General features: G+C 66.8%; 56 protein-coding genes and 1 rRNA gene (1 of these 57 only partly in view). 26 read left to right on the top strand and 31 right to left on the bottom strand.

The window, feature by feature from the left end; all coding sequences use genetic code 11:
• The 8 genes from BLR75_RS24665 to BLR75_RS24630 form a co-directional block, all read right to left on the bottom strand.
• Positions 1-109 carry the beginning of a c-type cytochrome gene (locus tag BLR75_RS24665; RefSeq protein WP_084314860.1) on the bottom strand. Its footprint begins 320 nt before the window's first position, so the window shows 109 of its 429 coding nt (coding positions 1-109); the start codon lies at positions 107-109; the stop codon falls past the left edge of the window.
• Between the two features lie 173 nt (positions 110-282).
• The gene (locus BLR75_RS24660) at positions 283-831 is read right to left on the bottom strand and encodes a cupin domain-containing protein (protein ID WP_084314859.1); all 549 of its coding nucleotides are present in this window, start codon (positions 829-831) and stop codon (positions 283-285) included.
• Between the two features lie 161 nt (positions 832-992).
• Positions 993-2,057: an alanine racemase gene (gene alr, locus BLR75_RS24655; protein WP_084314858.1), complete on the bottom strand. Its 1,065-nt coding sequence runs from the start codon at positions 2,055-2,057 to the stop codon at positions 993-995.
• 76 nt (positions 2,058-2,133) lie between these two features.
• The gene (locus BLR75_RS24650; RefSeq protein ID WP_084314857.1) at positions 2,134-2,487 is read right to left on the bottom strand and encodes a RidA family protein; all 354 of its coding nucleotides are present in this window, start codon (positions 2,485-2,487) and stop codon (positions 2,134-2,136) included.
• Complete coding sequence (gene dadA, locus BLR75_RS24645; protein WP_084314856.1) at positions 2,462-3,757, bottom strand: D-amino acid dehydrogenase; 1,296 nt, start codon at positions 3,755-3,757, stop codon at positions 2,462-2,464. The genes BLR75_RS24650 and dadA overlap by 26 nt, the downstream gene beginning before the upstream one ends.
• A gap of 366 nt (positions 3,758-4,123) precedes the next feature.
• A complete protein-coding gene (locus BLR75_RS24640; RefSeq protein WP_084314855.1) occupies positions 4,124-4,468 on the bottom strand; it encodes a YdbL family probable chaperone protein in 345 nt (114 codons plus the stop codon).
• Positions 4,469-4,478: 10 nt separating this feature from the next.
• Entirely contained in the window at positions 4,479-4,670 is a 192-nt protein-coding gene (locus BLR75_RS24635; RefSeq protein WP_084314854.1) for a YnbE family lipoprotein, read from the bottom strand.
• Positions 4,671-4,687: 17 nt separating this feature from the next.
• Entirely contained in the window at positions 4,688-6,988 is a 2,301-nt protein-coding gene (locus BLR75_RS24630) for an intermembrane phospholipid transport YdbH family protein (RefSeq protein WP_084314853.1), read from the bottom strand.
• A gap of 150 nt (positions 6,989-7,138) precedes the next feature.
• On the opposite strand from BLR75_RS24630, the gene dadR reads away from it, so the two are divergent.
• The 4 genes from dadR to BLR75_RS24610 all read left to right on the top strand — a co-directional run bounded on the left by dadR (position 7,139) and on the right by BLR75_RS24610 (position 10,893).
• The gene (gene dadR, locus BLR75_RS24625) at positions 7,139-7,627 is read left to right on the top strand and encodes a transcriptional regulator DadR (protein WP_015479539.1); all 489 of its coding nucleotides are present in this window, start codon (positions 7,139-7,141) and stop codon (positions 7,625-7,627) included.
• Between the two features lie 116 nt (positions 7,628-7,743).
• Positions 7,744-9,063: an NAD(P)/FAD-dependent oxidoreductase gene (locus BLR75_RS24620; protein WP_084314852.1), complete on the top strand. Its 1,320-nt coding sequence runs from the start codon at positions 7,744-7,746 to the stop codon at positions 9,061-9,063.
• Between the two features lie 46 nt (positions 9,064-9,109).
• Positions 9,110-10,660 carry a phospholipase D-like domain-containing protein gene (locus tag BLR75_RS24615; protein ID WP_084314851.1) on the top strand — a complete coding sequence of 517 codons (1,551 nt, stop codon included), beginning with the start codon at positions 9,110-9,112 and terminating at the stop codon, positions 10,658-10,660.
• 26 nt (positions 10,661-10,686) lie between these two features.
• A complete protein-coding gene (locus tag BLR75_RS24610) occupies positions 10,687-10,893 on the top strand; it encodes a hypothetical protein (protein ID WP_084314850.1) in 207 nt (68 codons plus the stop codon).
• A 33-nt stretch (positions 10,894-10,926) separates the two neighbouring features.
• Here BLR75_RS24610 and BLR75_RS24605 read toward each other — a convergent pair whose 3' ends face one another.
• Together BLR75_RS24605 and BLR75_RS24600 are read right to left on the bottom strand one after the other, a co-directional pair.
• On the bottom strand, positions 10,927-12,075 hold the full coding sequence (locus tag BLR75_RS24605) for an MFS transporter (protein WP_084314849.1): 1,149 nt from the start codon (positions 12,073-12,075) through the stop codon (positions 10,927-10,929).
• Between the two features lie 201 nt (positions 12,076-12,276).
• A complete protein-coding gene (locus tag BLR75_RS24600; RefSeq protein WP_084314848.1) occupies positions 12,277-13,767 on the bottom strand; it encodes an aldehyde dehydrogenase in 1,491 nt (496 codons plus the stop codon).
• Positions 13,768-14,044: 277 nt separating this feature from the next.
• On the opposite strand from BLR75_RS24600, the gene BLR75_RS24595 reads away from it, so the two are divergent.
• Positions 14,045-14,407 carry a cupin domain-containing protein gene (locus BLR75_RS24595; protein ID WP_084314847.1) on the top strand — a complete coding sequence of 121 codons (363 nt, stop codon included), beginning with the start codon at positions 14,045-14,047 and terminating at the stop codon, positions 14,405-14,407.
• Between the two features lie 108 nt (positions 14,408-14,515).
• Here BLR75_RS24595 and rpmG read toward each other — a convergent pair whose 3' ends face one another.
• Positions 14,516-14,671 (bottom strand): 50S ribosomal protein L33, encoded by a 156-nt coding sequence (gene rpmG, locus BLR75_RS24590; protein ID WP_009614117.1) that lies wholly within the window; start codon positions 14,669-14,671, stop codon positions 14,516-14,518.
• 10 nt (positions 14,672-14,681) lie between these two features.
• Complete coding sequence (rpmB, locus tag BLR75_RS24585; protein ID WP_084314846.1) at positions 14,682-14,918, bottom strand: 50S ribosomal protein L28; 237 nt, start codon at positions 14,916-14,918, stop codon at positions 14,682-14,684.
• Between the two features lie 368 nt (positions 14,919-15,286).
• On the opposite strand from rpmB, the gene BLR75_RS24580 reads away from it, so the two are divergent.
• Positions 15,287-16,864, top strand: coding sequence for an ABC transporter substrate-binding protein (locus BLR75_RS24580; protein WP_084314845.1), 1,578 nt, complete (start codon positions 15,287-15,289; stop codon positions 16,862-16,864).
• Positions 16,865-17,042: 178 nt separating this feature from the next.
• Here the strand turns inward: BLR75_RS24580 and radC are convergent, their stop codons facing one another.
• Positions 17,043-17,717, bottom strand: a complete 675-nt coding sequence (radC, locus tag BLR75_RS24575; RefSeq protein WP_084314844.1) for a RadC family protein — start codon at positions 17,715-17,717, stop codon at positions 17,043-17,045.
• Between the two features lie 254 nt (positions 17,718-17,971).
• Here radC and coaBC point away from each other — a divergent pair, with 254 nt between their 5' ends.
• From coaBC to BLR75_RS24550, 5 genes are all read left to right on the top strand, one after another.
• Complete coding sequence (coaBC, locus tag BLR75_RS24570) at positions 17,972-19,180, top strand: bifunctional phosphopantothenoylcysteine decarboxylase/phosphopantothenate--cysteine ligase CoaBC (protein WP_084314843.1); 1,209 nt, start codon at positions 17,972-17,974, stop codon at positions 19,178-19,180.
• 7 nt (positions 19,181-19,187) lie between these two features.
• Positions 19,188-19,643, top strand: a complete 456-nt coding sequence (dut, locus tag BLR75_RS24565; RefSeq protein ID WP_084314842.1) for a dUTP diphosphatase — start codon at positions 19,188-19,190, stop codon at positions 19,641-19,643.
• 1,254 nt (positions 19,644-20,897) lie between these two features.
• Positions 20,898-22,286, top strand: coding sequence for a phosphomannomutase/phosphoglucomutase (gene algC / locus BLR75_RS27425; RefSeq protein WP_371858156.1), 1,389 nt, complete (start codon positions 20,898-20,900; stop codon positions 22,284-22,286).
• Positions 22,287-22,303: 17 nt separating this feature from the next.
• Positions 22,304-23,209 (top strand): acetylglutamate kinase, encoded by a 906-nt coding sequence (argB, locus tag BLR75_RS24555; RefSeq protein WP_084314840.1) that lies wholly within the window; start codon positions 22,304-22,306, stop codon positions 23,207-23,209.
• Between the two features lie 55 nt (positions 23,210-23,264).
• A complete protein-coding gene (locus tag BLR75_RS24550) occupies positions 23,265-23,708 on the top strand; it encodes an acyl-CoA thioesterase (RefSeq protein WP_084314839.1) in 444 nt (147 codons plus the stop codon).
• Between the two features lie 3 nt (positions 23,709-23,711).
• On the opposite strand, the gene BLR75_RS24545 is transcribed toward BLR75_RS24550, so the two are convergent.
• Entirely contained in the window at positions 23,712-24,338 is a 627-nt protein-coding gene (locus BLR75_RS24545) for a DUF4124 domain-containing protein (protein ID WP_084314838.1), read from the bottom strand.
• A 27-nt stretch (positions 24,339-24,365) separates the two neighbouring features.
• The gene (pyrE, locus tag BLR75_RS24540) at positions 24,366-25,007 is read right to left on the bottom strand and encodes an orotate phosphoribosyltransferase (RefSeq protein WP_084314837.1); all 642 of its coding nucleotides are present in this window, start codon (positions 25,005-25,007) and stop codon (positions 24,366-24,368) included.
• An 82-nt stretch (positions 25,008-25,089) separates the two neighbouring features.
• Between pyrE and BLR75_RS24535 the strand changes: the two genes are divergently transcribed.
• A complete protein-coding gene (locus BLR75_RS24535; RefSeq protein ID WP_084314836.1) occupies positions 25,090-25,869 on the top strand; it encodes an exodeoxyribonuclease III in 780 nt (259 codons plus the stop codon).
• Positions 25,870-25,927: 58 nt separating this feature from the next.
• On the opposite strand, the gene BLR75_RS24530 is transcribed toward BLR75_RS24535, so the two are convergent.
• Positions 25,928-26,299 (bottom strand): DUF4870 domain-containing protein, encoded by a 372-nt coding sequence (locus tag BLR75_RS24530; RefSeq protein ID WP_084314835.1) that lies wholly within the window; start codon positions 26,297-26,299, stop codon positions 25,928-25,930.
• A 22-nt stretch (positions 26,300-26,321) separates the two neighbouring features.
• On the bottom strand, positions 26,322-27,041 hold the full coding sequence (gene rph / locus BLR75_RS24525) for a ribonuclease PH (RefSeq protein ID WP_084314834.1): 720 nt from the start codon (positions 27,039-27,041) through the stop codon (positions 26,322-26,324).
• Positions 27,042-27,198: 157 nt separating this feature from the next.
• On the opposite strand from rph, the gene BLR75_RS24520 reads away from it, so the two are divergent.
• From BLR75_RS24520 to BLR75_RS24495, 6 genes are all read left to right on the top strand, one after another.
• Positions 27,199-28,062, top strand: a complete 864-nt coding sequence (locus tag BLR75_RS24520) for a YicC/YloC family endoribonuclease (protein ID WP_084314833.1) — start codon at positions 27,199-27,201, stop codon at positions 28,060-28,062.
• A gap of 59 nt (positions 28,063-28,121) precedes the next feature.
• The gene (gmk, locus tag BLR75_RS24515) at positions 28,122-28,733 is read left to right on the top strand and encodes a guanylate kinase (protein WP_084314832.1); all 612 of its coding nucleotides are present in this window, start codon (positions 28,122-28,124) and stop codon (positions 28,731-28,733) included.
• Between the two features lie 108 nt (positions 28,734-28,841).
• Positions 28,842-29,108: a DNA-directed RNA polymerase subunit omega gene (gene rpoZ / locus BLR75_RS24510; RefSeq protein WP_084314831.1), complete on the top strand. Its 267-nt coding sequence runs from the start codon at positions 28,842-28,844 to the stop codon at positions 29,106-29,108.
• 60 nt (positions 29,109-29,168) lie between these two features.
• Positions 29,169-31,277, top strand: coding sequence for a bifunctional GTP diphosphokinase/guanosine-3',5'-bis pyrophosphate 3'-pyrophosphohydrolase (gene spoT / locus BLR75_RS24505; protein ID WP_084314830.1), 2,109 nt, complete (start codon positions 29,169-29,171; stop codon positions 31,275-31,277).
• Positions 31,278-31,303: 26 nt separating this feature from the next.
• Positions 31,304-31,684: a RidA family protein gene (locus BLR75_RS24500; protein WP_084314829.1), complete on the top strand. Its 381-nt coding sequence runs from the start codon at positions 31,304-31,306 to the stop codon at positions 31,682-31,684.
• A 58-nt stretch (positions 31,685-31,742) separates the two neighbouring features.
• Positions 31,743-32,474, top strand: a complete 732-nt coding sequence (locus BLR75_RS24495) for a hypothetical protein (RefSeq protein WP_084314828.1) — start codon at positions 31,743-31,745, stop codon at positions 32,472-32,474.
• 268 nt (positions 32,475-32,742) lie between these two features.
• Here the strand turns inward: BLR75_RS24495 and BLR75_RS24490 are convergent, their stop codons facing one another.
• Complete coding sequence (locus tag BLR75_RS24490; RefSeq protein WP_084314827.1) at positions 32,743-33,591, bottom strand: NAD-dependent epimerase/dehydratase family protein; 849 nt, start codon at positions 33,589-33,591, stop codon at positions 32,743-32,745.
• A gap of 97 nt (positions 33,592-33,688) precedes the next feature.
• Between BLR75_RS24490 and BLR75_RS24485 the strand changes: the two genes are divergently transcribed.
• The 3 genes from BLR75_RS24485 to BLR75_RS24475 all read left to right on the top strand — a co-directional run bounded on the left by BLR75_RS24485 (position 33,689) and on the right by BLR75_RS24475 (position 38,189).
• Entirely contained in the window at positions 33,689-34,621 is a 933-nt protein-coding gene (locus BLR75_RS24485; protein ID WP_084314826.1) for a hydrogen peroxide-inducible genes activator, read from the top strand.
• Entirely contained in the window at positions 34,618-36,693 is a 2,076-nt protein-coding gene (gene recG / locus BLR75_RS24480) for an ATP-dependent DNA helicase RecG (protein ID WP_084314825.1), read from the top strand. The genes BLR75_RS24485 and recG overlap by 4 nt, the downstream gene beginning before the upstream one ends.
• 89 nt (positions 36,694-36,782) lie before the next feature.
• Positions 36,783-38,189: an aminoacyl-tRNA deacylase and HDOD domain-containing protein gene (locus BLR75_RS24475; RefSeq protein WP_084314824.1), complete on the top strand. Its 1,407-nt coding sequence runs from the start codon at positions 36,783-36,785 to the stop codon at positions 38,187-38,189.
• 157 nt (positions 38,190-38,346) lie between these two features.
• On the opposite strand, the gene BLR75_RS24470 is transcribed toward BLR75_RS24475, so the two are convergent.
• The 5 genes from BLR75_RS24470 to BLR75_RS24450 all read right to left on the bottom strand — a co-directional run bounded on the left by BLR75_RS24470 (position 38,347) and on the right by BLR75_RS24450 (position 41,051).
• Complete coding sequence (locus BLR75_RS24470; RefSeq protein WP_084314823.1) at positions 38,347-38,748, bottom strand: helicase; 402 nt, start codon at positions 38,746-38,748, stop codon at positions 38,347-38,349.
• Positions 38,749-38,877: 129 nt separating this feature from the next.
• Positions 38,878-39,150: an HU family DNA-binding protein gene (locus BLR75_RS24465; RefSeq protein WP_017520695.1), complete on the bottom strand. Its 273-nt coding sequence runs from the start codon at positions 39,148-39,150 to the stop codon at positions 38,878-38,880.
• Positions 39,151-39,351: 201 nt separating this feature from the next.
• Positions 39,352-40,506 (bottom strand): NAD(P)/FAD-dependent oxidoreductase, encoded by a 1,155-nt coding sequence (locus tag BLR75_RS24460; RefSeq protein WP_084314822.1) that lies wholly within the window; start codon positions 40,504-40,506, stop codon positions 39,352-39,354.
• 60 nt (positions 40,507-40,566) lie between these two features.
• Positions 40,567-40,734, bottom strand: coding sequence for a rubredoxin (locus BLR75_RS24455; protein WP_084314821.1), 168 nt, complete (start codon positions 40,732-40,734; stop codon positions 40,567-40,569).
• Between the two features lie 149 nt (positions 40,735-40,883).
• Positions 40,884-41,051: a rubredoxin gene (locus BLR75_RS24450; RefSeq protein ID WP_084314820.1), complete on the bottom strand. Its 168-nt coding sequence runs from the start codon at positions 41,049-41,051 to the stop codon at positions 40,884-40,886.
• Positions 41,052-41,263: 212 nt separating this feature from the next.
• Between BLR75_RS24450 and BLR75_RS24445 the strand changes: the two genes are divergently transcribed.
• Both BLR75_RS24445 and ubiA read left to right on the top strand, forming a co-directional pair.
• Positions 41,264-41,803, top strand: coding sequence for a chorismate lyase (locus BLR75_RS24445; protein WP_371858155.1), 540 nt, complete (start codon positions 41,264-41,266; stop codon positions 41,801-41,803).
• A 27-nt stretch (positions 41,804-41,830) separates the two neighbouring features.
• On the top strand, positions 41,831-42,721 hold the full coding sequence (gene ubiA, locus BLR75_RS24440; RefSeq protein ID WP_084314818.1) for a 4-hydroxybenzoate octaprenyltransferase: 891 nt from the start codon (positions 41,831-41,833) through the stop codon (positions 42,719-42,721).
• A gap of 23 nt (positions 42,722-42,744) precedes the next feature.
• Here ubiA and BLR75_RS24435 read toward each other — a convergent pair whose 3' ends face one another.
• On the bottom strand, positions 42,745-43,116 hold the full coding sequence (locus BLR75_RS24435) for a COG4315 family predicted lipoprotein (RefSeq protein WP_084314817.1): 372 nt from the start codon (positions 43,114-43,116) through the stop codon (positions 42,745-42,747).
• Between the two features lie 317 nt (positions 43,117-43,433).
• On the opposite strand from BLR75_RS24435, the gene phoB reads away from it, so the two are divergent.
• The 3 genes from phoB (at position 43,434) to BLR75_RS24420 (ending at position 46,905) form a co-directional block, all read left to right on the top strand.
• Positions 43,434-44,123, top strand: a complete 690-nt coding sequence (gene phoB / locus BLR75_RS24430; RefSeq protein WP_084314816.1) for a phosphate regulon transcriptional regulator PhoB — start codon at positions 43,434-43,436, stop codon at positions 44,121-44,123.
• Between the two features lie 45 nt (positions 44,124-44,168).
• On the top strand, positions 44,169-45,467 hold the full coding sequence (gene phoR, locus BLR75_RS24425) for a phosphate regulon sensor histidine kinase PhoR (RefSeq protein ID WP_084314896.1): 1,299 nt from the start codon (positions 44,169-44,171) through the stop codon (positions 45,465-45,467).
• Positions 45,468-45,564: 97 nt separating this feature from the next.
• Positions 45,565-46,905 (top strand): hemolysin family protein, encoded by a 1,341-nt coding sequence (locus BLR75_RS24420; RefSeq protein WP_084314815.1) that lies wholly within the window; start codon positions 45,565-45,567, stop codon positions 46,903-46,905.
• A 174-nt stretch (positions 46,906-47,079) separates the two neighbouring features.
• On the opposite strand, the gene BLR75_RS24415 is transcribed toward BLR75_RS24420, so the two are convergent.
• The 7 genes from BLR75_RS24415 to rrf form a co-directional block, all read right to left on the bottom strand.
• The gene (locus BLR75_RS24415) at positions 47,080-47,976 is read right to left on the bottom strand and encodes a peptidoglycan DD-metalloendopeptidase family protein (protein WP_084314814.1); all 897 of its coding nucleotides are present in this window, start codon (positions 47,974-47,976) and stop codon (positions 47,080-47,082) included.
• A gap of 131 nt (positions 47,977-48,107) precedes the next feature.
• The gene (gene phoU / locus BLR75_RS24410) at positions 48,108-48,836 is read right to left on the bottom strand and encodes a phosphate signaling complex protein PhoU (protein ID WP_084314813.1); all 729 of its coding nucleotides are present in this window, start codon (positions 48,834-48,836) and stop codon (positions 48,108-48,110) included.
• A gap of 95 nt (positions 48,837-48,931) precedes the next feature.
• Complete coding sequence (gene pstB / locus BLR75_RS24405) at positions 48,932-49,768, bottom strand: phosphate ABC transporter ATP-binding protein PstB (protein WP_084314812.1); 837 nt, start codon at positions 49,766-49,768, stop codon at positions 48,932-48,934.
• Positions 49,769-49,832: 64 nt separating this feature from the next.
• Positions 49,833-51,509, bottom strand: coding sequence for a phosphate ABC transporter permease PstA (gene pstA / locus BLR75_RS24400; protein ID WP_084314811.1), 1,677 nt, complete (start codon positions 51,507-51,509; stop codon positions 49,833-49,835).
• 24 nt (positions 51,510-51,533) lie between these two features.
• Complete coding sequence (locus BLR75_RS24395; RefSeq protein ID WP_371858154.1) at positions 51,534-53,510, bottom strand: ABC transporter permease subunit; 1,977 nt, start codon at positions 53,508-53,510, stop codon at positions 51,534-51,536.
• Positions 53,511-53,950: 440 nt separating this feature from the next.
• A complete protein-coding gene (gene pstS / locus BLR75_RS24390) occupies positions 53,951-54,922 on the bottom strand; it encodes a phosphate ABC transporter substrate-binding protein PstS (RefSeq protein ID WP_084314809.1) in 972 nt (323 codons plus the stop codon).
• A gap of 245 nt (positions 54,923-55,167) precedes the next feature.
• A 5S ribosomal RNA gene (gene rrf / locus BLR75_RS24385) occupies positions 55,168-55,283 on the bottom strand.
• Positions 55,284-55,440 lie beyond the last annotated feature (157 nt).

Below are 55,440 nucleotides of genomic sequence, written 5' to 3'. Positions count from 1 at the left end.
GCGCGATGCGCTTGGCGATTGCGTCATCGCTGGTCGTGGCCTGAGCGCTTACAGCCCACAGGGCCAGCACGGCGGCTTGAGCCACCAGCATTTTTTTAATCAGGTTCACCCTTTAACCCTCATCGTGGCTTATCACACCCGGGCGCGGTAGCGGTCACAGTTCCAGGCCGCGCGGGCGGGCGCAAGTATAACGGCAAAGGCCGCGAGCCTGAAACAATTGCACATCCTTGCCAGGCCTTGCGGCATTAGGTCGCAGCTGATTCTGCCGGTCCTACCGGCTGCTCAGAAATTTGCCGGTGTGGTGGCGCTTATCAGGCGGGCGGGAGCGTCGAACGGATTGCGGAAGCGGTGCGGACGGTTGCTTTCGAAGTAGTAGCTGTCGCCGCGTTCGAGCACGTAGATCTCGCTGCCCACGGTCAGTTCCAGGCGCCCTTCGACCAGCACGCCGGCTTCCTCGCCCTCGTGGTTGAGCATCTCGTCGCCAGTGTCGGAGCCGGGCGGATAGGTCTCGTCGAGGAAGGCGATGGCGCGGCTCGGATGGGCGTTGCCGACCAGGCGCATGGTCACCGTGCCGCTGGAGATGTCGATCAGTTCGTCAGCCTTGTACACCACCTGGGTGTTGTTCTCCTGCTCCAGGTCCATGGAGAAGAACTCCACCAGGGACATGGGAATCCCGCCCAGCACCTTCTTCAGCGAACTGATCGAGGGGCTCACGCTGTTCTTCTCGATCATCGAGATCGTGCTGTTGGTGACGCCCGCCCGTTTGGCGAGTTCACGCTGGGACAAACCTTTGAGCTTGCGGATGGTTTGCAGACGAGCACCGACGTCCAAGGGTGGAACCCTCCTTATTCTTGTTCACAGGCTCTATGACGGCGGAACCCGCCAACGGCAAGCGCCGCGCGGGTTCCATGTGTGGTCCGTATCATGGCAACACTGTTCAGTATTTACAACAGATCGCCCGAGAACAGCCTGCAAACTTTTGTAGTGTGGTCTCAGTAGACCCGCGCTACCCGCTTCAGGTTGCAAAACAACTGGTACGGAATGCTGCCGCACAGCGACGCCAGGTGGCTGGCCGGGACGTTGCCGCCCCACAGCTCGACGCGGCTGCCGAGGCCGGCAGCGGGCAGGTGGGTGAGGTCGACGGTGAGCATGTCCATGGACACGCGGCCGATGATCCGGCTCGGCTGGCCGTCGATGAACACCGGCGTGCCGTCCGGCGCATGGCGCGGGTAGCCGTCGGCATAGCCCATGGCGACCACGCCGACGCGCACCGGGCGCTGGGCGACGAAGCGCGCGCCGTAGCCGACCGGCTCGCCGGCCGGCAGTTCGCGCACGCTGATGATCTTCGATTCCAGGGTCATCACCGGGCGCAGCTGGGCGGCCAGCGGGTGGGCCTGTTCGAACGGAGTGGCGCCGTAGAGCATGATGCCGGGACGCACCCAGTCGCTCGGCACGCTCGGCCAGCCAAGAATGCCGGGGGAGTTGCGCAGGCTGACCTCGTTGTCCAGCCCGGCGCGCACGGATTCGAAGGCGGCGACCTGTTCCTCGGTGCGCGCGCAGTCCAGCTCGTCGGCGCGGGCGAAGTGGCTCATCAGCACGACCTTGCTCACGTGCGGGCAGGCGCGCAGGCGCTCGTAGGCAGCGCGGTATTCCTCGGGGAAGAAGCCGACCCGGTGCATGCCCGAGTCCATCTTCAGCCAGACCGTCAGCGGGTTGCGCGGACGGGCGCGCTCGATGGCCTCCAGCTGCCAGGCCGAATGCACCACGCACCAGAAGTCGTGATGGTCGATCAGCTCCAGCTCGTTGGCCTCGAAGAAGCCTTCCAGCAGCAGGATCGGCGCGCGGATGCCGGCTTCGCGCAGCTCCAGCGCTTCCTCGATGCAGGCCACGGCGAAACCGTCGGCCTCGGCTTCCAGCGCCTGGGCGCAGCGCACCGCGCCGTGGCCGTAGGCATCCGCCTTGACCACCGCCAATGCCCGCGCGCCGCTGACTTCGCGGGCCAGACGGTAGTTGTGGCGCAGGGCTTCGAGGTCGATCAGGGCACGGGCGGGACGCATGGCGAGGTCTCTCTGGTTATGTGCTGTGGAACGGTCGAAAAAAAGCCCGGCGCTGTGGCCGGGCGAATAGTGGAATTCAGGCCAGCGCGGCGACCACCGACATCTCCACCAGGATCTCCGGCTCGCAGAGCTTGGCTTCGACGGTGGCGCGGGCCGGGGCGACGCCTTGCGGCAGCCACTGGTCCCAGATGCTGTTCATGCCCGCGAAGTGGGCATCGATATCCTTGAGGTAGATGGTCACCGACAGGATGCGCGACTTGTCGGTACCGGCTTCCTCCAGCAGACGCTCGATATGGGCGAGCGTCTCGCGGGTCTGCTGTTCTACGCCGGCGGCCATGTCGTCACCCACCTGGCCCGCCAGATAGACGGTGCCGTTGTGGATGACGATCTGGCTCATGCGCTTCTCAGTGTGCAGGCGCTGGATGGGCATTCGGTTTCTCCGTGGTGTTGCCGTAGCGGGAAATGTCCAGACCTTCGGTGCTGATCTGCGGGCGCTTCTTCGCCATCAGGTCGGCGAGGTAGCGGCCGGAACCGCAGGCCATGGTCCAGCCAAGGGTACCGTGCCCGGTGTTCAGGAACAGGTTGCGATAGCGGGTGGCGCCGACGATCGGGGTGCCGTCCGGGGTCGCCGGGCGCAGGCCGGTCCAGAAGGTCGCCTGGCTGACGTCGCCGCCTTCCGGGTACAGGTCGTTGGTGATCATTTCCAGGGTTTCGCGGCGGCGCGGGTTCAGCGACAGGTCGAGGCCGGCGATTTCCGCCATGCCGCCGACGCGGATGCGCTGGTCGAAGCGGGTGATCGCGACCTTGTAGGTCTCGTCGAGAATGGTCGAGGTCGGCGCCATGTCCGGGTTGGTGATCGGCACGGTCAGCGAATAGCCCTTCAGCGGGTAGACCGGGGCGTTGATGCCCAGCGGCTTGAGCATCTGCGGGCTGTAGCTGCCAAGGGCCAGCACGTAGTGGTCGGCGGTCAGCAGCTCGCCGTTGACCCACACGCCGTTGATGCGGTCGCCGGCGAAGTCGAGGCGCTCGATGCTCTGGCCGAAGCGGAATTCCACGCCCAGGTCCTTGGCCATTTCGGCCAGGCGGGTGGTGAACATCTGGCAGTCGCCGGTCTGGTCGTTGGGCAGGCGCAGGGCGCCGACCAGCTTGTCGGCCACCTTGGCCAGCGCCGGTTCGACGCGGGCGATGCCGGCGCGGTCGAGGACTTCATAGGGCACGCCGGAGCTTTCCAGCACCGAGATGTCCTTGGCGGCGTTGTCGAGCTGCTCCTGGGTGCGGAACAGCTGGGTGGTGCCGAGGGTGCGGCCTTCGTAGGCGATGCCGGTTTCGGCGCGCAGCTCGTCGAGGCAGTCGCGGCTGTACTCGGACAGGCGGACCATGCGCTCCTTATTCACCGCGTAGCGCTCGGCGGTGCAGTTGCGCAGCATCTGCAGCATCCAGGCGTACTGGCTGGGATCGGAGGTGAGCTTGATGGCCAGCGGCGCGTGCTTCTGCAGCAGCCACTTCATGGCCTTCAGCGGGATGCCCGGGGCAGCCCACGGAGAGGCGTAGCCGGGGGAAACCTGGCCGGCGTTGCCGAAGCTGGTTTCCAGGGCCGGACCGTCCTGGCGGTCGACCACGACCACCTCGAAACCGGCACGGGCGAGATAGTAAGCACTGGCGGTACCAATCACACCGCTGCCAAGGACCAGAACGCGCATCAGTTCGCCTCCCACGCTGCGTGCTGTACGCAACGTTTCTTATTCTGAACGTAGATGCTGCGCAGTATAGGAATCTCCTGTCAGGAATACTCACTGTTTAAAAGCGACTTTCTGACGATAAATCTCGGAGAAATGGCTTTTCATGGAGACACTTCCACCATTAAAACCAGAATGTCGCAGGATTTGACTTGTTAAAGCAGAGGAATTAATACCACTCTATTCAGGTAATTCGCCTGACAAATCAATATTCAACAGCAATTAAATCCGAAAAAGGAAGATCAAGCGAGAAAACCCCTCGAAAAAGAAAGCCGCCGGACAGGCCGGCGGCTCGGTACGGCGCACAGGAAAATCCCCTGGCGAACCGCCCTACTTGCGCACCCACTTGCCGCCGACCTGGATGTACTGCCCGGACGGCGTGCGCTCGATGGCCTTCTTGCCGGCCAGCGCCTCGACGTCGCTGAGCTTGGCGCCGTTCTGGCTGGCGACCTTCTGGTATTCGGCGCGGCGCGCGGCGTTGATCTGCGCGGCAATGTCGGCGGCCTGGCCGCTGCTGCTGACCACGCCGAGGTAGCCGTCGGCCTGTTCGCCCACCAGGCCCTGGGCCTTGGCGCCGCCGAGGGCGGACATGGCCTGTTCCAGGCTCATCGCCCACAGCGGCAGGCTGAGAGAGAGGGCGGCCAGGGCCAGGATGAACTTGTTGCGCAATCTCATGTGGGGCTCCTTAGAACAGGCCGCTGTTCTCGTTGATGATTCCGTCCAGCGCCTTGTCGACCTTGATGTAGATCTCGTGCTCGATCTTGACGTTGAGGTTGATGTTGATCGGCTCGCTGGGCGCGGCCAGCTGCACCGTCGGCGTGCAGGCCTGGACGAGGCCGGCCAGCAGCAGGATGGGAAGGACAATGCGCAAGCGCATGCGGGTTCTCCTCGGACTCATGGCGTGGCGGGTTTTTCCTGACGCAGGCGTTCCTGCACACGCTGGCGAATCGTCTCGCTGACCCGGTCGCTCAGCTGCAGGCTGGTCAGCAGGGTCGGCAGGTTCTCTTCCAGATTGACGTTGAGATTGATCGGCCGCCCCTGTTCCACCGACGGGTTGCGCCCGCGCAGGTTGAGGGCCAGCAGCAGCCGGCCGGACTCATCATAATCCACCTGGCTGGACAGCTGGTCGTAGCGGAAATCATCCAGGGTCGACGCCACCAGCTGCATCGCCGGGTTGCTGCGGCCGAGGGCGCGGATCTTTTCCGAACGGAACTGCAGGACGCCCGGCTGCCGCGCCGCGACCCTGCCCCCGCTGATACGCACGCCGCGGCGATCGACGCGCATCGGCAGCTCGCCGTCGAGGATGCCGGTGCCGGCCAGCCCTTCCGCCGGATAGGCGCGGAGGATTTCCTCCAGCCGCACGCCTTCGAGATGCAGCGTCAGCGCCTGCTCCGCCTGCGCCAGCTCGATGCCGGCCGGCGCCAGCCAGGCGCGGCCGCCGAACAGCTGCAGCTGCGCCTGCTGCCAGTCCAGACGCCCGGCCAGCGGCGTGGCGAGCGCGGCCCGATAGCGACCGCGAAACTGCAGCGGGCCGAGCTCCACGCCGGGATTGAGCCGGCGAACCTCCAGCTTCGGCAGGTCCGCCGTGAGCGCAGTACCGCGCAGGCGGACATCGGCCTGGGCATCCAGCCCCTGGAATTCGCTGCGGTCGTGGATGCCTTCGAGGCCGCGCGCATCCAGCCCGAGCGCGAGTTCCTGCGGTGCACTGCCGGCCGGCAGGTTCCAGTCGGCCGACGCATTCAGGCGACCATTGCTCAGCGTGAGCAGTGCCGGCCAGTCGCGCAGGGTCTTCGCCAGCGGGTTGCCGGCGCGGAAGAAGATTTCCTGGAAGCGCGCCTTCAGCCGCAGATCGCCCTTCTCCTGACGCTGCAGATCGACATCCGCGGCCAGCCCGCCGCGGTTTTCCAGGCGCCCCTGCAGACTCAGCTGCTGCATCGTCGCGGCCAGCTTGCCGGCGAAACTCCAGCCCAGCGGCTGCAGACTGGCCTGGCGCAGGCTGCCGGCCTGCACGCGCAACTGGCTGTCCAGGGTGAAGGAAACGGGCTGTCCGGCGGCATAGCCCAGGTCAAGCCGCGCCCTGGACAGGTCTCCGCTCAGCTGGCGGATTTCCACGCCTTCCGGGGCGGTCAGGCTGTCGGCGCGCAGCTGCACGGCATCGGCGAACTGCAGGCTGGCCGCCTCCCGGCCGATGCTGCCGCCCAGGCGCAGATCGACGCTGGCGCCGCTCGCCTTCACTCCCGCCAGCGCCAGCCGCGGCGCGCGCATCTGCAGGCGTGCATCGCGCAGTTCCAGCCCCCAGGGTTCCAGGCTGCTCACGCCCAGCTCGCCTTCGAAGCTGCCGCTGGAGATGCCGCTGCCGCGCAGGTCGAAGCGCACCGGCGGCAGCGCGGAGGGCGTCCGCTCGCCCTCCGGCAGCCACAGGCGCAGGGCGAGCGTCTGCAGGCGCAGCTCCGCCGGCACCGTCTGCAGCCAGCTACCTTGCAGTTCCTCCAGCTGCAGATCGGCATCCAGCATGCGCGGCAGCCAGCCTTCCGCCACGCCATCCGCCGCCAGCTGCAGATTGCCCCGCAGCCGCCCATATCCCGGCAGCACCAGCGGCTCGGCCAGCTGCGCCGCGGCCGCCACCTGCACGCCCGCCGGCCCGCTGCTCACGCTGCCCTGCAGCAGCAGGCGCTGGTCGGCCTTCTGCAGCTGGGCGCCGAGGGTGGTGACGCCGGACTTCCGGTTGCCATTCAGGCTGCCATCCAGCATGCAGCGGCCGCTGGCGCAGGGCAGGTCGAGGCTGAGGGAGTGGATGTCCAGGCTGTCGGGGAGCAGCTCCAGCCACTCCGCCAGTTGCTCCGGCAGCGGCAGGCCGAGGGCGGGTTCGGCGGCATCGTTGGCGGCGGGCTGCCAGTCCAGTTGCAGCCGCGAACCGCTCAGGTGGCGCAGCCGCCAGCCGCCGTCCGCCCGGACCGGCCAGCCCACGCGCAGAGCTTCGCCGCGCAGTTGCAGACGGCTGCCCTCGGCATCCTCGCGCTGCAGCTCCAGCCGTTCGAGGCTGACGCCGTCGGCGGAAATGCCCGGCCCGCCCCAATCGAGGATGCGAATGCCCTGGCTGTCGAGCAGGTGCCGCGCGGCCAGCACGCCGCCGAACAGGGCCAGGGCGAGGACGAGGACTACCAGCAACGGCAGGGTGATACGACGTGAAAGCATGGACGACCGGGCTCCCGGCGCGGCGGCGGTGTGTTGCCGAAAGGCTGGCCGGGTGTGGCCGGAAGATCAAGCACCAGTGAAATCCACTAGGTAGCCGGCTATATTTATGGATAATCCCGCCATAAGACGCCACCGCCAGAGCATCTGCCCATGAGAACCCAGCACCAAAGCCGCCGCGAACTGGACAAGATCGACCGCAATATCCTGCGGATACTCCAGGAGGAAGGACGCATTTCCTTCACCGAACTCGGCGAACGGGTCGGCCTGTCCACCACGCCCTGTACCGAGCGGGTCCGGCGGCTGGAGCGCGAAGGGATCATCATGGGCTACAACGCCCGGCTCAACCCGCAGTACCTCAAGGCCAGCCTGCTGGTGTTCGTCGAGATCAGCCTGGACTACAAGTCCGGCGACACCTTCGAGGACTTCCGCCGCTCGGTGCTCAAGCTGCCCCACGTGCTGGAATGCCACCTTGTCTCCGGCCACTTCGACTACCTGGTGAAGGCGCGCATCTCGGAGATGGCCTCCTACCGCAAGCTGCTCGGCGACATCCTGCTCAAGCTGCCGCACGTCCGCGAGTCGAAGAGCTACATCGTCATGGAAGAGGTCAAGGAAAGCCTGACGCTGCCTATTCCCGACTGATCGTCGGCCTTTTCGCTGCATCCTGATGCTTTTTTCCTGCATCCCCCTTGGCGATGCGGGGAAGGCGTGTTTATGCTCTGTCAAATTTTACAAACACAATAATCAGGATTTCGCACATGAACGCCCGCGTTCACCAGCCGGTGCACACCGACCAGCACGCCCCCTCCTACTACGCAGCCACCGTCAACCGGCGCATCGAATGCCCTCCCCTGGCGGGCGAGGAGCAGGCCGACGTGTGCATTGTCGGCGGCGGGTTCTCCGGGCTGAACACGGCCATCGAGCTGGCCGAGCGCGGCGCTTCGGTGATCCTGCTGGAAGCCCATCGCATCGGCTGGGGCGCCAGCGGGCGTAACGGCGGGCAGCTGATCCGCGGGGTCGGCCACGGCGTCGAGCAGTTCGAGCCGGTGATCGGCGCCGATGGCGTGCGCCAGTTCAAGCTGATGGGGCTGGAAGCGGTGGAGATCGTGCGCCGCCGCGTCGAGCGCTACGGCATCGATTGCGACCTGACCTGGGGCTACTGCGACCTGGCGAACAAGCCCTCGGACGTCGAGGGTTTCCGCGAGGACTACGAGGAGCTGAAGAGCCTCGGCTACCGCCACGAGCTGCGTCTGATCCCGAAGGAAGAGATGCGCAGCGTGGTCGGCGCCGACTGCTACGTCGGCGGCATGGTGGACATGGGCTCCGGTCATCTGCACCCGCTCAACCTCGCCCTCGGCGAGGCCGCCGTGGCGCAGAACCTGGGCGCACGGCTGTATGAAAATTCGCCAGTCACTTCCATCGACTACGGCAGCGAAGTGCGCGTGCGCACCGCCAGGGGCAGCGTCCGCGCGAAAACCCTGGTGATCGCCTGCAACGCCTACCAGAACGGCCTGAACAACTACCTCGACGGCAAGGTGCTGCCGGCCGGCAGCTACGTGATAGCCACCGAGCCGCTGTCCGAAGCCCAGGCTCGCGAGCTGCTGCCGCAGAACATGGCGGTCTGCGACCAGCGCGTGGCGCTCGACTATTTCCGCCTTTCCGCCGACAACCGCCTGCTGTTCGGCGGCGCCTGCCACTATTCCGGGCGCGATCCGGCGGACATCGCCGCCTACATGCGGCCGAAGATGCTCAAGGTGTTCCCGCACCTGGAGAACCTGCGCGTCGACTACCAGTGGGGCGGCATGATCGGCATCGGCGCCAACCGCCTGCCGCAGATCGGCCGCCTGCCGGACCAGCCCAACGTGTACTTCGCCCAGGCCTATTCCGGCCACGGGGTGAACGCCACGCACCTGGCCGGCAAGCTGCTCGCCGAGGCGATCTGCGGCCAGCTCGGCGGCGGCTTCGAGCTGTTCGCCCGGGTCCCGCACATCACCTTCCCCGGCGGCAGGCTGCTGCGCTCGCCGCTGCTGGCACTGGGCATGGCCTGGTATCGCTTCAAGGAAGCGCTGAGCGGCTAGAATTTCCCGCAAGTCCGCTTCCGGCGGATCTGCCGGAGACTCCCGCTTGCTACCACGCCTCCTGTTGCTGGCCCTGCTCCTGCTCGGCGGCTGCGCCAGCGCGCCGCCGACGCCCTCGCACGCGCTGCCGGCGCACGGGACCGACCTCGGCGCCGCGGTGCACAAGCATGCCGAGGCGCATCCCGGGCAGTCCGGCTTCCGCCTGCTGGCTTCCAGCACCGACGCCCTGATCGCCCGCTGGGAACTCATCCGCAAGGCGCAGCGCAGCATCGACCTGCAGTACTACATCGTCCACGACGGCCTCACCACCCGCGCGCTGGTGCATGAGCTGCTGCGCGCGGCGGACCGCGGGGTGCGGGTGCGCATCCTGGTCGACGACATCGGCAGCGACGGCCGCGACTACGAGCTGGGCATGCTCGGCGCCCACCCGAACATCCAGGTGCGCCTGTACAACCCCCAGCACCTCGGCCGCGCTACCGGTCTCACGCGCAACCTCGGCCGGCTGCTGAACCTGGCCCAGCAACACCGGCGCATGCACAACAAGCTGTGGCTGGCCGACTACAGCGTGGCCATCGTCGGCGGACGCAACATCGGCGACGAGTATTTCAACGCCAAGGCCGAGATGAATTTCAGCGACCTCGACCTGCTCGGCGCCGGGCCGGTCGCCAGGGAACTCGGGCAGAGTTTCGACCAATACTGGAACAGCGCGATCAGCCGGCCGATCGAGGACTACCTGTGGCGCAAGCCCAGGCCGCGCGACCTCGCCCATCTGCGGCGCAACCTCGAGGCCTACCTGAACAGGGAGTCGGTCAGCCACTCCACCTACATGACCCGCCTCGGCAAGGCGAACGACGAGCCGCTGCTCGACCGCTGGCTGGACGAACTGGTCTGGGCGCCCGCCAGGGCGATCTGGGACGCGCCGCTGAAGGTGCTCGACAGCGGCGAGCCGAAGCCGGAGCAGGCGCTCAGCACCCAGCTGGTCCCGCTGTTTCGCAGCGTGTCGAGCGAGCTGATCCTGGTTTCCGCCTATTTCGTGCCCACCGACGCCGGCCTCGCCTATCTCACCCAGCGCGCCGACCAGGGCGTCAGCATCCGCCTGCTGACCAACTCGCTGGAAGCCACCGACGTGCCGGCGGTGCATGCCGGCTACGGTCCGTACCGGATGGCGCTGCTGGAGCACGGCGTGAAGCTGCACGAGCTGCGCGCCCAGCCCGACCCGAGCCTGGCCGGCGCGCCGTGGCGGGTGCGCGGTTCGAGCAGCGCCAGCCTGCACAGCAAGGCGATCGTCTTCGACCGCCGCCAGGTGTTCATCGGTTCGCTCAACTTCGATCCGCGCTCGATGATCTGGAATACCGAGGTGGGCGTCATCGTCGACAGCCCGGAACTGGCCGAGCGCACCCGCCGCCTGGCGCTGGCCGGCATGTCGCGCAGCGTCAGCTACGAGGTGCGCATCGACCACAGCGGCAGCCGGCCGAAGCTGGTGTGGATTTCCGAGCACGACGGCCGCCCCTACCGGCTGCGCCACGAGCCGGGGAGCCTGTGGCGGAAGCTGAACGTGTGGATCGCCGGGGCGATCGGGCTGGAAAAGCTGCTCTGACCGAGCCAGACCTGTAGGAGCGCGCCATGCGCGAGACGCTCTTGTTCGCGGGCATGGCCCGCTCCTACACGGTTTATTGGATCCCCGCGTTCGCGAGGATGACGGTTGTGAGGCGAGGCTTCATCCCTCTCCGTCTTTCCCGCGAATGCGGGAATCCAGAAGACAGTTGCTCCTACAAGGGCATCCAGGCCCTGCCTCGTCCTGTAGGAGCCAGCTTGCTGGCGATCAACTGAGTTTCCCTGTGCGGATCGCCAGCAAACTGGCTCCTACGGAATCGCCTCCGGCGCGGCGGCGGGCAGGCCCTTGCGCCATACCAGCACCACGAAGCCCGCCGCCCCCAGCGCCATCATCAACGGCAGCGCGTGGCCGGTCAGCCACTGGCTCGCCGCGCCGGTGGCCAGCGGCCCGAGCAGGCAGCCGATGCCCCAGAGCTGGGCGACGTGGGCGTTGGCGCGGACCAGCGCGTCGTCGCGGAAACGCTCGCCGATCAGGATCAGCGCCAGGGTGAACAGGCCGCCGGCGCTGGCGCCGAACAGCACCAGCAACGGCCAGATCAGCGGGCCGTGCAGCGCCAGCGGCACGCTCAGGCTGCTCGCCAGCAACGCCACGCCGCAGCCCTTGAACAGCGTCTGGCGCGACATGCGGTCGGCCAGCCAGCCGATCGGCAGTTGCAGCACGGCGTCGCCCACCACCACGGTGCTGACCATCGCCAGCGCCACCGCCTGGCTGAAGCCCTGGCGGATGCCGTAGATCGGCAGCAGGGTGAGGATCATCGCCTCGAAGGCAGCGAACAGCACCACCGCCATGGCGATCGGCGGCAGGGTCAGGCAGAAGCGCCCGAGCCCGCGGCCCGAGGCGCTGTGCGGGTCGACCTTCGGCGCCCCGCCGCGCCCCAGCAGCAGCATCGAACCACCCACCAGCAGGCCGACGCCGAACCAGAAACCGGCATCGCTGGCGGTACCGATGAAGGACAGCAGCACCGGCCCGAGCAACTGGCTCAGCGCATAGCCGGTGCCGTACAGCGCCACCAGCCGGCCACGCCATTTCTCGACGGCCAGCTGGTTGATCCAGCTTTCGCCGAGGATGAACACCACGGTCAGCTGCACGCCGATCAGCAGACGCAGCGCCAGCCACACCGGATAGCTCTGCAGCAGCGCCAGCAGGCCGACCGAGGCGGCGCCGGAGACCAGGCACAGGCGCATCAGCCGCGGCGTACCCAGCAGCGCGGCAAGCCGGCCGGCGATCACCGCGCCGAGCAGCACGCCGACCGCCGGCGTCGCCGCCATCACGCCGATGGCGAAACTGTCGTAGCCCCAGCCTTCCAGGCGCAGGGACACCAGCGGCATGGTCACCCCGAGGGCCAGGCCGATGCTGATGACCGACAGGCAGACGGCGAAATAGGCACCCCAACGCATTGTCCTTCTCCCGTTCCATGCGGAGCGCACGCCGGATCACGCCGGTGCGCAATGCAAAACGGCCGGGCCCCCGAAGGGGACCCGGCCGCAGCGGCAATAATGCCGGACCACCCGTAGGGTGGGTTAGGCGCCGTACTCCATGGCCGAGGTCGGCACAGGATTTCCGGCGCCGTAACCCACCATCGGTGCGATACCGGTGGGTTACAACTTGATCCAGGTCGCTTTCAATTCAGTGTACTTGTCGAACGCATGCAGCGACTTGTCGCGGCCGTTGCCGGACTGCTTGAAGCCGCCGAACGGTGCGGTCATGTCGCCGCCGTCGTACTGGTTGACCCAGACGCTGCCGGCGCGCAGCGCCTTGGCGACCAGGTGGGCGCGGGACAGGTTGTTGGTCCACACGGCCGCGGCCAGCCCGTACGGCGAATCGTTGGCGATGCGCACGGCTTCCTCGTCGCCTTCGAACTCGATGACCGACAGTACCGGGCCGAAGATCTCCTCGCGGGCGATCTTCATGGCATTGGTCACGCCGTCGAAGATGGTCGGCTCCACGTAGGTGCCGCCGGTCTCTTCCAGGGTGCGCTTGCCACCGGCGACCAGCTTGGCGCCGTCGGCGTGGCCGGCATCGATGTACGACAGCACGGTGTTCAGCTGCTGGGTGTCCACCAGCGCGCCGACGTTGGTCGCCGGGTCCAGCGGATGGCCGGCCTTCCAGCCCTTGAGGGCTTCGATCACCATCGGCAGGAACTGGTCCTTGATGGATTTCTCCACCAGCAGGCGCGAACCGGCGACGCAGACTTCGCCCTGGTTGAAGGCGATGGCGCTGGCGGCGGATTCGGCGGCGGCCTTCAGGTCGGCGTCGGCGAAGACGATGTTCGGGCTCTTGCCGCCGGCTTCCAGCCAGACGCGCTTCATGTTCGATTCGCCGGCGTAGACCATCAGCTGCTTGGCGATCTTCGTCGAACCGGTGAACACCAGGGTATCGACATCCATGTGCAGGGCCAGGGCCTTGCCCACGGTGTGGCCGAAGCCCGGCAGCACGTTGAACACGCCTTTCGGGATGCCGGCCTCGATGGCCAGCTGGGCGACGCGGATGGCGGTCAGCGGCGACTTCTCGGACGGCTTGAGGATCACCGAGTTGCCGGTGGCCAGCGCCGGGCCGAGCTTCCAGCAGGCCATCAGCAGCGGGAAGTTCCACGGCACGATGGCGGCGACCACGCCGATCGGCTCACGGGTCACCAGGCCGAGTTCATTGTGCGGAGTGGCGGCGACTTCGTCGTAGACCTTGTCGATCGCCTCGCCGCTCCAGCGCAGGCTGTTGGCGGCGCTGTTGACGTCGATGCTCAGCGAGTCACCGATCGGCTTGCCCATGTCCAGGGTTTCCAGCAGGGCCAGCTCCTCGGCGTTCGCCAGCAGCAGGTCGGCGAAGCGGATCATCACCTTCTTGCGCTTGACCGGCGCCATGCGCGACCAGACGCCGGACTCGAAGGAGGCACGAGCAGCCTGCACGGCGCGATCGGCGTCGGCGCTGTCACAGCTGGCGACCTTGGCCAGGAAGCGCCCATCCACCGGGCTGATGCAGTCGAAGGTCTGGCCGGACGCGGCGTCGAGGTATTCGCCATTGACGAAGGCGCGGCCCTCGATCTTCAGGTTCTGGGCGCGAGCTTCCCAGTCGGCGCGGGTGAGGGTACTCATGACAGCTTTTCCTCTTATTAATGTGCTTGTCGAAGGGTTGGCGCCCGGAAGGAAGGGGAGCGCCCGTCAAGAAATCCGCAAGGCGGCGGCTTGACGCATGCTGCACGCCACCCTAAACCGGAGACAGGGAATTTTCAATATTTTTGACAAAATATGGCAAAACCGCCTTGTCACGTTCGTTTTATCAAACATAGACTCGACCGCCCCGCCTCAAGGGGCGACAAATTGCCCACTCCGAACCGTACTCGCCAACAATCCACAACAACGAGAGGCTCCCATGAATATCGACCAGATCCTCGACTTCGCCCAGGCCGCCACCGCGCCGGAACACTATCGCCCCGCGCCGGAAAAGATCCTCAAGGGCGACCCGGCGCAGAGCGTGCGCAACCACTACGCCAGCCCTTGCGGCCAGTTCAATGCCGGCATCTGGGAAGGCGAGCCGGGGCAGTGGACGGTGAACTACACCGAGCATGAGTACTGCGAGATCCTCCAGGGCGTCTCGGTGATCCGCGACCAGGACGGCAACGCCCGTACCGTGCGCACCGGCGACCGCTTCGTCATCCCGGCCGGTTTCCAGGGCACCTGGGAAGTGCTGGAGAGCTGCCGCAAGGTCTATGTGATCTTCGAGCAGAAGAGTTGAGACAGAGCCCGCCCTACGGATTCTTCCCTGGCAATCCGCTGCAAAACCAAATCGCAGGCAAGAAAAAACCCGCCGATTGGCGGGTTTCTTCGCAAGGGCCGGGATCAATTACTTGATCTTGGCTTCCTTGTAGATCACGTGCTTGCGAACGACCGGATCGAACTTCTTGATCTCGATCTTCTCAGGCTTGGTGCGCTTGTTCTTGTCGGTGGTGTAGAAGTGGCCGGTACCGGCGCTGGACACCAGACGGATCAGTTCACGCATGATTAGCTCCTCAGAATTTTTCGCCGCGGGCGCGCAGGTCGGTCAGGACCGCGTCGATGCCGCGCTTGTCGATGATGCGCATGCCTTTAGCGGAAACACGCAGACGCACGAAGCGCTTCTCGGACTCGACCCAGAAACGATGGTACTGCAGGTTCGGCAGGAAACGGCGACGGGTTTTGTTGTGTGCGTGGGAAATGTTGTTCCCGGTAACCGGACCCTTACCGGTCACTTGGCAAACTCTCGACATGGCTCAGCCCTCTATAAACCACATGCCCAACCCGGCATGGGTTGGCTGCTTAAACTCTGTATTGGATTCTCGATTCCCCCGGGTCTTACCCGCCTCGCTGCCAGCTGAAATCCGGCAGGAACGGCGTGGCCCCAGAAAAGAGCGCAGCTTTATATCAGAAACGCCATTGCCGCCGCAAGGCCGGGAGCGCTCCGAACGGATGCCGACCGCGGAGCTGCGGGCCGCGCCACGCCTGCCGTTCGTCGATTTTCGCCGTTGTCCGCGCCGGCCCCATGGTCTAGGGTAAGGCGCTCAAGGCCGACAACGGTCTTGCATGACCCCGCCCAGCCTGCCGGATGGGCATTCTGTCACCCCGCTCGGAGTCCGTCATGCGTCTCGCCCTTCTCGCCGCCCTGCTCAGCCCTGCGCTGGCCAGCGCCGCCACCCTCAGCGTCTGCACCGAAGCCAGTCCGGAAGGCTTCGACGTGGTCCAGTACAACTCGCTGACCACCACCAACGCCTCGGCGGACGTGCTGATGAACCGCCTGGTGGAATTCGACGCCGGCCGCGGCGAGGTCGTGCCCGGCCTGGCGGAGAGCTGGAGCATCTCGGCCGACGGCCTGACCTACGACTTCCAGCTGCGCGGCGGGGTGAAATTCCACCACACCGACTACTTCAAGCCAGGCCGCACGCTGAATGCAGACGACGTGCTGTTCAGCTTCCAGCGCATGCTCGACCCGGCGCAGCCCTGGCACAAGGTCGCCAAGAGCGGTTTCCCCCACGCCCAGTCGATGCAGCTGCCGGCGCTGGTCAAGGCCGTCGAGAAGGTCGACGACCTGCGCGTGCGCTTCGTCCTCGATCACCCGGACGCCACCTTCCTGCCGATGCTGAGCATGGGCTTCGCTTCTATTTATTCCGCCGAGTACGCCGACCAGTTGATGAAGGCCGGCACGCCGGAGAAGCTCAATGCCCAGCCGATCGGCAGCGGTCCCTTCGTGTTCCGCCGCTTCCAGAAGGACGCCGTGGTGCGCTACGCCGCCAACCCCGACTACTTCGGCGGGAAACCGGCTGTGGATAACCTGGTGTTCGCCATCACTCCGGACGCCAGCGTGCGCCTGCAGAAGCTCAAGCGCGGCGAGTGCCAGATCGCCCTGTCACCGAAACCCCTGGACGTGGAAAGCGCGCGCCAGGACGGCAACCTGAAGATCGAGCAGACCCCGGCCTTCATGACCGCCTTCGTCGGCATCAACAGCCAGCACGCACCGCTGGACAACCCCGGGGTGCGCCAGGCGATCAACCTCGCCTTCGACAAGCGCAGCTACCTGCAGGCGGTGTTCGGCGACAGCGCCATCGCCGCCGACGGCGTCTACCCGCCGAACACCTGGAGCTACGCCAAGGACATCCCCGGCTATCCGCAGGACCTCGCCAAGGCCAGGGCACTGCTGAGCGAGGCCGGATTAAAGGACGGCTTCAAGACGACCATCTGGACCCGCCCCTCCGGCAGCCTGCTCAACCCCAATCCGAGCCAGGGCGCGCAGATGCTGCAGGCCGACCTGGCGAAGATCGGCATCCAGGCGGAGATCCGGGTGATCGAATGGGGCGAGCTGATCCGCCGTGCCAAGGCCGGCGAGCACGACCTGCTGTTCATGGGCTGGGCCGGCGACAACGGCGATCCGGACAACTTCCTCACCCCGCAGTTTTCCTGCGCCAGCGTGAAATCCGGGCTGAACTTCGCACGTTATTGCGACGAGAAGCTGGACGGCCTGATCGCCCAGGCCAAGGGCATCGCCGACCAGGGCAAGCGCAGCGCGCTGTACCGCCAGGCCCAGCAGATCATCCACGACCAGGCGCTGTGGCTGCCGCTGGCGCATCCCACCGCCTTCGCCCTGCTGCGCAAGGAAGTGGGCGGCTATGCGGTCAATCCGTTCGGCCGGCAGGATTTCTCCAGGGTCAGCCTGTCGCGCTGAACACAGGGGGCCAGCGAAACGTAGGGTGGATGGCGCTCTTCCATCCACCATTGCGGGGCCGCCTGCGCGGCCGTGGTGGATCGATGGAGCGTGATCCACCCTACGTACCCGCGCTGGGACGCTGGAGCGTCCACGGATGCGTTCCCACGCGGGAGCCTGGGAACGATGAGAGCCCGCCTCACATCCAGCCATGCTCGGCCATCGACAGCGGCTCGCCGTCGCCGACGATGAAATGGTCGAGCACCCGCACGTCCACCAGCGCCAGCGCATCCTTCATCCGCTGGGTCAGCGCACGGTCGGCCTGGCTCGGTTCGGCCACGCCGGAGGGGTGGTTATGGGTGAGGATCAGCGCCGCCGCGTTGTGCGCCAGGGCGCGCTTGACCACCTGGCGCGGGTAGACGCTGGCGCCGTCGATGGAGCCGTGGAACAGCACCTCGAAGGCCAGCACCCGGTGCCGGCTGTCGAGGAACAGGCAGGCGAACACCTCGTGTGGCTCGTGGCGCAGGCGCGCCTTGAGGTAGTCGCGCACCGCCTGCGGGCTTTCCAGGGCGGAGTCGCGGCGCAGCTGCTCGGCGAGGTGACGACGGGCCATTTCCAGCACCGCCTGCAACTGCGCGTACTTGGCCGGGCCGAGGCCGAGATGGCTGCCGAACGAGGCCAGGTCGGCCTCCAGTAGCGCACGCAGGCTGCCGAACTCCTGCAGCAGGCGCCGCGCCAGTTCCACCGCGCTGCAGCCGGCCACCCCGGTGCGCAGGAAGATCGCCAGCAGTTCGGCGTCGCTCAGGCTCGCCGCACCGCGTTCCAGCAGCTTCTCCCGCGGGCGCTCCGCCGCGGGCCATTCACGAATGCTCACAGGACCTCCCAGTCGAGCCGGCCCGCTGTTCCCGTGCGGGCGCTGTGCTATCTTAGCCCATCCTTTTTGCGCGGCTTGCGGCCTGGGGAAACGCCTTCGGCCTCAGGTTCTGTGGGAAAAATCTCCCAGCGGGATGCGGCAGGACAAAGACGGTGGGGCGCGGCGTTTACGTTTGTCTAACAGCATCCAGGCCATCTTTGACGCAACATCGCCAGGTTTTCGCGTGTCGTCCAATTTCTGATTAAGGCAGGCCTATGCTGCGGCTGTACAAGAAACGCATCGTCCTGGGTGTGGGTGGCGGTATCGCCGCCTACAAGAGCGCCGAACTGGTCCGCCGCCTGCGCGACCTGGGCGCCGAAGTCCGCGTCGTGATGACCCAGGGCGGGCGTGAATTCATCACTCCCCTGACCATGCAGGCCCTGTCCGGCCACCCGGTGCACATGGACCTGCTCGACCCCGCCGCCGAAGCGGCCATGGGCCACATCGAACTGGCCCGCTGGGCCGACCTGGTGCTGATCGCCCCGGCCACCGCCGACGTCATGGCGCGCCTGGCCCAGGGCATCGCCAACGACCTGCTGACCACCCTGGTGCTGGCCACCGACGCCCAGGTCGCCCTCGCCCCGGCGATGAACCAGGCGATGTGGCGCGACCCGGCCACCCAGTCCAACGCCGAGCTGCTGCGCGGCCGCGGCATGCACTTCTTCGGTCCCGCTGCCGGCAGCCAGGCCTGCGGCGACGTCGGTCCGGGGCGCATGCTGGAGGCAGAGGAGCTGGCCCAGCGGGCCGCCGACTGCTTCCAGTTCCAGAGCCTGACCGGCCAGCACATCCTGATCACCGCCGGCCCGACCCAGGAAAACATCGATCCGGTGCGCTACATCACCAACCACAGCTCCGGCAAGATGGGCTTCGCCCTCGCCGAGGCCGCCGCCGAAGCCGGCGCCCGCGTGACCCTGGTGACCGGCCCGGTGCACCTGCCGACGCCGGACCGGGTCGCCCGCGTCGACGTGGTCAGCGCCCGCGACATGCTCGCCGCCTGCGAGGCCGCGATGCCGGCCGACATCCTCATCGCCGCCGCCGCCGTCGCCGACTACCGCCCGGAAGTGATCGCCGAGCAGAAGCTGAAGAAGGACCCCACCACCGGCGACGGCCTGCTGCTGCAGCTGGTGCGCAACCCGGACATCCTCGCCACCCTGGCGCAGCGCAGCGACCGGCCATTCAGCGTCGGCTTCGCCGCGGAAACCGAGAACCTCCTGCAGTACGCCGCGCGCAAGCTGAAGGACAAGAACCTCGACCTGATCGTCGCCAACGACGTGGCCAACCCCTCGATCGGCTTCAATAGCGAAGAGAACGCGATCACCGTGATCGACCGCGAGCTGCACGAAACCAGCTTCGCCCAGACCAGCAAGGGCAAGATCGCCCGCCAGCTGATCGCCTTCATCGCCGAACGCCGCCAACAGCACTGAGAACCCGATGCATTCACTGCAAGCCAAGATCCTCGATCCGCGCATCGGCGCGGAATTCCCCCTGCCGCAGTACGCCACGCCCGGCTCCGCCGGCCTCGACCTGCGCGCCATGCTCAAGGAGGACACCGTCCTCGAGCCGGGCCAGACCCTGCTGATCCCCACCGGCCTGTCCATCCATATCGCCGACCCGAACCTGGCCGCGCTGGTCCTGCCGCGCTCCGGCCTGGGCCACAAGCACGGCGTGGTGCTGGGCAACCTGGTCGGGCTGATCGACTCGGACTACCAGGGCGAGCTGATGGTGTCCTGCTGGAACCGCGGCCAGACCCCGTTCACCATCGCCGTCGGCGAGCGCATCGCCCAGCTGGTTCTGGTGCCGGTGGTGCAGGCGCATTTCGAGCTGGTCGACAGCTTCGACGAAAGCCAGCGCGGCGCCGGTGGTTTCGGGCATTCGGGCAGCCACTGACGCCGACTTCAGGATGAATCGCCGAGGAGACGTTGCATGAGACTTTTCCAACGCACTGCCAAGGATGACGACCTGCCACCGGTCGCGATGCCGCACAACGGCAATGGCAATGGCCATGCCGCTCCTGCCTCGCGCTCCTCCAGCGCCCTGCTGCCCGGCGTGGCCGTGGCGCTGCTCGGCATCGGCGCGGCCGGCGCGCTGCTGTGGTTCAGCCTGTTCGGCAGCGCCGAGCAGATGCACCGCCAGCAGCTCACCGGCGCCTGGGCCGAAAGCCAGTCCGGCGCGCTGCGCCAGGCACTGACCCACCTGGCCGCCGACACCCGCGGCATGGCCGACAATCCCGAACTGCTGCAGGCCGTGCAGGCCAACGACCCGGCACGCATCCGCAGCCTGGAGAAGGCCGAGGCGCAATGGCCGCTGAGCGGCCTGCTGGACGTCCACCTGAACGCCAACGGCCAGGCCAGCCAGGACAACCAGCGGCCCGGCCCGCTGAACTATGCCGCGCTGGACATGCTGAACCGCCTGGAGAACGGCCAGGAAGTCAGCCCCGAGGCCTACAGGCTCGGCCAGCGCTGGCTGCTCTACAGCCCCGCCGCCCTGCGCGGCCCGGACAACCGCGTGCATGGCACCCTGCTGCTGGTGTTCGACCTGCAGCGCTTCCTCGGCGCCCTGCCGCCCATGCCGCAGGAAGTCGGCCAGCTGCTGCTTGCCCAGCAGTTCGGCAACAACCCGGCGCAGACGCTGCTGAAATCCGGCCAGGCCGACGACGGCCAGCCGCTGCTCCTGGCCAGCGGCAATCCGCACTGGAAACTCAGCTTCACCCCCGGCCCCGCCCTGACCGCGCCGCTCTACTCGCCGACGCTGCTCGGCATCGCCGCGCTGCTGGCGCTGGCCGGCGGCCTGCTCGGGGTCTACCTGGCGCACGGCGGGCTGCAGCGCCGCCTGCGCCAGGATGCCCAGGAGCTGACGCAATACGTTCAGGAACTCGGCGGCCCGAGGGCTGCCAAAACTCCTGAACTGAGCCTGGCACCCCTGCAAGGCGTGGTTCAGGCGCTGGTTCGCCAGACCCGCCGCAAGAACGAAACACCCAGCCCCGCTGCCCCCGCTCCCGCCGCTCCGGCCGCGGCTGCCGTCAGCACTCCGGCCCCGGCCGGAACGGAGCTGGTCGATCCGCTGTTCCAGAACACCGACATTCTGGACATCGACTTTCTTGATGAAGACCAGGATCTCCTGGGATTGGAGCGAAACCCCGCTATGAGCACGAAAGCCCCGCAACTGCCCGCCAGCATCTTCCGCGCCTACGACATCCGCGGCGTGGTTGGCGATACCCTGACCGCCGAGACCGCCTACTGGGTCGGCCGCGCCATCGGCTCGGAAAGCCTGGCCCGGGGCGAGCCCAACGTATCCGTGGGCCGCGACGGCCGCCTGTCCGGTCCGGAACTGGTGCAGCAGCTGATCCAGGGCCTGCTGGATTGCGGCTGCCAGGTCACCGACGTCGGCATGGTGCCGACCCCGGTGCTTTACTACGCGGCCAACGTCCTCGAGGGCAAATCCGGCGTGATGCTCACCGGCAGCCACAACCCGCCGGACTACAACGGCTTCAAGATCATGGTCGCCGGCGAGACCCTGGCCAACGAGCAGATCCAGGCGCTGCGCACCCGCATCGAAAGCAACGACCTCGCCAGCGGCGTCGGCAGCGTGCGCCAGCTCGACATCCTGCCGCGCTACTTCGAGCAGATCCGCGATGACGTCGCCCTGGCCAAGCGCCTGAAGGTGGTGGTCGATTGCGGCAACGGCGTCGCCGGCGTGATCGCCCCGCAACTGATCGAGGCCCTCGGCTGCGAAGTCATCCCGCTGTTCTGCGACGTCGACGGCACCTTCCCCAACCACCATCCGGACCCGGGCAAGCCGGAGAACCTGGAAGACCTGATCGCCAAGGTCCGCGAGACTGGTGCCGACCTCGGCCTGGCCTTCGACGGCGACGGCGACCGCGTCGGCGTGGTGACCAACGAAGGCACCATCATCTACCCGGACCGCCTGCTGATGCTGTTCGCCAAGGACGTGGTCTCGCGCAATCCGGGCGCCGACATCATCTTCGACGTCAAGTGCACCCGCCGCCTGATCTCGCTGATCAGCGGCTACGGCGGCCGCCCGGTGATGTGGAAGACCGGCCACTCGCTGATCAAGAAGAAGATGAAGGAAACCGGCGCGCTGCTGGCCGGCGAGATGAGCGGCCACATCTTCTTCAAGGAGCGCTGGTTCGGCTTCGACGACGGCATCTACAGCGCCGCCCGTCTGCTGGAGATCATCAGCCTCGACGATCGCGACAGCGAACATGTGTTCTCGGCCTTCCCGCTGGACGTCTCCACTCCGGAGATCAACATCACCGTCACCGACGAGAGCAAGTTCGCCCTGATCGAAGCGCTGCAGCGCGACGGCCAGTGGGGCGACGCCAACCTGACCACTCTCGATGGCGTGCGTGTCGATTACCCGAAAGGCTGGGGCCTGGTCCGCGCCTCCAACACCACGCCGGTGCTGGTGCTGCGCTTCGAAGCCGACTCCGAAGCCGAGCTGGAGCGCATCAAGGATGTGTTCCGTAACCAACTGAAGGCGGTAGATCCCGCCCTGACCATTCCCTTCTGATCATGCCGGAGTCCACCATGCACCAGAGCCGCGACGACGCCGCCCAGGTAGCCCGAGTCCTTGCCGAAGCCCTGCCCTACATCCGCCGCTTCGTCGGCAAGACGCTGGTCATCAAGTACGGCGGCAACGCCATGGAGACCGACGAGCTGAAGAACAGCTTCGCCCGCGACATCGTCCTGATGAAGGCGGTCGGCATCAATCCGGTGGTGGTGCACGGTGGCGGTCCGCAGATCGGCGACCTGCTCAAGCGCCTGTCCATCGAGAGCCACTTCATCGACGGCATGCGCGTCACCGATGCGCAGACCATGGACGTGGTCGAGATGGTCCTCGGCGGCCTGGTCAACAAGGACATCGTCAACCTGATCAACCGTCACGGCGGCAGCGCCATCGGCCTGACCGGCAAGGACGCCGAGCTGATCCGCGCGAAGAAGCTCACCGTCACCCGCCAGACGCCGGAGATGACCAAGCCGGAAATCATCGACATCGGCCATGTCGGCGAAGTCACCGGGGTCAACGTCGAGCTGCTGAACATGCTGGTGCAGGGCGACTTCATCCCGGTGATCGCGCCGATCGGCGTCGGTCCGGACGGCGAGTCCTACAACATCAACGCCGATCTGGTGGCCGGCAAGGTGGCCGAGGCGCTGAGGGCCGAGAAGCTGATGCTGCTGACCAACATCGCCGGCCTGATGGACAAGCAGGGCGAAGTGCTCACCGGCCTGACCACCGAGCAGGTCGACGCGCTGATCGCCGACGGCACCATCTACGGCGGCATGCTGCCGAAGATCCGCTGCGCCCTCGAATCAGTGCAGGGCGGCGTGACCAGCGCGCACATCATCGACGGCCGCGTGCCGAATGCCGTGCTGCTGGAGATATTCACCGACAGCGGCGTCGGCACCCTGATCAGCAACCGCAAGCAGCGCTGATCCGCCAGCCGCCACGGCCCCGCGCCGTGGCGGCCGGTCTCTTCCGGAGGCGAGCATGACGTCCGTTCCGCAACGCAGCGATTTCGCTTTCTTCCACGGCCTGCGCGTGCGCTGGTCGGAGGTCGATCCGCAAGGGATCGTCTTCAACGGCAACTACCTGAGCTACGCCGACGTAGCCACCACCGAATACTACCGGCACCTGGACATCCGCTATCCGGCCGACCTGCTGCGCGGCGGCGGCGACCTGTTCGCGGTGAAGACCACCCTCGAATACCTGGCCCCGGCGCGCTACGACGACTGGCTGGAGATCGGCGTGCGGGTAGCCCGCCTGGGCCGCAGCAGCATGACCTTCGAGATCGGCATCTGGTGCGAGGAACAGTCGCTGACGCGCGGCGAACTGGTCTATGCGTATGCCGGCGAGGGCCGCCGCAGCCAGCTCCTGCCGGAATGGCTGCGCACGCGCATCGAATCTTTCGAGAAGAACCTGCCGGCCGGGTGAGGCTCAGCGCGACTCGCCGAGCAGTTGCACCAGGCGTGCGCGATCGGCATCGAAGGACGCGCTGGTCCGGGTGCGCAAGCGCTGGTAGTGCTGGATGTCCTGCAACAGGCGCTTCTCTTCCGACTTCAGGCTGTTCAGCTGGTCGATCAACTGATCCGGCACCTGCCGTCCGGCGCGTTCCTGTTCGGCGGCCTGGGACTGCAGGTTGACCTGCTGGGTCTTCACCGATTGCAGGTTGCCGCGGGCGACGCTGCTCAGGCCATCCAGCTCGGACAGCTTGCGCTCGCGGGCGCGGTCGACGTCCTCGACGCTGGTGTACAGCCGCAGCAGTTGTGCATCGGTACTGGCCTGGGCGGCCTCGGCCTTGCGCCGGGCGCGCTCTTCCGCGGTGGGCGCCGGCGGCACGGTGCGGATCACCCGCCCCTGCTCGTTGAGCACCTCGTAGCCCTTGCCGATGTACTGCGGCGGCACGCCGAGGCGGTCGATGACGGTCACGCCCTTGTCATTGACGTAGCGGTACAGCTCGACAGGGCCACTGGCAGCCGGACCGGCGGCGAGCGCAGCGCAGGTCAGGCCGGAGCCCAGCAGGCCCAGCCAGAACCGGTAACCGAAAGCACCCCGCTTGACCATGCCCAGACACCCCTGTCCCGGTTGCGATTAGATGCCGTACTGCGCGCGATAGGCTTCCACCGCCGGCAGGTGGCGCTTCAGCTCGGCATCGCCTGCCAGATATTCAAGCACCTGCTCCAGCGACACGATACTCACCACCGGCATGCCGAAGTCGCGTTCGACTTCCTGGATCGCCGACAGCTCGCCCTTGCCGCGCTCCTGGCGGTTCAGCGCGATCAGCACGCCGGCGGCCTTGGCGCCCTGCGCGTCGATGATCTGCATGACTTCGCGGATCGCGGTGCCGGCGGTGATCACGTCATCGATGATCAGCACGTCGCCCTGCAGCGGCGAGCCGACCAGGGTGCCGCCTTCGCCATGGTCCTTGGCTTCCTTGCGGTTGAAGCACCAGGGCACGTCGCGGCCATGCTGCTCGGCCAGCGCCACGGCTGTGGTGGCCGCCAGCGGAATGCCCTTGTAGGCGGGGCCGAACAGCACGTCGAAGGAAATGCCGCTGTCGACGATAGCGGAAGCGTAGAAGCGTCCCAGCTGCGCCAGCGCGAGGCCCGTGTTGAACAGGCCGGCATTGAAGAAGTAGGGGCTGGTGCGCCCGGACTTGAGAGTGAATTCGCCGAAGCGCAGAACACCGCGCTCGATGGCGAAACGAATGAATTCGCGTTGATATGCCTGCATGGGGATAGAACCGGCCGGTATGAATTTAGCTAAACCGTTTGAGCTCGGGTATCATACACACACGTGATTTTGGGGGCCATTTATGCGGATCATCAGTGTGAACGTGAATGGTATTCAGGCTGCAGCCGAGCGGGGACTTCTCAGCTGGCTGCAAGCCCAGAATGCCGACGTGATCTGCTTGCAGGATACCCGCGCCTCCGCTTTCGATCTGGATGAACCGTCCTACCAGCTGGATGGCTACTTCCTGTACGCCTGCGACGCCGAAGTACCCAGCCAGGGTGGTGTCGCAATCTATAGCCGTCTGCAACCCAAGGCCGTCATAAGCGGCCTGGGCTTCGAGACGGCCGATCGTTACGGGCGCTACCTGCAAGCCGATTTCGACAAGGTGAGTATCGCCGCTCTCCTCCTGCCTACCGGGCAGGCCGGGGATGAGAACCTGAACCAGAAGTTCAAGTTCATGGACGATTTCGCCCAGTACCTGAACAAGCAGCGGCGCAAGCGTCGCGAATACATCTACTGCGGGTCGCTGTACGTCGCCCACCAGAAGCTGGACGTGAAGAACTGGCGCGACTGCCAGCAGATGCCCGGCTTCATGGCGCCGGAACGCGGCTGGATGGACGAGATCTTCGGCACCATGGGCTACGTCGATGCCCTGCGCGAAGTCAGCCGCGAAGGCGACCAGTACAGCTGGTGGCCGGACAGCGAGCAGGCCGAGATGCTCAACCTCGGCTGGCGCTTCGACTACCAGGTGCTGACGCCGGGTCTGCGCCGCTTCGTGCGCAACGCCAAGCTGCCGCGGCAGCCGCGCTTCTCCCAGCATGCGCCGCTGATCGTCGATTACGACTGGACGCTGAGCATCTGAGTTCGTCGCGCAGAAAAAAGCCGGCTCGCAAGCCGGCTTTTTCATTCCCGCGGCACGCCTATTTGAGCGCCCTCCAGGTGAACGGGTAGCGGTAGGCCACGCCGTCGTTGGCCTTGATCCCGGCGATGATGGTCAGCACCAGCGCGCCGGCGCCGACCAGCGCCAGCAGCAGGAAGCCGACCAGCACCAGCATCAGCAGGCAGCTCACCAGCATGGCCAGGGTGACGGTGATCTGGAAGTTCACCGCCTCCTTGCCCTGCTGGTCGATGTAGGGATCGGCCTCGCGCTTGACCTGCCAGACGATCAGCGGGCCGAGCAGGTTGCCGAAGGGGAACACCAGGCCGAGGAAGGCGGCGAAGTGGCAGAACATCGCCCATTGCCGCGCCGTCTGGCTCGGTTGCGTCTGCGGGACTTGCGCGTCGTCGATCATCGCCGCTCCTCGTTCGGTCGCTTCAGTCGGCCAGCGCCGCGCGCTGCAGTTCGAACAGCTCGCGCAGGCCCTGCTGCGCCAGTTCCAGCATGGCGTTCAGCTCGGTGGGCTGGAAGGGCGTGCCCTCGGCGGTGCCCTGCACCTCGATGAAGCCGCCGGCGTCGGTCATCACCACGTTGAGATCGGTTTCCGCGGCGGAGTCCTCGATATAGTCGAGGTCGAGCACCGGCACGCCGTTGTAGATGCCCACGGAAACCGCGGCGACCAGTTGCCTGAGCGGATTGCCCTTCAGCGCGCCGCGCTTCTTCAGCACGCTCAGCGCGTCGATCAGCGCCACGGTGGCGCCGGTGATCGAGGCGGTGCGGGTGCCGCCGTCGGCCTGGATCACGTCGCAGTCGACGTACAGGGTGTTCTCGCCGAGCTTGGTCAGGTCCAGCGCCGCGCGCAGGGAGCGGCCGATCAGGCGCTGGATTTCCAGGGTGCGCCCGCCCTGCTTGCCGCGGCTGGCCTCGCGCTGGTTACGCTCGCCGGTGGAGCGCGGCAGCATGCCGTACTCGGCGGTCAGCCAGCCCTGGCCCTGGCCCTTGAGGAAGCGCGGGACTCCCGCCTCGGCGCTGACGGTGCAGATCACCTTGGTATCCCCGAATTCGACCAGCACCGAACCTTCGGCATGCTTGGTGTAGTGGCGGGTGATACGGATGGGGCGCAGCTGGTCGGCGGCACGGCCGCTGGGACGGTTCATCGGAGCATCCTGTAGGTAAGACGACACTGAGGGTTGGCCGCCATTATAGAGGCGCCTTGCATTACGGAACTACCGTCGGCGTGCGGCTGGTCGTCCGGCTGGGGTACAATCGCCGGTTCCCGTCCCGTTTCTGTATTGAATTCAGCGAGGTAGCTCCATGGTGCACAGCATGACCGCATTCGCCCGCGTCGAACGGGCCGGTGCCAATGGCACCCTGAGCTGGGAGCTGCGCTCCGTCAATCATCGCTACCTGGAGCCGAACCTGCGCCTGCCGGACGCCTTCCGCGACCTCGAAGGCAGCGTGCGCGAGGCGCTGCGCCAGGGCCTGTCGCGCGGCAAGGTGGAATGCACCCTGCGCTTCAGCGAGGACAACGCCGGCAAGCCGCTGCAGGTCGACCGCGAGCGCGCCGCGCAGCTGGTCGCCGCCGCCGAGAGCGTGGCCGCGCTGATCAAGCAGCCGGCCGCACTGGACCCGCTCGCCGTGCTGGCCTGGCCGGGCGTGCTGGTGGCCGATGCCGCCGATCCGCAGGCGCTGAACGCCGAGGCGCTGGCCGCGTTCAACCAGGCGCTGGCCGAACTCAAGGCCGGCCGCGCCCGCGAAGGCGCCGATCTGGCCCGGCTGATCGACGAGCGGCTGGCGGCGATCCTCGCGGAAGTGGCGAACCTGCGTACCCTGGTGCCGGAAATGCTGGGCAACCAGCGGCAGAAGATCCTCGACCGCTTCACCGAGATGAAGGCCGAGCTCGACCCGCAGCGCCTGGAACAGGAGCTGGTCCTGCTGGCGCAGAAGAGCGACGTCGCCGAGGAACTCGACCGCCTGACCACCCACGTCAACGAGGTGCGCCGCGTGCTCAAGGCCGGCGGCGCCGCGGGCCGGCGCCTGGACTTCCTCATGCAGGAACTCAACCGCGAGGCCAACACCCTCGGCTCCAAGGCCTTCGACCCGCGCTCGACCCAGGCGGCGGTCAACCTCAAGGTCCTGATCGAGCAGATGCGCGAGCAGGTCCAGAACATCGAATAAGCCTGCGGCCCTCGGCTGCTAGGCTCTCAGCAATCACCGCAAGTTTCAGGAAAGTCGCCATGCCCGGCACCCTCTACATCGTTTCCGCTCCCTCCGGTGCCGGCAAGACCAGCCTGGTCAAGGCCCTGCTCGACGCCATGCCCAGCGTGCGCGTGTCCGTCTCCCACACCACCCGCGACATGCGTCCGGGCGAGGTGGACGGGGTCAACTACCACTTCGTCAGCCGCGACACCTTCACCGCGATGCTGCAGCGCGACGACTTCCTCGAACATGCCGAAGTCTTCGGCAACCTCTACGGCACTTCCCAGCGCTGGCTGGAGAAGACCCTCGCCGAAGGCTACGACCTGATCCTCGAGATCGACTGGCAGGGCGCCCAGCAGGTGCGCCGGCTGATGCCCCAGGCGCAGTCGATCTTCATCCTGCCGCCGAGCCAGCACGCCCTGCGCCAGCGCCTGACCAACCGCGGCCAGGACAGCGACGAGGTGATCGAGCGGCGCATGCGCGAAGCCGTCAGCGAGATGAGCCACTACGTCGAATACGATCACCTGGTGATCAACGACGACTTCGCCCATGCGCTGGAAGACCTCAAGGCGATCTTCCGCGCCCGCCAGCTGCGCCTGGACGCCCAGCAGGCGCGGCATACCGAGTTGCTGAGCCGCCTGCTAGGCTGATAGGAACAGTCGGTATAGCAAACGGCACTTCCATAAATTTTGGCGATTTTTTAGACTATCCAGTCCGCCCGGTAATTTCCGGGCTTCATTTTCGTTACGAGGAACACCATGGCCCGCGTCACCGTCGAAGACTGCCTGGACAACGTCGATAACCGTTTCGAGCTGGTCATGCTCGCCACCAAGCGCGCACGTCAGCTGGCTACCGGCGGCAAGGAGCCGAAAGTAGCCTGGGAAAACGACAAGCCCACCGTGGTCGCGCTGCGCGAGATCGCTTCCGGCCTGGTCGACCATGAAGTCGTACAACAGGAGGACGTGGTTGAAGATGAGCCGCTGTTCGCCGCCTTCGAAGACGAGGCCAACAACGAGGCCCTGTAAGCCGATGCCGGGCCGACGCCCTGGGGCGCCGCAATCCGCTGTTCGGCAGGGGGTGATCGCTTGCCGAACATAGATGCCTTCGCCGATCGGCTGTCGAGCTATCTGACCGCGGACCAGGTCAATCTGGTCCGCCGCGCCTACTACTACGCCGAGCAGGCCCACGATGGCCAGCGCCGCCGCAGCGGCGAGGCCTACGTCACCCATCCGCTCGCCGTCGCCAACATCCTCGCCGACATGCACATGGACCATCAGAGCCTGATGGCCGCCATGCTGCACGACGTGATCGAGGACACCGGCATCGCCAAGGAAGCGCTCACCGCGCAGTTCGGCGAGACCGTCGCCGAGCTGGTCGACGGGGTCAGCAAGCTGACCCAGATGCACTTCGAGTCCAAGGCCGAGGCGCAGGCCGAGAACTTCCAGAAGATGGCCATGGCCATGGCGCGCGACATCCGCGTGATCCTGGTCAAGCTGGCCGACCGCCTGCACAACATGCGCACCCTGGAAGTGCTGTCCGGCGAGAAGCGCCGGCGCATCGCCAAGGAAACCCTGGAAATCTACGCCCCCATCGCCAACCGCCTGGGCATGCACAGCATGCGCGTGGAATTCGAGGACCTCGGCTTCAAGGCGATGCACCCGATGCGTTCCGAGCGCATCCGCCAGGCGGTGAAGAAGGCCCGCGGCAACCGTCGCGAGATCGTCGGCAAGATCCAGGAATCGCTGGTCAACTGCCTCGCCCGCGAGGGCCTGGAAGGCCAGGTGCTGGGCCGCGAGAAGCACCTCTACAGCATCTACAAGAAGATGCGCGGCAAGCGCCGGGCGTTCAACGAGATCATGGACGTCTACGCCTTCCGCATCATCGTCGACAAGGCCGACACCTGCTATCGCGTGCTCGGCGCGGTGCACAGCCTGTACAAGCCGTTCCCGGGCCGCTTCAAGGACTACATCGCGATTCCCAAGGCCAACGGCTACCAGTCGCTGCACACCACGCTGTTCGGCATGCATGGCGTGCCCATCGAGATCCAGATCCGCACCCGCGAGATGGAAGAGATGGCCAATCACGGCATCGCCGCGCACTGGCTGTACAAGTCCGCCGACGACGAATCCTTCAAGGGCACCCGCGCCCGCGCCCGCCAGTGGGTGAAGGGCGTGCTGGAACTGCAGCAGCGCGCCGGCAACTCGCTGGAATTCATCGAGAACGTGAAGATCGACCTGTTCCCGGACGAGGTCTACATCTTCACGCCCAAGGGCCGCATCATGGAGCTGCCGAAAGGCTCCACGCCGGTCGACTTCGCCTACGCGGTGCACACCGACGTCGGCAACAGCTGCATCGCCTGCCGCATCAACCGCCGCCTGGCGCCGCTGTCGGAACCGCTGCAGAGCGGCCAGACGGTGGAGATCGTCACCGCGCCGGGCACCCGGCCGAATCCGGCCTGGCTGAGCTTCGTGGTCACCGGCAAGGCGCGCACGCACATCCGCCATGCCCTCAAGCTGCAGCGCCGCTCGGAGTCGATCAGCCTCGGCGAACGCCTGCTGAACAAGACCCTCGCCGGCTTCGACACCCATCTGGAGAAGATCCCGCAGGAGCGCATCCAGGGCGTGCTCGCCGAGTACCGCATGGAAGTGTTCGAGGACCTGCTGGAAGAGATCGGCCTGGGCAACCGCATGGCCTACGTGGTCGCGCGGCGCCTGCTGGCCAGCGACAGCGAGGCCACGCCGAACGCCGAAGGCCCGCTGGCGATCCGCGGCACCGAGGGGCTGGTGATCAGCTACGCGAAGTGCTGCTCGCCGATCCCGGGCGACCCGATCGTCGGCCACCTGTCCGCCGGCAAGGGCATGGTGGTGCACCTGGAAAGCTGCAGGAACATCAGCGAATTCCGCCACAACCCGGAAAAATGCATCCAGCTCAGCTGGGCCAAGGATGTCACCGGGGAATTCAACGTCGAACTGCGCATCGAACTGGAACACCAGCGCGGCCTGATCGCCCTGCTGGCCACCAGCGTGAACGCCGCCGACGGCAACATCGAGAAGATCGGCATGGACGAACGCGATGGCCGCATCAGCGTGGTCCAGCTGGTCGTCAGCGTGCATGACCGCGTGCACCTGGCCCGCGTCATCAAGAAGCTGCGCGCGCTCAAGGGCGTGCTGCGCATCACCCGCGTGCGCAGCTGACCTCACCTGTCCAACAAGGAGTTTCCATGAGCAAGACCGTCGTCCACACCGACAAGGCCCCCGCCGCCATCGGCACCTACTCCCAGGCGATCAAGGCCGGCAACACCGTCTACGTTTCCGGGCAGATCCCGCTGGATCCGAAGACCATGGAACTGGTCGAGGGCTTCGAGGAACAGACCGTGCAGGTGTTCGAGAACCTCAAGGCGGTGATCGAGGCCTCCGGCGGCTACCTGCACGACGTGGCCAAGCTGAACATCTTCCTCACCGACCTGTCGCACTTCGCCAAGGTCAACGAGATCATGGGCCGCTACTTCACCCAGCCCTACCCCGCCCGCGCCGCCATCGGCGTGGCCGCCCTGCCGAAGGGCGCCCAGGTCGAGATGGACGCCATCGTCGTCCTGGAATAAGCGTCGTTACCATGACGGGGTCCTTCGGGGCCCCGTTTTCATTTTGCAAGGAGCAAACATGCGTCGCGCCCTCGTGCTGAGCGCCCTGCTCGGCCTGCTGACCGGCTGTGCCGGCAGCCCATCCGATCCGTCCGGCATCTGGATCAACCAGGCCGCCATCGACGCCGCCGGCAAGGGCGGCAAGCTGCGCGAAGCGCTGGACGCCTACGGCCCGAACCTGGAATGGAAGCTGGATACGAAAGCCGGGCAAGCCACCTTCAGCAACGGCTTCGAACTGGGCGAAGGCCAGCTGAGCAAGGAAAGCGACAAGCGCTGGCGGGTCGATTTCTACGGCAGCAAGCAGGAATACCTGGAGCTGGACGGCAAGGAAATGCTCCAGGTCGGCAGCGACAACTGGCCCGAACAGCGCTTCGCCCACCCCGGGCAGCCGCCGGAAAACGCCGCACCCGGCGCGACCTTCGAACGCGCGCTGTACGCCACCTACCTGGAAGGCAGCTGGGACATCGAGGAAGGCCAGGGCCAGGGCGGACAGGTGAAATTCCAGCCCGACGGCCGCCTCGAAGGCCTGCCCGGCGCCGACCGCTACGCCCTGTGCCTGGCCGGCGACTGCGCGGCGATGAGTGGCGACAACGACAGCATCTGGCTGCAACAGGGCGCCCAAGGCCGCGAATACCTGTTCCGGCGCGACGGCGACAGGCTGGAACTCTTCGAAGCGGTGAACCGCGCCCAGGCCGACGAGATGCCGGAATACGCGCCGGGCAAGCGGGTGTGGCTGCTGGAGCGGGATTGACCTGGGGCGGAGGCCCGCCATCCCATGAAGATCCGGCGGGTTTCACCCGTCCTATGCGGAACACAGGGGGTAGCGAAACGTAGGGTGGATGGCGCTTTTCCATCCACCATCCCGGCTCCGGCACGCGGGAATGGTGGATCGATGGAGCGTGATCCACCCTACGTACTGGCCCTGCCCCCACAGGTAGAGACACGGTATCTGCGGCCTCGCACCGGATTCTGGGGCGTAGGAGCGCGCAATTGACGCAGGGCGGATGCACCCGCCCGGATCATTTCCCTTCGAGAATCGCCGCATACCCCTCGCGATAGCCGGGATAGCGCGGCACCCAGCCCAGCGCCCGGGCGCGGGCGTTGCTGCAGCGCTTGCTGCCGGCGCGGCGCATGAGCTGCTCGGAAACCTGGCTGACACCCAGCCGCTCGCGCAGCCAGCCAACCACCTCGGAAAGCGCCGCCGGCTCGTCGTCGACGCCCAGGTAGCACTCCTCCAGCGCCACCCCGCGGGCATCCGCCTCGAGCAGGCAGGCCAGCAGCCCGGCCGCGTCGTCGGCATGGATGCGGTTGGCGTACAGCGGCGGCTCGCTGGCCACCTGATAGCCCTGGCGCACCTGGTTCAGCAGCCATTCGCGGCCGGGGCCGTAGATGCCGGTCAGGCGCACCACGCTGGCGGGAATGCCGCTGCCCAGCAGCAGCCGCTCGGCATCGAGCATCGCGCTGCCGGTGAAGTGCGTGGCCTCGGCGGGCGAGTTCTCGTCGACCCACTCGCCATTCTCCTGCGCATACACGCCGCTGCTGGAAACGAACAGCACGCGCTGCGGCCGCTGCCCGGCCTGCGCCAGCCAGCCCAGCGCATGGCGCAGGCCGTCGACATAGGCGGCGCGATAGCCGGCCTCGTCGTGGGAATTGGCGGCGGCGCTGAACACCAGATAATCCAGTTCGCTGCGCGGCCAGTCCCGTGGGCAGGCAGGATCGGCCAGATCGCCCCGCACCGGGCGGATCGACGCCGGCAGGCGACCGACGTCGCGGCGCAGCCCATATACCGTCCAGCCCTTGCCGGCCAGTTGCTCGCCGAGACGGCTGCCAACATCGCCGCAGCCGACGATCATCACACTTCGGGACATATCGCCACACTCCGAAAAAAGTCGCGGCCGAGTCTAGCGCAGTTGGTTCATGGCGGAGCAGCCGCTATGCTTGGCCGACATAACCGGATTGGCCGCCATGACCCTCACCGAACTGCGCTACATCGTCACGCTTGCCCAGGAGCAGCATTTCGGCCGCGCCGCCGAACGCTGCCACGTCAGCCAGCCGACCCTCTCGGTCGGCGTGAAGAAGCTCGAGGACGAGCTCGGCGTGCTGATCTTCGAACGCAGCAAGAGCGCGGTGCGCCTGACCCCGGTGGGCGAAGGCATAGTCGCGCAGGCACAGAAGGTGCTGGAGCAGGCCCAGGGCATCCGCGAGCTGGCCCAGGCCGGCAAGAACCAGTTGACCTCGCCGCTCAAGGTCGGCGCCATCTACACCATCGGCCCGTACCTGTTCCCGCACCTGATCCCGCAGCTGCACAAGGTCGCGCCGCAGATGCCGCTGTACATCGAGGAGAACTTCACCCACATCCTCCGCGACAAGCTGCGCACCGGCGAACTGGACGCGATCATCATCGCCCTGCCGTTCGAAGAAGCCGACGTGCTGACCAAGCCGCTGTTCGACGAACCCTTCTACGTGCTGATGCCGGCCGGCCATCCCTGGACCGCCAGGCAGACCATCGACGCCGAACTGCTCAACGACAAGAGCCTGCTCCTGCTCGGCGAAGGCCACTGCTTCCGCGACCAGGTGCTGGAAGCCTGCCCGAGCGTGCGCAAGGGCGACGACCACAAGCACACCACGGTGGAATCCAGCTCGCTGGAAACCATCCGCCACATGGTCGCCTCCGGGCTCGGCGTCTCGGTGCTGCCGTTCTCCGCGGTGGACAGCCACCACTACGCGCCGGGCGTGATCGACGTACGCCCGTTCACCGCGCCGGTGCCCTTCCGCACCGTCGCCGTCGCCTGGCGCGCCAGCTTCCCGCGGCCGCGCGCAATCGAGGTGCTGGCCGATTCCATCCGCCTCTGCTCGGTCGCCCGGCCGACGGTCAAGGGTGAAGCCGAACCGGCATGACGGAGCTGGCGAAGGTCCCGGTCACGGCGCTCAAGGGCGTCGGCGCGGCGCTGGAGGAAAAGCTCGCCCGCGTCGGCCTGGAGAACCTGCAGGACATCCTCTTCCACCTGCCGCTGCGCTATCAGGACCGCACCCGCGTCACACCCATAGGCGCCTTGCGCCCGGGGCAGGACGCGGTGGTCGAGGGCGTGGTCAGCGGCGCCGAGGTGATGATGGGCAAGCGCCGCAGCCTGCTGGTGCGCCTGCAGGACGGCAGCGGCACCCTCAGCCTGCGCTTCTACCACTTCAGCCAGGCGCAGAGGGACGGCCTCAAGCGCGGCACCCATCTGCGCTGCTATGGCGAAGTGCGCCCGGGCGCCTCCGGACTGGAGATCTACCACCCGGAATACCGCGCGCTGAACGACGCCACGCCGGCACCGGTGGAACAGACCCTGACGCCGATCTACCCGACCACCGAAGGCCTCACCCAGCAGCGCCTGCGCCAGCTCAGCGAGCAGACCCTGGCCCTGCTCGGCCCGCGCAGCCTGCCGGACTGGCTACCCGCCGACCTCGCCCGCGACTACCATCTCGGCCCGCTGGACGAGGCGATCCGCTACCTGCACCGGCCGCCGCCGGACGCCGATCTCGAGGAACTCGCCGAAGGCCGCCACTGGGCGCAACACCGCCTGGCCTTCGAGGAACTGCTGACCCACCAGCTGTCGCTGCAACGCCTGCGCGAGAGCCTGCGCGCCCAGCAGGCGCCGCAACTGCCGCCGGCACGCACGCTGCCGCAGCGCTTCCTCGCCAACCTCGGCTTCAAACCCACCGGCGCACAGCAGCGGGTCGGCGCCGAGATCGCCTACGACCTGGCCCAGCCCGAACCCATGCTGCGCCTGGTGCAGGGCGATGTCGGCGCCGGCAAGACCGTGGTCGCCGCGCTGGCCGCGCTGCAGGCGCTGGAAGCCGGCTACCAGGTGGCGCTGATGGCGCCCACCGAGATCCTCGCCGAGCAGCACTTCATCAACTTCGGCAAGTGGATGGCGCCGCTGGGCATCGAGGTCGCCTGGCTGGCCGGCAAGCTCAAGGGCAAGGCCCGCGCCGCCGCGCTGGAGCAGATCGCCGCCGGCGTGCCGATGGTGGTCGGCACCCATGCGCTGTTCCAGGACGAGGTGCAGTTCAAGCGCCTGGCCCTGGTGATCATCGACGAACAGCACCGCTTCGGCGTGCAGCAGCGCCTCGCCCTGCGCCAGAAAGGCGTCGACGGCCGGCTCTGCCCGCACCAGCTGATCATGACCGCCACGCCCATCCCGCGGACCCTGGCGATGAGCGCCTACGCCGACCTCGACACCTCGATCCTCGACGAACTGCCGCCCGGGCGCACGCCGGTGAATACCGTGCTGGTCGCCGACAGCCGCCGCATCGAGGTGATCGAGCGGGTCCGCGCCGCCTGCCAGGAAGGTCGCCAGGCCTACTGGGTGTGCACGCTGATCGAGGAATCCGAGGAGCTGACCTGCCAGGCCGCGGAAACCACCTTCGAGGAGCTGTCCTCCGCCCTCGGCGAACTGCGCGTCGGCCTGATCCACGGGCGCATGAAGCCGGCGGAAAAGGCCGCGGTGATGCTGGAGTTCAAGGAAGGACGGCTGCAGCTGCTGGTCGCCACCACGGTGATCGAGGTCGGCGTGGACGTGCCCAACGCCAGCCTGATGATCATCGAGAACCCGGAGCGCCTCGGCCTCGCGCAACTGCACCAGTTGCGCGGCCGCGTCGGCCGGGGCAGCGCGGCGAGCCACTGCGTGCTGCTCTACCACCCGCCGCTGTCGCAGATCGGCCGCGAGCGCCTGGCGATCATGCGCGAGACCTGCGACGGTTTCGTCATCGCCGAGAAGGACCTGGAGCTGCGCGGCCCCGGCGAGATGCTCGGCACCCGCCAGACCGGCCTGCTGCAGTTCAAGGTCGCCGACCTGATGCGCGACGCCGACCTGCTGCCGGCGGTGCGCGATGCCGCCCAGGCGCTGCTGGAGCACTGGCCGCAGCACGTCAGCCCGCTGCTGGAGCGCTGGCTGCGCCACGGCCAGCAGTACGGCCAGGTGTGACGCATTTCGCCTGCGCCTTCGTTTGATGGCCCCGATTCCTGCGCCCGCTGGTTATACTCGCGCCAGCCACCGAAAATCGGAACCTTCCTATGAGCGATGCCGCACTTGCCCACGCCGACCCGGCTCAAGCCCCCGCGGTCATACTCCAACTACTGGCAAGCCTGGGCATCGGCTGCCGTGAACTGGCCGATACTCCCTCCCTTCCGCTAGCCCGCCGGGTCCAGGCCTGCCTGCTGGAAGACGCCAACGGCATCCTGCTGGTGCTGTTCCCGCAGAACCAGTTGCTCGACCTGAACCGGCTCGCCGAACTCACCGGCCGCAGCCTGGTGGCGGTGGTTCCCGAGCGCCAGGAACGCATGCTCGGCAGGCATGGCCTCGCCCGCCTGCCCGGCCTGCCGCCGCTGACCCGCTCGCCCTGCCTGTACGACGAACGCCTGCTGCAGGAGCCGCAGCTGCTGGTGGAATCCGGCGCGCCCGGCACCCTGCTGGAAATCGCCACCGGCGAATTCCGCCAGCTGCTCGACAAGGCCAGCGCCGCGCGCTTCGGCGTGCCGCTGGAGGCGATCCGGCCGAACTTCGACCGCCCCGACGACGACCGCGCGGAAATCACCCAGGCGGTGAGCCACTTTACCGCCCGGCGCATCCAGCAGCGCCTCGAGGAAACCATCGAGATTCCGCCGCTGCCGCAGACCGCGCAGAAGATCATCAAGCTGCGGGTCGACCCCAACGCCACGGTGGACGACATCACCGACGTGGTGGAAACCGACCCGGCCCTGGCCGCGCAAGTGGTGAGCTGGGCCGCTTCGCCCTACTACGCGGCGCCCGGCAAGATCCGCTCGGTGGAAGACGCCATCGTCCGCGTGCTGGGCTTCGACCTGGTGATCAACCTGGCCCTCGGCCTGGCCCTGGGCAAGACCCTCAGCCTGCCCAAGGACCAGCCGCAGAAGGCCACGCCCTACTGGCACCAGGCGATCTACTGCGCCGCGGTGATCGAAGGGCTGACCCGCGCCATGCCGCGCAGCGTGCGCCCGGAAGCCGGCCTGACCTACCTTGGCGGCCTGCTGCACAGCATCGGCTACCTGGTCCTGGCGCACATCTTCCCGCCGCACTTCTCGCTGATCTGCCGGCACCTGGAGGTCAATCCGCATCTGGATCACAGCCTGGTCGAGCAACATCTGCTGGGCATCACCCGCGAGCAGATCGGCGCCTGGCTGATGCACGCCTGGGGCATGCCTGAAGAGATCTACACCGCCCTGCGCTTCCAGCACGACCCGGACTACACCGGCGCCTGCGCGCCCTACGCCAACCTGGTGTGCCTGGCGACCCGCCTGCTGCGCAACAGCGGCATCAGCGGCGGCCCGGCCAGCGAAATCCCGCAGTCCCTGCTGGACCGCCTGGAAATCAGCCGCAGCAAGGCCGACGAAGTGGCGCAGCGGGTGCTGGACGCCGAAGCGGTGCTGCGCGAGATGGTGCTGAACCTGAACACCCAGGGGTGATGGGCACTGCGGTGGATAACGCTGGCGCGTTATTCACCCTACGGAACCATGGCCCTGTAGGAGCGGGCCATGCCCGCGACGCTCTGCAATGAAGGTCGCGCGCATGGCGCGCTCCTACAAAAGTCGGCCCGGCGCGGGGCGAATCCCGCCCTTCTCCTCAGGCCGCCTTCTTCTCCACACCCGCAGCCTTCTTCTTCCGTGGCCTGAGATGCTTGACCAGCCCCTGGAACCAGATCACCAGCGCCGGGTTGCCCTGGATCTGGATGCTCTTGTCCTGGATGCCCTGCATGAAGGACAGCTGCGGGTTCTTCGCGGTCATCATGGCGAAGCCGGAAGCGCCGTCCCTGAAACCGATGGCGAAGGCCGGCTGCGGATGACGGCCGGAGCGGGCACGCACGCGCTGGTCGCGGACGATGAAATGACGGGCGATGCGGCCGTCGAGGGTGTGCAGCTGGAATACCAGGTCCTTGCCCTCCAGTTGCTCGCGGAACGCGGCGTTGTCACGGCTGGCCTTGACCATCCGGCGACCGAGCACCCAGAGGAGAAGACGGAGTTTCATGCGCAAACCTCGAAGTTCGTGAAAATTGGCTGCGCATTGTAGCGATTTGACGGCGGGACTACATCCATGGATGCAGCGATCGCGGGGGAGGACAACCCGGAGCCAATTCAGGCCCCGGGTCACAAGGAATCAGTTGACTGCGTCCTTGAGGGCCTTGCCCGGCTTGAAGGCGACGGTGTTGCTGGCCTTGATCTTGACCGGTTGGCCGGTCTGCGGGTTCTTGCCGGTGCGGGCGCCACGGTGGCGCTGAACGAAGGTGCCGAAACCTACCAGGGTCACGCTGTCCTTGCGGTTCAGCGCGCCGGTGATTTCATCCAGCAATGCATTCAATACCTTGTTGGCCTGCTCTTTGGTCAGGTCGGCCTTTTCGGCGATCGCGGCGGCGAGTTCAGGTTTGCGCATATGTGCCTCTTTACGGTTTGTTGTTGTTGTTTCCGTGCTGTCTTCCCAACAGCTCCCGAAGCCCCCACGGCCACCTGCGCCCTACAGGCTCTAGGCCGCGGGATACGCGGAGGAGAATGGCACGGCCGGGGCTGGCACGCCAGTATCACTGGCGAATTTGCCGGCCCTTTCCCAAGGCATATCCGCCAGATTGACTGTCATTCAGGCCAGAAGCACTGGTAACTCCTTGTTCAGGGAAAGTTTTTCCCCAACCGCAGTGCCGGTCAGGGCATAGCCGACCAGTCGACCGGCGGTATCCCGACAGAGCACCCGAAGGTCCGCGCCAGAGCCTTCGGCGCACCATTCGCCATCATGGCCGCGGGGCGGCGGCGACACCACCAGCGGGCACACCGGGGTCTTCACCGTCACCGGCATCGGCCCGTAGCCCACCGCCGTCGGCTTGCCCGCCAGGGTCTGCGCCAGCGCCCGCGCACAGGCCATCAGCGGCATCACATAGAGCAGGTTGAGGCCATCGACCTCGGCGCAGTCGCCAAGGGCGTGGATGTGCGGGTCGGACGTGCGCAGGAAGCGGTCCACCGCGACGCCGCGGTTGACCTCCAGGCCGGCCGCGGCGGCCAGCGCGATGCGCGGGCGCAGGCCGACCGCCGAGACCACCAGGTCGCAGTCGATCAGGCTGCCATCGGAAAGCTGCGCCCGCAGGCCATCGCCGCTGCGTACCAGGCTGTCCAGCAGCGGCCCGAGGTGGAAGCGCACGCCGAGGCTTTCCAGGCCGGCCTGCACGGCCCGCGCCGCAGCCGGATGGAGCAGGCCCGGCATGACCTGCTCGCAGGGCGCCACCACCTCGATGGAGTAGCCGCCGCTGGACAGGTCGTTGGCGAATTCGCAGCCGATCAGCCCGGCGCCCAGCAGCAGCACGCGACGCTTGCCGTCGGCGGCGGCGCGGAAGCGCGCGTAGTCCTCCAGGTCGTTGATCGGGAAGATCGCGTCCACCGCATCGCCCTGCACCGGTACGCGGATCGTCTCGGCGCCCCAGGCGAGCACCAGGTCGCGGTAGGCGATCCGTTCCTCGCCGATGTGGATGCAGCGGTTCGCCGGGTCGATGGCGGTGACGCGGGTATGGGTGAAGATCCGCGCGTCGAGCTGCTCGGCCATGGCGCCCGCTTCGGCCAGGGCCAGGCCATCGGCATCCTTGTTGCGGGCGAAGCCGGTGGAGAGCATCGGCTTGGAGTAGGAACGGCCGTCGTCGGCGGTGATCAGCAGCAGCGGCGTCTCGCCATCCAGCTTGCGCCACTCGCGGGCCAGGTTGTAGCCGGCCAGGCCGGTGCCGACGATCACCAGCGGTGCAGTCTCGTTCATTGATTTCTCCAGGCGATACGGAACGAGTGTCCGGCCATGTCTGCCGGGTCGAAAAGGGAATCAGGAAATCTCGATCATCTCGAAGTCGATCTTGCCCACGCCGCAATCCGGGCAGACCCAGTCGGCGGGGATGTCCTCCCAGGGGGTGCCGGGTTCGATGCCTTCCTCCGGCAGGCCGGCAGCCTCGTCATAGACGAAGCCGCAGACCACGCATTGCCACTTGCGCATGGAAATCCTCCCGCGAACTGCCGGCGGAGCCGGCAACAGAGCTGTTCAGGGGAAGAATAACGCGCAGTTCCGGCGAACCCCAGCCGGCCCGGAGCCAGTAACGAAAACGGCGGCTACAGGGGCCGCCGTCGCTGCTGTCGGGCAGGCGATCAGTTGATTTCGATCATCTCGAAATCCATCTTGCCGACGCCGCAGTCCGGGCACAGCCAGTCCGCAGGGATGTCTTCCCAGCGGGTACCGGCGGCGATGCCTTCGTCCGGCCAACCCAGCGCCTCGTCGTAGACCAGGCCGCACACCACACATTGCCATTTCTTCATCGGGCTACCACCTTGCATATTGCCGGGATCTTCGCCCCGTGAACCAGATTCCGCTTTGTACTGGCGATGGACCGAGGGCGCAAGCCCGGCACGGATTCCCGGGACGATCGGTAACGCACTCTTGCCCGATACGCAAAGATGATCCGGCGGCCGCTCATGCTAAGCTGCGACCTTCCCTTCGAACCGCAAGCATCATCGTGCCCGACGCCGCCCTGATCCACCCGCCGCGCTGGCTCAGCGCCTCCCAGCTGCACCCCGCCCCCTCCGCCACCGTCCATGAGTGGCTGTTCGACCAGGGCTCGCTGACCCGCCGCCTCACCGCGCAGTCCAGCGGCGCCTTCGCCGTGCAGCCGCTGGAAGAAGGCTGGCACCGCCTGCGCAGCGACGAGTGCGCCGTCCTCGGCATCGCCGAAGGCAGCCTGGGCTGGGTGCGCGAGGTCTACCTGCACGGCCACGGCCAGCCCTGGGTGTTCGCCCGCAGCGTGGCCGCGCGCAGTGCGCTGGAAGGCTCCGGCTTCGACCTGCGCCTGCTCGGCAGCCGCTCGCTGGGCGAACTGCTGTTCAGCGACCGCGCCTTCGCCCGCGGCCCCATCGAGGTCTGCCGCTACCCCGCCGCCTGCCTGCCGCCGGCGGTGCGCGCCGAGCGCCTGTGGGGACGGCGTTCGTGCTTCAGCCGCGGCGCCCTCGGCGTGCTGGTGGCCGAGGTGTTCCTCCCGGCGTTCTGGCAACAGCTCGACGAACAGGCCGTATAATCCCGCGTTGAAGCCGGAGACCCGTCCATGTTCGTCACCCTGATCAAACCCCTCGCCCGCCTGCATCCCCGCGCCTGGGACTTCATCCAGCTGATGCGGATGGACAAGCCGATCGGCATCTACCTGCTGCTCTGGCCGACCCTGTGGGCACTGTGGATCGCCGCCGAAGGCGTGCCGGAGGCGAAGAACCTGGCGATCTTCATCGTCGGCGTGGTGGCGATGCGCGCAGCGGGCTGCGTGATCAACGATTTCGCCGACCGCAATTTCGACGGCCACGTGGCACGCACCAAGGCCCGTCCGCTGGCCAGCGGCAAGATCACGGTGCGCGAGGCGTGGATCACCTTCGGCGTGCTGATGGCGATCAGCTTCGTCCTGGTGCTGTGCACCAATGCGCCGACCATCTGGCTGTCGTTCGGCGGCGCGGCGGTGGCAGCGCTCTATCCGTTCATGAAGCGCTACACCTATTACCCCCAGGTGGTGCTCGGCGCGGCTTTCTCCTGGGGCATCCCCATGGCCTTCACCGCCGAGCGCGGCGAATTGCCGGCGGCCGCCTGGCTGGTGTTCTTCGCCAATGTGCTGTGGACGGTGGCCTACGACACCTACTACGCGATGACCGACCGCGAGGACGACCTGAAGATCGGCCTGAAGTCCACGGCGATCCTCTTCGGCGACGCCGACCGCCTGATCATCGGCGTGCTGCAGGCGCTGACCCTGCTGCTGCTGGCGCTGGCCGGCAGCCGCTTCGAACTGGGTGGCTGGTTCCATGCCGGCCTGGCGGTGGCGGCGGGCTGCTACCTCTGGGAAGCCTGGTCGACCCGCGACCGCGATCCGCAGGCCTGCTTCAGGGCTTTCCTGCACAACCACTGGGCGGGGTTGGCGATATTCCTCGGCATCGTCGCCGACTATTCACTCCGCTAGACCGGCGACGATAGCCCCTCACCTCACTGCGGCTTGGCCACGTGCCACACGCCCATCTTGCCGTCGCCGGTGACGTCGCCCGGCTTCTTGTCCTGGATGAAGGTGTACAACGGCTTGCCGTAGTAGGCCCACTGCTTGCTGCCGTCGTCGCGGGTGACCACCGTCCAGTCGTCGTCATCCGCCTTGGCCCCCTCGGCAGCCATCAGTGGCGGCCAGTTCGCCGCGCACTGGTCGTTGCAGGCCGACTTGCCACCGCTGTCCTTGTCGAAGGTGTAGAGCGTCATGCCCTTGGCATCGACCAGCATGCCGTCCTTGACCGACGCCGGGTCGTCGGCATGCGCCAGCAGGGCGGGCAGCATGAGTCCGGTGACCAGGGCCAGGTGTTTGATGTTCATTCGTGTGTCTCCTCTCGGAAGATGGATGCCGCGGGCGGAGTCGCTCAGGCCGGCGCCTTCGCCGGGCGGGACGACATCGACAGCGCACACGCAAGCGTCAGTTCAGGCGTTTGGGGAAACTGCGGACGGGCCCGGCAGAACGCACGACCCTCGGCCGGCCCGGACCATCAGCCACCCTTCGACCGGGCGGCGCACCAACAGCATAGTCGACGCACCCGCACCGCGCAGGCGCGGAGTCGTCTAGCATGGGCATGTCACATGACTGACACAATTCCGTTATCTAATTGCGCGCAGTACCGGAATCTCGAGGCTCTAGCATGGTTGGCAAGACAATTCTCATCGTTGACGACGAAGCACCGATTCGCGAGATGATCGCCGTTGCGCTGGAAATGGCCGGCTATGAATGCCTCGAAGCGGACAGCGCGCCCCAGGCCCACGCGGTGATCGTCGACCGCAAGCCGGACCTGATCCTGCTCGACTGGATGCTCCCCGGCACTTCCGGCATCGAGCTGGCGCGCCGTCTCAAGCGCGACGAGATGACATCCGCCGTGCCGATCATCATGCTCACCGCCAAGGGTGAGGAGGACAACAAGATCCAGGGCCTGGAGGTCGGCGCCGACGACTACATCACCAAGCCGTTCTCGCCGCGCGAGCTGGTCGCCCGCCTGAAGGCCGTGCTGCGCCGCACCGGCGCCGGCGACAGCGAGACGCCGATCGAGGTCGGCGGGCTGATGCTCGATCCGCTCAGCCACCGCGTGACCATCGACGGCCGCCCGGCGGAAATGGGCCCCACCGAGTACCGCCTGCTGCAGTTCTTCATGACCCACCAGGAACGCGCCTACACCCGCGGCCAGTTGCTCGACCAGGTCTGGGGCGGCAACGTGTACGTCGAGGAGCGCACCGTCGACGTGCACATCCGCCGCCTGCGCAAGGCCCTCGGCGAGGCGTACGAGAATCTGGTGCAGACGGTGCGCGGGACTGGCTATCGTTTCTCCACCAAGGGCTGACGATCCCCTCAGCGGACGCTCACAAGGAAAAGGACGCAATCCGTGGTGAATAAGGACTGGCGCGGAGCGCTCTTTCTCCACCTGCTCGGCGTGGTCGCCGGCGCGCTGGTGGTCGGCGCGATCACCGGCCATTTCGGCTGGGCGCTGGCTGCCGGCCTGGCCCTCTATCTCGGCTGGACCCTGCGCCAGCTGCAGCGCCTGTACCGCTGGCTGGCCACCCACGAGCCCGACGAGGAACCGCCGCACAGCCACGGCCTGTGGGGCGAGGTGTTCGACAGCATCTACCGCCTGCAGCGCGGCAACCAGCGGGTGCGCGGCCACCTGCAATCGGTGATCAACCGCATGGAGGAATCCACCGCCTCGCTGCGCGACGCCATCGTCATGCTCGACAGCGACGGCAACCTGGAGTCCTGGAACCCGGCGGCGGAGCGCCTGCTCGGCCTGAAGAACCCGCAGGACGTCGGCCAGCCGGTGGGCAACCTGGTGCGCCATCCGCGCTTCAAGGAGTACTTCGCCGGCGAGGACTACCGCGAGCCGCTGGAGCTTCCGTCACCGGTGGACGACAACCTGCGCCTGCAGTTCCAGATCACCCTCTACGGCAACCAGCGCGACCACCTGATGCTGGTCCGCGACGTGACCCAGGTGCACCTGCTGGCGCAGATGCGCAAGGACTTCGTCGCCAACGTCTCCCACGAGCTGCGCACGCCGCTGACGGTGATCGCCGGCTACCTGGAGACGCTGCTGGACAACGCCGACAACATCAACCCGCGCTGGACCCGCGCGCTGCAGCAGATGCAGCAGCAGGCCGCGCGCATGCAGAGCCTGCTCAACGACCTGCTGCTGCTGGCCAGGCTGGACGCCACCGACTATCCGGCCGATAGCAAGCCGGTGGCCGTCGACCTGCTGCTGCTGGCGATCCGCAACGATGCCCAGGCGCTGTCCGGCGGCCGCAACCACCGCATCAGCCTGGAGGCCGATCCGAAGGTGAAGCTCAAGGGCAGCGAGGCGGAGCTGCGCAGCGCCTTCTCCAACCTGGTGTTCAACGCGGTGAAGTACACCCCCGACGAAGGCGAGATCCGCATCCGCTGGTGGGCCGACGAACAGGGCGCCCACCTCGCCGTGCAGGACAGCGGCATCGGCATCGAGGCCAAGCACATCCCTCGGCTCACCGAGCGCTTCTACCGGGTCGATTCCAGCCGCGCGGCGAACACCGGCGGCACCGGCCTCGGCCTGGCCATCGTCAAGCATGTGCTGATGCGCCACCGGGCGACCCTGGACATCGCCAGCGTGGTCGGCAAGGGCAGCAGCTTCACCTGCCATTTCCCGTCCCAGCAGATCGCCTGACGCAGGCGCCGCCCAACCTGCTGCAACACCTGCAGTCTTGCCAAGGGCCGGCCGCTGCACGCATCCTTAGCTGCTCATCCAACCAACCAACGACACCATGGACCCTTCCCCCAGTAGCCCCTTCCTGACCTACTTCGCCGACTTCGGCCTCGTTCTCTTCGCCCTGTTCCTCGTCGCACTCAACGGCTTCTTCGTCGCCGCCGAGTTCGCCATGGTCAAGCTGCGCTCCACCCGCGTGGAAAGCATCGCCAGCCAGCACGGCTGGCGCGGCACCATCCTCCGCCGCGTGCACAACCAGCTCGATGCCTATCTTTCCGCCTGCCAGCTCGGCATCACCCTGGCCTCCCTAGGCCTCGGCTGGGTCGGCGAACCGGCCTTCGCCGAACTGCTCGAACCGCTGCTGACCGCCATCGGCGTGCACAGCGAGGAAGTCGTGCGTGGCATTTCCTTCTTCACCGCGTTCTTCATCATTTCCTACCTGCACATCGTGGTCGGCGAACTGGCGCCGAAGTCCTGGGCGATCCGCAAGCCGGAGCTGCTCTCGCTGTGGACCGCCGCGCCGCTGTACCTGTTCTACTGGCTGATGTACCCGGCCATCTACCTGCTCAACGCCAGCGCCAACACCATCCTCAAGATCGCCGGCCAGGGCGAGCCCGGGCCGCACCATGAACACCACTACAGCCGCGACGAGCTGAAACTGATCCTGCACTCCAGCCGCGCCCACGACCCCAGCGATCAGGACATGCGCGTGCTGGCCTCGGCCGTGGAGATGGGCGAACTGGAAGTGGCGGACTGGGCCAACTCCCGGGAAGACCTGGTGTACCTGGAACGCAGCGCCCCGCTGCCGGAAATCCTCGCCACCATCCGCCGCCACAAGTACAGCCGCTACCCGGTGTACGACAGCGAGAAGGGCGAGTTCACCGGCCTGCTGCACATCAAGGACCTGCTGCTGGCGCTGACCGCGCTGGACAGCCTGCCGGAATCCTTCGACCTCGACGAACTGACCCACCCGCTGGAACTGGTGACCAAGCACATGCCGCTGTCGCGCCTGCTCGAACAGTTCCGCCAGGGCGGCTCGCACTTCGCCCTGGTCGAGGAGGCCGACCACAAGGTGATCGGCTACCTGACCATGGAAGACGTGCTGGAAGTGCTGGTCGGCGACATCCAGGACGAACACCGCAAGGCCGAACGCGGCATCCTCGCCTACCAGCCGGGCAAGCTGCTGGTGCGCGGCGACACCCCGCTGTTCAAGCTGGAGCGCCTGCTCGGCATCGACCTCGACCACGTCGAGGCGGATACCCTCGCCGGGCTGGTCTACGACAGCCTGAAGCGCGTGCCGGAAGAGGAAGAAGTGCTGGAAACCGAAGGCCTGCGCATCATCGTGAAGAAGATGAAGGGGCCGAAGATCGTGCTGGCGAAGGTGGTGAAGCTGGACTGACCCGGCTTGCGGCGGATAACGCTGGCGCGTTATTCGCCCTGCCGAAGCGCCCCGAACGCAGGGTGGATGAGGCTTTTTTCATCCACCATTGCGGGGCCGCATGCCCCGCCATGGTGGATCGATGAAGCCGATCCACCCTACGCAACCGTAAGAGCGGGCCATGCCCGCGAACGCTCAATCCCCGCCAATCGCGAAATTCGGCAGCGAGTCCACCGGCTGGGCGAAATCGTAGGGAATCGACTCCAGCGCCAGTCCCACGTTGCGCTGCACCACGAAGTGCAGGTGCGGGCCGCTGCTGTTGCCAGTGTTGCCGGAGCGCGCCAGCGGCGTGCCGAGGGCGACGCGCTGGCCTTCGTGGACCAGCACCGAGCCGCGCATCAGGTGCAGGTAGACGCCCATGGTGCCGTCGTCATGCAGGATGCGCACGAAGTTGCCGGAAGGGTTGTTGCCGCGCCCGCTCTGGCTGTTCTCCACCTTGACCACCACTCCCCCGCGCGCGGCGACGATCGGCGTGCCTTCGGGCATGGCGATGTCGATGGCGTAGCGGCCCTTGCGGGTGAAGTGGCTGTACTTGCCGTTCGGCCCCTGGCTCAGGCGGAACGGCCCGCCACGCCAGGGCAGCGGGTAGCGGAACGGCACCGGCTGCAGGCGCGGGTCGCCGAGGGCGTAGCGCAGTCTGGTCTGGTAGCGCAGCGGCTTGGCCGGATTGCGCGGAGTCAGGGTCGCCAGGCGGATGTTGCTGCGCGGCGGCAGTACCCAGCGGATCGGCCGTTCCGGCGCGCCCACGGCGTTCTGCGGGTTGTTCACCTGCAGCTCGACTTCCACCGGCGCATAGAGATCGTTGCGCACCTGCAGGGTTTCGCCGCCGGCGTGCTTCTTCGTCTCCAGCTTCACCTGGTTTTCCAGGTGCTCGACCATGCGGTCGCGGAACACGAACACCTGCGCACCCGCCACGGCGCGGTCCGTATAGGTGGTCACGCCATTGGCGTCGGTGTACTTGTAGATGGTCACGGCAGCGGCCGGCGCGGTGGCGCCCAGCAGGCCGCAGAGGAAGATCAGGCGTCCCAGCATGTCGGCTCTGGTTATCGGTATGCGACGCCGCAAGACTAGCAGCGCGCACCGGCAGCGGCGAGCTGCCGGCGGTCGGCCTGTGAAGCAGTGCGAAAAGCCCGGCGCTGCGGCCGGGCTTCAGAGTGGCGGGGTTATTCCTTGCGCTCGCCCTGCACTTCTTCCTGCATGCGGGTCAGGCCGATGTGGCGCACGTCGGTGCCGCGCACCAGGTAGATCACCAGCTCGGCGATATTGCGCGCGTGGTCGCCGATGCGCTCCAGCGAACGCAGTACCCAGATGATGTTGAGCACCCGCGAGATCGCCCGCGGGTCTTCCATCATGTAGGTCACCAGCTCGCGCAGGGCGGTCTTGTACTCGCGGTCGACGGTCTTGTCGTACTGCGCCACGGAGAGCGCCAGGTCGGCGTCGAAGCGGGCGAAGGCATCCAGCGCCTCCTGCACCATCTTGCGCACCTGGCCGCCGATGTGGCGCACCTCGACGTAGCCGCGCGGCGACTCGCCTTCCTCGCACAGCTGGATGGCGCGGCGGGCGATCTTCGAGGCCTCGTCGCCGATGCGCTCGAGGTCGATCACCGACTTGGAGATGCTGATGATCAGACGCAGGTCGGAGGCCGCCGGCTGGCGGCGGGCGAGGATGCGCAGGCATTCCTCGTCGATGTTACGCTCCATCTGGTTGATCTGGTCGTCGATCTCGCGCACCTGCTGGGCAAGGCCGGAGTCGGCGTCGATCAGCGCGGTGACCGCGTCGTTGACCTGCTTTTCCACCAGTCCGCCCATGGCCAGGAGGTGGCTGCGCACGTCCTCCAGCTCGGCGTTGAACTGCTGGGAGATGTGATGGGTGAGGCTGTCTTTGCTAATCATTGGGGATTCGCTCCGCGAAAGCTGCAGGCTTCAGGCTGCAAGCTCCAAGTGTTCTCCGGGTGACGTCTGCCGCTTCAGGCTGGCGCGCAGCGCACTTAACCATAACGACCGGTGATGTAGTCCTCGGTCTGCTTCTTCGCCGGATTGGTGAACAGCGTGTCGGTGTCGCCGAACTCGATCAGCTTGCCCATGTACATGAACGCCGTGTAGTCGGAAACCCGCGCGGCCTGCTGCATGTTGTGGGTGACGATGACGATGGTGAACTTCGACTTCAGCTCGTAGATCAGCTCCTCGATCTTCAGGGTGGAGATCGGGTCGAGCGCCGAGCAGGGTTCGTCGAGCAGCAGCACTTCCGGCTCCACCGCGATGGTGCGGGCGATCACCAGGCGCTGCTGCTGGCCGCCGGAGAGGCCGAGGGCGGATTCGTGCAGGCGGTCCTTCACCTCGTCCCACAGCGCGGCGCCCTTCAGCGCCCACTCGACTGCCTCGTCGAGCACGCGCTTCTTGTTGATGCCCTGGATGCGCAGTCCGTAGACCACGTTCTCGTAGATGCTCTTGGGGAACGGGTTGGGCTTCTGGAACACCATGCCGACGCGGCGGCGCAGCTCGGCGACATCCACGCCCTTGGCGAAGATGTTGTGGCCGTCGAGGCGGATCTCGCCCTTCACGTGGCAGCCGTCGACCAGGTCGTTCATGCGGTTGAAGCAGCGCAGCAGGGTCGACTTGCCGCAGCCGGACGGGCCGATGAAGGCGGTCACGCGCTGCTTGGGGATGTTCATGGTGACGTCGAACAGCGCCTGCTTGTCGCCGTAGAACAGGTTCAGGCCGGGCACTTCCAGGGCCACGGTCTCGTCGGCCAGGTTCATGCCCTGGCGCGGGCCGCGACCGAGCGCGCCGATGTCGATGCCGTGGGTATGGGATTCGGTTTGCATGTGTGTCTCCTTCGGAGGCTACAGGCTGCGGGCCGGGCGTCTGCGCCGTCGGCCCGCGGCAGAATCAGTTTTCCAGCGCCTTGTACTTTTCCCGCAGACGGTTGCGGATGGCGATGGCGGAGAAGTTCAGCAGGGCGATGACCAGCACCAGCAACAGCGCGGTGGCATACACCAGCGGCCGCGCGGCCTCGACGTTGGGGCTCTGGAAGCCGACGTCGTAGATGTGGAAGCCGAGGTGCATGATCTTCTGGTCCAGGTGCACGTAGGGGTAGTTGCCGTCCACCGGCAGCGCCGGGGCCAGCTTGACCACGCCCACCAGCATCAGCGGCGCCACTTCGCCGGCGGCGCGCGCCACGGCGAGGATCAGGCCGGTCATCATCGCCGGGCTGGCCATGGGCAGGACGATCTTCCACAGCGTCTCCGCCTTGGTCGCACCCAGCGCCAGCGAGCCTTCGCGCACTGCGCGCGGGATGCGCGACAGGCCTTCCTCGGTGGCGACGATGACCACCGGCACGGCGAGGATCGCCAGGGTCAGCGAGGCCCAGAACAGCCCCGGGGTGCCGAAGGTCGGCGCCGGCAGGGCTTCGGGGAAGAACAGCCGGTCGATCGAACCGCCCAGCACGTAGACGAAGAAGCCCAGGCCGAACACGCCGTAGACGATCGCCGGGACGCCGGCGAGGTTGTTCACGGCGATGCGGATGATGCGCGTCAGGGTGCCCTGTCTGGCGTATTCGCGCAGATAGACCGCGGCGATCACGCCGAACGGGGTGACGATGATCGCCATCACCAGGGTCATCATCACGGTGCCGAAGATGGCCGGGAAGATGCCGCCCTCGGTGTTCGCCTCGCGCGGGTCGTCGCTGAGGAACTCCCACAGTTTCTTGAAGTAGAAGCCGACCTTGGTCCAGGTGCCCATGGCGTTCGGCTGGTAGGCGTGCACCAGCTTGCCGAGGCTGATCTCGGTCTTCTGGCCGCTGGCGTCGCGCATCACCACGCTGTCGCGGTTGAACTGCTGGTGCAGCTCGTTCAACTGGTCCTCGTACACCTTGTACTGCGCATGCAGCTCGGCGCGGGCGCTTTCCAGGTCGGCCTGGGCGGCGGCGTCGAGCTGGTCCTTCAGCTGCAGTCCGCGTTCCTTCAGGCGCAGGCGTTCGAGGCCGTGGTTGATGCCGCCGATGTCCTTCTTCTCGAGCCTGTAGACCTGCTGGTAGAGCGCCTCGACGCGCTGCAGGCGTTTCTGCAGCTCGGCCATGGCAGCGGGGCCTTCGGCGACCACCTTGCCGTCTTCCTTGATGCTGGCCAGGTAGCCGTAGAAGTTGCCGTACTCGCGGCGCTCCAGGGTCACCAGGTCGGCCGGCGTGCGGATGTCGCCCAGCCACTCGCCGATCACCCAGGAGAAGTCGCTGCCGTAGAGGTCGCGGTTGCCCAGCTTGAGCAGTTCGCGGGTCATGAACTGCGGGCCGTCTTCCGGCACCGGCAGGCCGGCGCCGCGCAGGCGTTCGCGCGGCACCTGCTCGGATTGCACCTGTTCGCCGATCAGGGTCTTCGGCGCTTCACCCGGTACCCTGTAGGTCGCCTCGATCACGTTCGCCGGCCAGAAATGGCCGAGACCGCGCACGGCGATCACCGCCAGCAGGCCGATGGTCATGATCACCGCGATGGACACCGCCCCGGCATTCATCCACACCCAGGGCGAGCCGCTGGCGAACCACGCTTTGACGGTTTCCTGTTTCTGTTTCACAGATTGAGCCTCGTCATGCGCCGATCAGAGCGACGCGTATTTCTTCCGCAGCCGCTGACGGATCAGTTCGGCCAGCGTATTCATCACGAAGGTGAAGCTGAGCAGCACCAGCGCCGAGAGGAACAGCACGCGGTAATGGGTGCCGCCCACTTCCGACTCGGGCATTTCCACCGCGACGTTGGCGGCCAGGGTGCGCATGCCCTGGAAGATGTTCACGTCCATCACCGGGGTGTTGCCGGTGGCCATCAGCACGATCATGGTCTCGCCCACCGCGCGGCCCATGCCGATCATCAGCGCCGAGAAGATGCCCGGGCTGGCGGTGAGGATCACCACGCGGGTCAGCGTCTGCCAGGGCGTGGCGCCGAGGGCCAGGGAGCCGTAGGTGAGGCTCCTCGGCACGCTGAAGATGGCGTCTTCGGCGATGGAGAAGATGTTCGGGATCACCGCGAAGCCCATGGCCAGGCCGACCACCAGGGCGTTGCGCTGGTCGTAGGTGATGCCCAGGTCGTGACTTATCCACAGGCGCATGTCGCCGCCGAAGAAGGTCGCTTCCAGGTGCGGGCTCATCCACAGGGCGAAGGCCCCGACCAGCAGCACCACCGGGATCAGCACGGCGGCTTCCCAGCCGGCCGGCAGGCTCAGGCGGATGCGTTCGGGCAGGCGGCTCCAGATCAGGCCGGCGAGCAGGATGCCCAGCGGTGTCAGCAGCAGCAGGCTGAAGATGCCCGGCAGGTGGCCTTCGACGTAGGGCGCGAGGAACAGGCCGGCGAAGAAGCCGAGGATCACCGTCGGCAGCGCTTCCATCAGCTCGATCACCGGCTTGACCTTGCGGCGCATGGCCGGCGCCATGAAGTAGGCGGTGTAGATGGCGGCGGCGATGGCCAGCGGCGCGGCGAGGATCATCGCGTAGAACGCGGCCTTCAGGGTGCCAAAGGTCAGCGGCGCGAGGCTCAGCTTGGGCTCGAAGTCGGTGGTCGCGGCAGTGGACTGCCAGACATAGCCGGGCTTGTCGTAGCTCTCGTACCAGACCTTGCCCCACAGCGCGCTCCAGGACACTTCCGGGTGCGGGTTGCTCAGGGAGAAGCGACGCAGCTCGCCGCCCTGCTCCAGCAGCAGGCGGTTGGCGCGCGGCGACAGGGCCAGCGGGCCGGCGTCCGGCGCGACGTTTTCCACCAGCAGCTTGCGCTGGGCGGTGCTGTGGAAGACGCCGAGGTTGCCCTGGTCGTCCAGGGCGAGGAAGCCCTTGCGACGCTGTTCCGGCACGATGCTGGCGATCGGCTGGCCCTGCAGCTGGAAGTCGCGGACATGGGACAGGCGCGGTTCGCCGTCTTCGCCGCGAGCCATGAACCATTGGCCGATGCCGCCCCTGGAGTCGCCGATCATCAGCGAGATGCCGCCGAGCAGCTGGCTGCTGGCGGTGACCTCGGCGCTGGCGTCGTCGAGCAGTTTGTAGCGGCCGTTGAGCTGGCGGCTGTTCAGGTCGAACACGTCGGCGGTGGCGCGGCCGTTGATGACGTAAAGCCACTGCTTGCGCGGGTCCATGTAGATCGCCTTGACCGGCTCGGCGATCTGCGGCAGTTCGACATGCTCCTGCTCCAGCGTGGTTTCGCCGGTGAGCATGTTTTCCTGGCCGGTCAGGTTCAGCAGCAGCATCCGGCTGCCGTTGGAAGCGGCCAGCACCAGGCTGTCGTCACCGGAAGCCAGGGCGACGTGCTCCAGCGGGCGGCCCTGGCTGTCCAGCTCGATGGGCGCCTCGCCGTAGGGGTAGTCGACCTGCGGGGTGATGGTCTTGTGGCCGTCCGGGTAGGTGACCTTGTAGCTGTGCTTGAACACCAGCGCCTGGCCGTTGGACAGGCCGAGGGCGACCAGCGGCTGGCCCGGCTGGTCCTGTGCGATGGAGACCACATGGCTGCCTTCCGGCAGCCTGACGGCCTGGCGGCTCAGTTCGTCGCCGGTCTTCAGGCTGAAGAACAGCACTTCGCCATTGGCGGCGACGCGCATCGCCACCTGGTTCTGCTCCTCGATGCTCAGCAGCAGAGGCGCCTCGGCGGTCTTCAGCCAGGCCGGAGCCAGCGGATCGCGGACGTCCAGCTCGGCGCCACGGAACAGCGGCAGCACCACGTAGGCGAGGTAGAAGAAGATCAGGGTGATGGCCGCCAGTACGGCGAGCCCGCCCACCAGCACGTACCAGCGGGTCAGACGGTCCTTGAGCGCACGCATGCGTCGCTTGCGTTGCAGGACCGGCGTATTGAAATCGATACGCTCGGGGAGAGAGGAGGTCATGGAGGAGTTGGCCAGGTCGTTCATGGGGTGACACCCTAGCGGCTCTGTATGACAGAAAGATGACATGCCGGTGACACGACGAAGCCCACCAGCAGAGCCTTGCTGGCGGGCGCGTCACCTCATGCCGGGCGGCCTGGGCAACCCGGTTCGGAGGATGGTTACAGGCCCAGTTCCTTGAGCGCTTTCTCGGCGACCTTGGACGGCAGCGGGATGTAGCCGTCCTTCACCACCACCTGCTGGCCAGTCTTGGACAGGACCATCTTCAGGAACTGCGCTTCCAGCGGTTCCAGCGACTTGTTCGGCGCCTTGTTCACGTAGACGTAGAGGAAGCGCGACAGCGGGTAGGTGCCGTTCAGCGCGTTCTGCTCGTTATCCTCGACGAAGGTGCCGCCTTCCTTCTTGGCCAGTGCGACGGTCTTCACGCTGGCGGTCTTGTAGCCGATGCCGGAGTAGCCGACGCCGTTGAGCGACTGGCTGACCGACTGCACCACGGAGGCCGAGCCGGGCTGCTCGTTGACGTTCGGCTTGAAGTCGCCTTTGCACAGGGCTTCTTCCTTGAAGTAGCCGTAGGTGCCGGAAACCGAGTTGCGGCCGAACAGCTGGACCGGCTTGTTCGCCCAGTCGCCGCTCAGGCCCAGGTCGCCCCAGGTCTTCACTTCCTGCTTGCCACCGCACAGGCGGGTAGCGGAGAAGATCGCATCGACCTGGGCCATGGTCAGGCCTTTGATCGGGTTGTCCTTGTGCACGAAGATCGCCAGGGCGTCCACGGCCACCGGGATGGCAGTCGGCTTGTAGCCGTACTTCTGCTCGAAGGCCTGCAGCTCGACGTCCTTCATCTTGCGGCTCATCGGGCCGAGGTTGGCGGTACCTTCGGTCAGCGCCGGCGGCGCGGTGGAGGAACCGGCGGCCTGGATCTGGATGTTCACGTTCGGGTAGAGGCGCTTGTACTCTTCGGCCCACATGGTCATCAGGTTGGCCAGGGTATCGGAGCCGACGCTGGAAAGGTTGCCCGATACACCGCTGGCCTTCTGGTAATCCGGAAGGGCCGGATCGATTGCGGCAACCGCACTGGCGGCGCCCACGCCTGCGGCGACGAAAGTCAGTGCCGCCATCAAACGCTTGAGTTTCATGCCTTGCTCCTCGAACAGGATAGGTTTGTTGGATCGGGGGCCAGTATCGTCAGGCCGCATGAAGACTCTATGACGCGAATGTGACAGTTGGATGAAATGCCATCAGGGCTTGTCACAAACTCTGGGGGGACTGGAGCCCTGTAAGCGGGCCATGCCCGCGACAGGCATCGGCTCGGTGGGAAGGGATTTTTTCGCGCGCAAAGCAAAACCCCCGGCCATCGCTGGCCAGGGGTTTCGGGATAGGTGCTTGACGATGACCTACTCTCACATGGGGAGACCCCACACTACCATCGGCGATGCGTCGTTTCACTGCTGAGTTCGGGATGGGATCAGGTGGTTCCAACGCTCTATGGTCGTCAAGCAATTCTTTCGGACGCTCGTGGCTCTCGCTCACGCTCATCCAGATTCGGGTATGTGATGTAATTTGCGGTTCTCACGAACTTTCGGTTCGTCGACTTCACCATCACCGCACAATCTTCTCAGATTGCTTGGGTGTTATATGGTCAAGCCTCACGGGC

Source organism: Pseudomonas jinjuensis, from assembly GCF_900103845.1.
Lineage (GTDB): Bacteria > Pseudomonadota > Gammaproteobacteria > Pseudomonadales > Pseudomonadaceae > Pseudomonas > Pseudomonas jinjuensis.
This window is presented reverse-complemented; position numbering and strand designations above follow the sequence as displayed.

Bases quoted from the DNA above. Each gene is read 5' to 3' on its own strand.
- alr (WP_084314858.1), bottom strand. From the start codon at position 2,057: ATGCGTCCCGCCCGTGCCCTGATCGACCTCGAAGCCCTGCGCCACAAC.
- BLR75_RS24650 (WP_084314857.1), bottom strand. From the start codon at position 2,487: ATGCCCATCCAGCGCCTGCACACTGAGAAGCGCATGAGCCAGATCGTC.
- dadA (WP_084314856.1), bottom strand. From the start codon at position 3,757: ATGCGCGTTCTGGTCCTTGGCAGCGGTGTGATTGGTACCGCCAGTGCT.
- BLR75_RS24640 (WP_084314855.1), bottom strand. From the start codon at position 4,468: ATGAGATTGCGCAACAAGTTCATCCTGGCCCTGGCCGCCCTCTCTCTC.
- BLR75_RS24635 (WP_084314854.1), bottom strand. From the start codon at position 4,670: ATGCGCTTGCGCATTGTCCTTCCCATCCTGCTGCTGGCCGGCCTCGTC.
- BLR75_RS24630 (WP_084314853.1), bottom strand. From the start codon at position 6,988: ATGCTTTCACGTCGTATCACCCTGCCGTTGCTGGTAGTCCTCGTCCTC.
- dadR (WP_015479539.1), top strand. From the start codon at position 7,139: ATGAGAACCCAGCACCAAAGCCGCCGCGAACTGGACAAGATCGACCGC.
- BLR75_RS24620 (WP_084314852.1), top strand. From the start codon at position 7,744: ATGAACGCCCGCGTTCACCAGCCGGTGCACACCGACCAGCACGCCCCC.
- BLR75_RS24610 (WP_084314850.1), top strand. From the start codon at position 10,687: ATGCGCGAGACGCTCTTGTTCGCGGGCATGGCCCGCTCCTACACGGTT.
- BLR75_RS24605 (WP_084314849.1), bottom strand. From the start codon at position 12,075: ATGCGTTGGGGTGCCTATTTCGCCGTCTGCCTGTCGGTCATCAGCATC.
- BLR75_RS24600 (WP_084314848.1), bottom strand. From the start codon at position 13,767: ATGAGTACCCTCACCCGCGCCGACTGGGAAGCTCGCGCCCAGAACCTG.
- BLR75_RS24595 (WP_084314847.1), top strand. From the start codon at position 14,045: ATGAATATCGACCAGATCCTCGACTTCGCCCAGGCCGCCACCGCGCCG.
- rpmG (WP_009614117.1), bottom strand. From the start codon at position 14,671: ATGCGTGAACTGATCCGTCTGGTGTCCAGCGCCGGTACCGGCCACTTC.
- rpmB (WP_084314846.1), bottom strand. From the start codon at position 14,918: ATGTCGAGAGTTTGCCAAGTGACCGGTAAGGGTCCGGTTACCGGGAAC.
- BLR75_RS24580 (WP_084314845.1), top strand. From the start codon at position 15,287: ATGCGTCTCGCCCTTCTCGCCGCCCTGCTCAGCCCTGCGCTGGCCAGC.
- coaBC (WP_084314843.1), top strand. From the start codon at position 17,972: ATGCTGCGGCTGTACAAGAAACGCATCGTCCTGGGTGTGGGTGGCGGT.
- dut (WP_084314842.1), top strand. From the start codon at position 19,188: ATGCATTCACTGCAAGCCAAGATCCTCGATCCGCGCATCGGCGCGGAA.
- algC (WP_371858156.1), top strand. From the start codon at position 20,898: ATGAGCACGAAAGCCCCGCAACTGCCCGCCAGCATCTTCCGCGCCTAC.
- argB (WP_084314840.1), top strand. From the start codon at position 22,304: ATGCACCAGAGCCGCGACGACGCCGCCCAGGTAGCCCGAGTCCTTGCC.
- BLR75_RS24550 (WP_084314839.1), top strand. From the start codon at position 23,265: ATGACGTCCGTTCCGCAACGCAGCGATTTCGCTTTCTTCCACGGCCTG.
- BLR75_RS24545 (WP_084314838.1), bottom strand. From the start codon at position 24,338: ATGGTCAAGCGGGGTGCTTTCGGTTACCGGTTCTGGCTGGGCCTGCTG.
- pyrE (WP_084314837.1), bottom strand. From the start codon at position 25,007: ATGCAGGCATATCAACGCGAATTCATTCGTTTCGCCATCGAGCGCGGT.
- BLR75_RS24535 (WP_084314836.1), top strand. From the start codon at position 25,090: ATGCGGATCATCAGTGTGAACGTGAATGGTATTCAGGCTGCAGCCGAG.
- BLR75_RS24530 (WP_084314835.1), bottom strand. From the start codon at position 26,299: ATGATCGACGACGCGCAAGTCCCGCAGACGCAACCGAGCCAGACGGCG.
- rph (WP_084314834.1), bottom strand. From the start codon at position 27,041: ATGAACCGTCCCAGCGGCCGTGCCGCCGACCAGCTGCGCCCCATCCGT.
- BLR75_RS24520 (WP_084314833.1), top strand. From the start codon at position 27,199: ATGGTGCACAGCATGACCGCATTCGCCCGCGTCGAACGGGCCGGTGCC.
- gmk (WP_084314832.1), top strand. From the start codon at position 28,122: ATGCCCGGCACCCTCTACATCGTTTCCGCTCCCTCCGGTGCCGGCAAG.
- rpoZ (WP_084314831.1), top strand. From the start codon at position 28,842: ATGGCCCGCGTCACCGTCGAAGACTGCCTGGACAACGTCGATAACCGT.
- BLR75_RS24500 (WP_084314829.1), top strand. From the start codon at position 31,304: ATGAGCAAGACCGTCGTCCACACCGACAAGGCCCCCGCCGCCATCGGC.
- BLR75_RS24495 (WP_084314828.1), top strand. From the start codon at position 31,743: ATGCGTCGCGCCCTCGTGCTGAGCGCCCTGCTCGGCCTGCTGACCGGC.
- BLR75_RS24490 (WP_084314827.1), bottom strand. From the start codon at position 33,591: ATGTCCCGAAGTGTGATGATCGTCGGCTGCGGCGATGTTGGCAGCCGT.
- BLR75_RS24485 (WP_084314826.1), top strand. From the start codon at position 33,689: ATGACCCTCACCGAACTGCGCTACATCGTCACGCTTGCCCAGGAGCAG.
- recG (WP_084314825.1), top strand. From the start codon at position 34,618: ATGACGGAGCTGGCGAAGGTCCCGGTCACGGCGCTCAAGGGCGTCGGC.
- BLR75_RS24475 (WP_084314824.1), top strand. From the start codon at position 36,783: ATGAGCGATGCCGCACTTGCCCACGCCGACCCGGCTCAAGCCCCCGCG.
- BLR75_RS24470 (WP_084314823.1), bottom strand. From the start codon at position 38,748: ATGAAACTCCGTCTTCTCCTCTGGGTGCTCGGTCGCCGGATGGTCAAG.
- BLR75_RS24465 (WP_017520695.1), bottom strand. From the start codon at position 39,150: ATGCGCAAACCTGAACTCGCCGCCGCGATCGCCGAAAAGGCCGACCTG.
- BLR75_RS24460 (WP_084314822.1), bottom strand. From the start codon at position 40,506: ATGAACGAGACTGCACCGCTGGTGATCGTCGGCACCGGCCTGGCCGGC.
- BLR75_RS24455 (WP_084314821.1), bottom strand. From the start codon at position 40,734: ATGCGCAAGTGGCAATGCGTGGTCTGCGGCTTCGTCTATGACGAGGCT.
- BLR75_RS24450 (WP_084314820.1), bottom strand. From the start codon at position 41,051: ATGAAGAAATGGCAATGTGTGGTGTGCGGCCTGGTCTACGACGAGGCG.
- ubiA (WP_084314818.1), top strand. From the start codon at position 41,831: ATGTTCGTCACCCTGATCAAACCCCTCGCCCGCCTGCATCCCCGCGCC.
- BLR75_RS24435 (WP_084314817.1), bottom strand. From the start codon at position 43,116: ATGAACATCAAACACCTGGCCCTGGTCACCGGACTCATGCTGCCCGCC.
- phoB (WP_084314816.1), top strand. From the start codon at position 43,434: ATGGTTGGCAAGACAATTCTCATCGTTGACGACGAAGCACCGATTCGC.
- BLR75_RS24420 (WP_084314815.1), top strand. From the start codon at position 45,565: ATGGACCCTTCCCCCAGTAGCCCCTTCCTGACCTACTTCGCCGACTTC.
- BLR75_RS24415 (WP_084314814.1), bottom strand. From the start codon at position 47,976: ATGCTGGGACGCCTGATCTTCCTCTGCGGCCTGCTGGGCGCCACCGCG.
- phoU (WP_084314813.1), bottom strand. From the start codon at position 48,836: ATGATTAGCAAAGACAGCCTCACCCATCACATCTCCCAGCAGTTCAAC.
- pstB (WP_084314812.1), bottom strand. From the start codon at position 49,768: ATGCAAACCGAATCCCATACCCACGGCATCGACATCGGCGCGCTCGGT.
- BLR75_RS24395 (WP_371858154.1), bottom strand. From the start codon at position 53,510: ATGCGCGTCGCCGCCAATGGCGAAGTGCTGTTCTTCAGCCTGAAGACC.
- pstS (WP_084314809.1), bottom strand. From the start codon at position 54,922: ATGAAACTCAAGCGTTTGATGGCGGCACTGACTTTCGTCGCCGCAGGC.